This is a genomic window from Burkholderia sp. Cy-637 (genome assembly GCF_011753175.1).
GTDB classification, from domain to species: Bacteria; Pseudomonadota; Gammaproteobacteria; order Burkholderiales; family Burkholderiaceae; genus Burkholderia; species Burkholderia gladioli.
Window position 1 is genome coordinate 1 of sequence record NZ_VWWC01000048.1, and the last position, 41546, is coordinate 41546.

At 67.9% G+C, this 41546-nt stretch carries 38 protein-coding genes and 2 pseudogenes; 29 read left to right on the forward strand and 11 right to left on the reverse strand.

Translation table 11 applies throughout. The features are described from left to right. The 3 genes and pseudogenes from F3J10_RS15235 to F3J10_RS15245 all read left to right on the forward strand — a co-directional run. Positions 1–319, forward strand: a pseudogene (locus F3J10_RS15235) (alpha/beta hydrolase); the annotation flags it as partial. 108 nt (positions 320–427) lie between these two features. Beyond that, on the forward strand, positions 428–1057 hold the full coding sequence (locus F3J10_RS15240) for a glutathione S-transferase family protein (RefSeq protein WP_167233743.1): 630 nt from the start codon (positions 428–430) through the stop codon (positions 1055–1057). Between the two features lie 145 nt (positions 1058–1202). Further along, complete coding sequence (locus F3J10_RS15245) at positions 1203–1409, forward strand: hypothetical protein (RefSeq protein WP_013697349.1); 207 nt, start codon at positions 1203–1205, stop codon at positions 1407–1409. Between the two features lie 198 nt (positions 1410–1607). Here the strand turns inward: F3J10_RS15245 and proP are convergent, their stop codons facing one another. Continuing rightward, positions 1608–3098, reverse strand: a complete 1491-nt coding sequence (proP, locus tag F3J10_RS15250) for a glycine betaine/L-proline transporter ProP (protein ID WP_167242404.1) — start codon at positions 3096–3098, stop codon at positions 1608–1610. A gap of 584 nt (positions 3099–3682) precedes the next feature. Here proP and F3J10_RS15255 point away from each other — a divergent pair. Beyond that, positions 3683–4015 (forward strand): YnfA family protein, encoded by a 333-nt coding sequence (locus F3J10_RS15255; RefSeq protein WP_025098584.1) that lies wholly within the window; start codon positions 3683–3685, stop codon positions 4013–4015. Positions 4016–4109: 94 nt separating this feature from the next. Here the strand turns inward: F3J10_RS15255 and dnaQ are convergent, their stop codons facing one another. The 3 genes from dnaQ to F3J10_RS15270 all read right to left on the reverse strand — a co-directional run bounded on the left by dnaQ (position 4110) and on the right by F3J10_RS15270 (position 6164). After that, a complete protein-coding gene (dnaQ, locus tag F3J10_RS15260; RefSeq protein WP_167242405.1) occupies positions 4110–4832 on the reverse strand; it encodes a DNA polymerase III subunit epsilon in 723 nt (240 codons plus the stop codon). Between the two features lie 73 nt (positions 4833–4905). After that, positions 4906–5355, reverse strand: a complete 450-nt coding sequence (gene rnhA, locus F3J10_RS15265; RefSeq protein WP_025098582.1) for a ribonuclease HI — start codon at positions 5353–5355, stop codon at positions 4906–4908. Further along, positions 5352–6164: a class I SAM-dependent methyltransferase gene (locus F3J10_RS15270; protein WP_025098581.1), complete on the reverse strand. Its 813-nt coding sequence runs from the start codon at positions 6162–6164 to the stop codon at positions 5352–5354. Before F3J10_RS15270 ends, rnhA begins: the two co-directional genes overlap by 4 nt. 18 nt (positions 6165–6182) lie before the next feature. Between F3J10_RS15270 and gloB the strand changes: the two genes are divergently transcribed. The 8 genes from gloB (at position 6183) to F3J10_RS15310 (ending at position 16993) form a co-directional block, all read left to right on the forward strand. Further along, on the forward strand, positions 6183–6989 hold the full coding sequence (gene gloB / locus F3J10_RS15275) for a hydroxyacylglutathione hydrolase (RefSeq protein ID WP_167233747.1): 807 nt from the start codon (positions 6183–6185) through the stop codon (positions 6987–6989). A 376-nt stretch (positions 6990–7365) separates the two neighbouring features. Then, positions 7366–8949 (forward strand): transglycosylase SLT domain-containing protein, encoded by a 1584-nt coding sequence (locus F3J10_RS15280; protein WP_167242406.1) that lies wholly within the window; start codon positions 7366–7368, stop codon positions 8947–8949. A gap of 149 nt (positions 8950–9098) precedes the next feature. Then, complete coding sequence (locus F3J10_RS15285; protein ID WP_167242407.1) at positions 9099–10331, forward strand: MFS transporter; 1233 nt, start codon at positions 9099–9101, stop codon at positions 10329–10331. A 423-nt stretch (positions 10332–10754) separates the two neighbouring features. Further along, complete coding sequence (carA, locus tag F3J10_RS15290) at positions 10755–11900, forward strand: glutamine-hydrolyzing carbamoyl-phosphate synthase small subunit (protein WP_025098577.1); 1146 nt, start codon at positions 10755–10757, stop codon at positions 11898–11900. A gap of 20 nt (positions 11901–11920) precedes the next feature. Next, on the forward strand, positions 11921–12595 hold the full coding sequence (gene leuE / locus F3J10_RS15295) for a leucine efflux protein LeuE (RefSeq protein ID WP_025098576.1): 675 nt from the start codon (positions 11921–11923) through the stop codon (positions 12593–12595). A 51-nt stretch (positions 12596–12646) separates the two neighbouring features. Continuing rightward, entirely contained in the window at positions 12647–15901 is a 3255-nt protein-coding gene (carB, locus tag F3J10_RS15300) for a carbamoyl-phosphate synthase large subunit (protein WP_167242408.1), read from the forward strand. A gap of 119 nt (positions 15902–16020) precedes the next feature. Then, positions 16021–16497 (forward strand): transcription elongation factor GreA, encoded by a 477-nt coding sequence (gene greA, locus F3J10_RS15305; RefSeq protein WP_013697361.1) that lies wholly within the window; start codon positions 16021–16023, stop codon positions 16495–16497. 16 nt (positions 16498–16513) lie between these two features. Next, complete coding sequence (locus F3J10_RS15310; protein WP_167242409.1) at positions 16514–16993, forward strand: DUF4149 domain-containing protein; 480 nt, start codon at positions 16514–16516, stop codon at positions 16991–16993. Between the two features lie 86 nt (positions 16994–17079). On the opposite strand, the gene F3J10_RS15315 is transcribed toward F3J10_RS15310, so the two are convergent. After that, positions 17080–17622, reverse strand: a complete 543-nt coding sequence (locus F3J10_RS15315) for a YhbY family RNA-binding protein (RefSeq protein WP_013697363.1) — start codon at positions 17620–17622, stop codon at positions 17080–17082. A 225-nt stretch (positions 17623–17847) separates the two neighbouring features. Here F3J10_RS15315 and F3J10_RS15320 point away from each other — a divergent pair, with 225 nt between their 5' ends. The 11 genes from F3J10_RS15320 to phoR all read left to right on the forward strand — a co-directional run bounded on the left by F3J10_RS15320 (position 17848) and on the right by phoR (position 30167). Further along, a complete protein-coding gene (locus F3J10_RS15320; RefSeq protein ID WP_013697364.1) occupies positions 17848–18510 on the forward strand; it encodes an RlmE family RNA methyltransferase in 663 nt (220 codons plus the stop codon). Positions 18511–18677: 167 nt separating this feature from the next. Next, positions 18678–20567, forward strand: coding sequence for an ATP-dependent zinc metalloprotease FtsH (gene ftsH / locus F3J10_RS15325; RefSeq protein WP_013697365.1), 1890 nt, complete (start codon positions 18678–18680; stop codon positions 20565–20567). A gap of 156 nt (positions 20568–20723) precedes the next feature. Further along, positions 20724–21530, forward strand: a complete 807-nt coding sequence (folP, locus tag F3J10_RS15330) for a dihydropteroate synthase (protein ID WP_223997817.1) — start codon at positions 20724–20726, stop codon at positions 21528–21530. A gap of 28 nt (positions 21531–21558) precedes the next feature. Then, complete coding sequence (glmM, locus tag F3J10_RS15335; RefSeq protein WP_166911997.1) at positions 21559–22914, forward strand: phosphoglucosamine mutase; 1356 nt, start codon at positions 21559–21561, stop codon at positions 22912–22914. 532 nt (positions 22915–23446) lie between these two features. Continuing rightward, entirely contained in the window at positions 23447–24478 is a 1032-nt protein-coding gene (gene pstS / locus F3J10_RS15340; RefSeq protein WP_025099653.1) for a phosphate ABC transporter substrate-binding protein PstS, read from the forward strand. Between the two features lie 122 nt (positions 24479–24600). Beyond that, on the forward strand, positions 24601–25578 hold the full coding sequence (gene pstC / locus F3J10_RS15345) for a phosphate ABC transporter permease PstC (protein ID WP_013697369.1): 978 nt from the start codon (positions 24601–24603) through the stop codon (positions 25576–25578). Further along, positions 25575–26471, forward strand: coding sequence for a phosphate ABC transporter permease PstA (pstA, locus tag F3J10_RS15350; RefSeq protein WP_025099652.1), 897 nt, complete (start codon positions 25575–25577; stop codon positions 26469–26471). The genes pstC and pstA overlap by 4 nt, the downstream gene beginning before the upstream one ends. A gap of 15 nt (positions 26472–26486) precedes the next feature. Then, positions 26487–27335, forward strand: coding sequence for a phosphate ABC transporter ATP-binding protein PstB (gene pstB, locus F3J10_RS15355; RefSeq protein ID WP_025099651.1), 849 nt, complete (start codon positions 26487–26489; stop codon positions 27333–27335). Between the two features lie 16 nt (positions 27336–27351). Next, entirely contained in the window at positions 27352–28056 is a 705-nt protein-coding gene (gene phoU, locus F3J10_RS15360; RefSeq protein WP_013697372.1) for a phosphate signaling complex protein PhoU, read from the forward strand. 29 nt (positions 28057–28085) lie between these two features. After that, complete coding sequence (gene phoB, locus F3J10_RS15365) at positions 28086–28787, forward strand: phosphate regulon transcriptional regulator PhoB (RefSeq protein WP_025099650.1); 702 nt, start codon at positions 28086–28088, stop codon at positions 28785–28787. Between the two features lie 66 nt (positions 28788–28853). Then, complete coding sequence (gene phoR / locus F3J10_RS15370) at positions 28854–30167, forward strand: phosphate regulon sensor histidine kinase PhoR (RefSeq protein ID WP_025099649.1); 1314 nt, start codon at positions 28854–28856, stop codon at positions 30165–30167. Positions 30168–30300: 133 nt separating this feature from the next. Here the strand turns inward: phoR and ppk1 are convergent, their stop codons facing one another. Continuing rightward, complete coding sequence (gene ppk1, locus F3J10_RS15375; RefSeq protein ID WP_025099648.1) at positions 30301–32364, reverse strand: polyphosphate kinase 1; 2064 nt, start codon at positions 32362–32364, stop codon at positions 30301–30303. Between the two features lie 355 nt (positions 32365–32719). Between ppk1 and ppx the strand changes: the two genes are divergently transcribed. Continuing rightward, positions 32720–34234 (forward strand): exopolyphosphatase, encoded by a 1515-nt coding sequence (gene ppx, locus F3J10_RS15380; protein WP_017918444.1) that lies wholly within the window; start codon positions 32720–32722, stop codon positions 34232–34234. 88 nt (positions 34235–34322) lie between these two features. Here ppx and F3J10_RS15385 read toward each other — a convergent pair whose 3' ends face one another. The 3 genes from F3J10_RS15385 to F3J10_RS15395 form a co-directional block, all read right to left on the reverse strand. Beyond that, on the reverse strand, positions 34323–34775 hold the full coding sequence (locus F3J10_RS15385; RefSeq protein ID WP_013697377.1) for a hypothetical protein: 453 nt from the start codon (positions 34773–34775) through the stop codon (positions 34323–34325). 245 nt (positions 34776–35020) lie between these two features. After that, the gene (locus tag F3J10_RS15390) at positions 35021–35419 is read right to left on the reverse strand and encodes a hypothetical protein (protein ID WP_025099647.1); all 399 of its coding nucleotides are present in this window, start codon (positions 35417–35419) and stop codon (positions 35021–35023) included. 65 nt (positions 35420–35484) lie between these two features. Further along, positions 35485–37257: a peptidase S10 gene (locus tag F3J10_RS15395; RefSeq protein WP_167242411.1), complete on the reverse strand. Its 1773-nt coding sequence runs from the start codon at positions 37255–37257 to the stop codon at positions 35485–35487. A 136-nt stretch (positions 37258–37393) separates the two neighbouring features. Between F3J10_RS15395 and F3J10_RS15400 the strand changes: the two genes are divergently transcribed. Further along, positions 37394–37567, forward strand: a complete 174-nt coding sequence (locus F3J10_RS15400; RefSeq protein WP_167242412.1) for a hypothetical protein — start codon at positions 37394–37396, stop codon at positions 37565–37567. Between the two features lie 197 nt (positions 37568–37764). Here the strand turns inward: F3J10_RS15400 and F3J10_RS15405 are convergent, their stop codons facing one another. Continuing rightward, on the reverse strand, positions 37765–38454 hold the full coding sequence (locus tag F3J10_RS15405; RefSeq protein ID WP_025099645.1) for a DJ-1/PfpI family protein: 690 nt from the start codon (positions 38452–38454) through the stop codon (positions 37765–37767). Positions 38455–38601: 147 nt separating this feature from the next. Between F3J10_RS15405 and F3J10_RS15410 the strand changes: the two genes are divergently transcribed. Next, a complete protein-coding gene (locus tag F3J10_RS15410; RefSeq protein WP_205195325.1) occupies positions 38602–39600 on the forward strand; it encodes a helix-turn-helix domain-containing protein in 999 nt (332 codons plus the stop codon). A gap of 154 nt (positions 39601–39754) precedes the next feature. Here F3J10_RS15410 and F3J10_RS15415 read toward each other — a convergent pair whose 3' ends face one another. Continuing rightward, positions 39755–40078, reverse strand: a complete 324-nt coding sequence (locus F3J10_RS15415; protein ID WP_166912003.1) for a hypothetical protein — start codon at positions 40076–40078, stop codon at positions 39755–39757. Positions 40079–40272: 194 nt separating this feature from the next. Here F3J10_RS15415 and F3J10_RS15420 point away from each other — a divergent pair, with 194 nt between their 5' ends. The 3 genes and pseudogenes from F3J10_RS15420 to F3J10_RS15430 form a co-directional block, all read left to right on the forward strand. After that, entirely contained in the window at positions 40273–40566 is a 294-nt protein-coding gene (locus tag F3J10_RS15420; RefSeq protein ID WP_167242413.1) for a hypothetical protein, read from the forward strand. 91 nt (positions 40567–40657) lie between these two features. Beyond that, on the forward strand, positions 40658–41026 hold the full coding sequence (locus tag F3J10_RS15425) for a chemotaxis protein (RefSeq protein WP_167233959.1): 369 nt from the start codon (positions 40658–40660) through the stop codon (positions 41024–41026). Between the two features lie 88 nt (positions 41027–41114). Further along, positions 41115–41546 (forward strand): annotated as a pseudogene (locus tag F3J10_RS15430) (transport-associated protein); the annotation flags it as partial.

Sequence of the window (41546 nt, forward strand, 5' to 3'; positions counted from 1 at the left end):
CGACGTGCCGGCGGGCATCGCGCGCGACTGGGCGCGCGGCTGCCGGCAGGCGGGCGGCGACCTGGATGCGGCGGGGCCGGCATCGCGCGCCGGTTTCGAGGCCTATCGCGGCCCGCTTCTCGCCTACGCAGTCGAGGACGATCCCCTGGCGCCCTCGGCCGCCGTCAGCGCGCTGCACCGGCAATTCATCCATGCCGAGCTCGAGTTGCGCTGGATCGCCCCGCATCCGGGGCATGCCCCGATCGGCCAGGCGGGTTATTTCCGCGACGACAATCGCGGCCTGTGGCCCTCGCTGGCCGGTTGGCTGGCCGCCTGCTGAATCGACGGGGCGAGGCCTTCCCGCTCTTCCCGGCGGTTCCGGCACTGGCGCCGGGCCGCGCGACGCTGTTACAGTCGTCGGTCCCGCCGTCAACCGAGTGAGACTCAGATGAAGCTGATCGGAATGCTGGATTCGCCCTACGTTCGTCGCGCCGCCGTGTCGGCCAAGCTGCTCGGGCTGTCGTTCGAGCACCAGCCGCTGTCGGTGTTTCGTCATTTCGACGAATTCAGGGCGGTGAACCCGGTGGTCAAGGCGCCCACGCTGTTGACCGACGACGGCACCATGGTGCTCGACTCCTCGCTGATCTGCGACTACCTGGACCACCTGGTCGAGCCGCAGCGGCGCCTGCTGCCGGTGGATGCCGCCGCGCGGCTGCGCTCCCTGGAACTGATCGGCCTCGCCCTGGCGGCGGCCGAGAAGACCGTGCAGGTAGTCTACGAATGCGGCCAGCGGCCCGACGAGAAGCTGCACCAGCCCTGGCTCGACCGGATCGTGCAGCAGCTCGACGGCGCCTACGGCGCGCTCGAGGCGCGCATCCTCGGCACCACCGGCTGGCTGCTCGGCGAGCGCATCACGCAGGCCGACGTGGCGCTGGCGGTGGTCTGGCGCTTCACGCAGTACGTGCGGCCCGATCACCCGGCCCTGGCCGCCGTCGACGCCGAGCGCTACCCGAGCATCGCCGCGCTGTCGGCGCGCGCCGAGGCGCTGCCCGAGTTCGCCGGCACGCCGCTGGACTGATCGGGCAGGGCCGCGGCCACCCGCGGCAGGCACGGCGATTGTTCTGCCGGGCAAACAAGTGACTTCGGCGCCGGCAGGTTTATCCGCCGGCGGCCGCTCCGTAGAATTCACTCCGTCGCCCAACCATCGTCCGCCGGAGCCCGCCATGAGAACCCTGATCGAAAATCGCCTGTATCACCCGTCCGTCGTGCTGCCGATGGTCTCGCTGATGCAACTGATGGTGACGCTCGACTTCAATCTCGGGCAGGTCGGCTTCGTGGTGGCGGGCCGCGGCGTGCGCGCCGCGGTCGAGCGCTCGCGTTCGCTGATCGACTGCCTGGCCTGCCGCAACTGCCACTGCGCCGTGCATTGATGCGGCGGCGGCTCGCCGCCGCGCCGTTCAGGACGCAGGACGACAGACACCCCCGCCTCGGCGGGGGTGTTCGTTTTTGGGCGTAGAGGAAAAGGATGAAGCGGCGGGCGGCAGGCAATAAAAAAACCGCGCCGACCGGCGAGATCGACGCGGTGTCTCGGGATTGCCGGCGGCGGGAGCCGAGCCCCCGCCGCAGCCTCAGGCGCGGGCCGCCGAGACTTCCGGGTAGCCCTTGTCGGTTTCCTCGTGGGCGTGTTCGCGCAGCTCGCGCACCAGCGCATGGGCTTCGCGACGCGAGGCGACCGCCGGCGGGGAGCCCTTGAGCGGCTGGCGCGCCGTCTCGCGCAGCGAGAGCACCGAGATCGCGCCGATCACGGCCGCCCCCATCAAGTAATAGGCCGGCATCATCAGGTTGCCGGTGCGATCCACCAGCCAGGCGGTGACCAGCGGCGTGGTGCCGCCGAACAGCGAGACCGAGATATTGAAGCCGATCGCCAGCGCGCCGTAGCGGATCTCGGTCGGGAACAGCGCCGGCAGCGCCGAGGGCATCACCCCGCAGAAGCAGGACAGCAGCACGCCGAGGATCAGCAGGCCGCCGAACACGGGCAGCATCTCGCCGGTGCGGATCAGCATCAGCGCCGGGATCGACAGCGCCAGCAGGCCGACACAGCCGGCCAGCATCACCGGCTTGCGGCCCACCAGGTCGGACAGGCGGCCGGCGGCCAGCGTCATCGGCATCATCAGGACCATCACCAGCAGCACCAGCATCAGGCCGTGCGACTCGTCGAAGTGCAGCGTCGAGGACAGGTAGCTCGGCAGGTAGGACAGCGCCATGTAGTCGGTGACGTTGAAGATCAGCACCAGGCCCACGCAGAGCAGCATGGCGCGCCAGTGGCGGCCGAGCGTCTCGCGGAAATTGACCTTCGGCATGGCCTTGTCCTGCGCCTCGCGCAGCTCGGCCTGGCGCTTGAAGGCCGGCGTCTCTTCCAGCTTCATGCGGATGTACAGCCCGATCAGGCCGAGCGGGCCGGCCACCAGGAAGGGCACGCGCCAGCCCCAGGACAGCAGCGCTTCGTGCGAGAGCAGGGCGCTGAGCAGGGCCACCACGCCGGCGCCCATCACGTAGCCGATCAGGGTGCCGAACTCGAGGAAGCTGCCCATGAAGCCGCGGCGCTTGTCGGTCGAGAACTCGGCGATGAAGGTGGCCGCGCCGCCGTATTCGCCGCCGGTCGAGAAGCCCTGCACCAGGCGCGCGACCAGCAGCAGCACCGGCGCCATGATGCCGATCGAGTCGTAGCCGGGGATCAGGCCGATCGAGAAGGTGCCGAGCGCCATCAGGATCATGGTCATGGCGAGCACGCGCTGGCGGCCGATGCGGTCGCCCAGCGGGCCGAACACCATGCCGCCCAGCGGGCGCACCAGGAAGGCGGCCGCGAAGGTGCCGAAGGTGGCCAGCAACTGCGCGGAAGGATTGCTCGAGGGGAAGAACACCTGGCCGAGCGTCACGGCGATGTAGCTGTAGACGCCGAAATCGAACCATTCCATCGCATTGCCGATGGCCATCGCGCGCACCGCGCGCTTGAGCAGGGACTGGTCGACCACGGTGATGTCGTTGACCGTGACGGGGGCGTCGATGGACGACGCGCTAGCGGAAGAGGCAGCGGAAGGGCTGACGTGTGAGGCGGTCAAGATAAGGGCTCCTTTGACAGCGGACGACGGCGGCGCGGGAAGGCGCGGACATCGCCACGGTTTGCCGGGGAGCGCAGCGGCGTGGCGGCACGGAAACGTCGGGCGCACGGGACGCCGGAGCTCGGAAAGGGGCCGCGTGCGGCGCGCCTGTGGCCGCCGCGTCGATGCGCTCATGAGATTGCCGCCGGGCTGGCCTGACAAGGGGGACCGACGGCGACCGGTGCGCGGCGTGGCGCCTGCGACCGGTAACGAACCCTGTTAAGGGCGTTGAAACGAAGCGAGGATGCCCGGAACGGACACGCTGCCTGTGATCGATATTTCGTGCGACGGGGCGAGGGCGGAGGACCGCGGACGCTCGTTGCGAAAAGCTAAATGAACGAAATAGATAAATGAAAGAGGCGCCATGTTAGCACAATGGCAGGAGATCGTGCAAATTGGCGGCGCGATCCCCGTGCCACGGGGCTCGGCGGGAATGCGCGGCGCTGGCGCGCTCGCGCGTGGCATCACCCGTTCCCGGGTACGATGACCCCGTTTTTCTTTCCGTTCATTCATTGCGCGGTCGCGCCTCGGCCGCATCCAAGGTCATGCCCGAATTGTTCAGGATCGGAGGATTGTTCGTCCTCACCGCGCTGGCCGAGATCGTCGGCTGCTATCTGCCCTGGCTGGTGCTCAAGGGCGGCCGCAGCGCCTGGCTGTACCTGCCCGCGGCGCTCTCGCTGGCGCTGTTCGCCTGGCTGCTGACCCTGCATCCGTCGGCGGCGGGGCGCATCTATGCCGCTTACGGCGGGGTCTATATCGCGGTGGCGCTGGCCTGGCTGCGGGTGGTGGACGGCGTGCCGCTGACGCGCTGGGACGTGGCCGGCGCCGCGCTGGCGCTGGCCGGGATGGCGGTGATCGCGCTGCAGCCGCGCGGCTGAGCGACGGCAGCGGCCGGCTGCCCGATATCGCCGGGCCGGCGAATTCGACCGCGGGCCGCCCGGGCGGCGGCCACTTCGCGATGCGCAGCCGCCGTCAGGCAGCCGGTGCGTCTTCCTTGCGCCAGACGCAGGCGCCCTTGACCGACTTGTCGAGATCGTCGAGCTGCGCCAGGTGCGCGGCCAGCTCGTCCTCGCTGGCGGCCAGCACCGGCAGCGCCAGCGTGGCCAGCGAGACGCGCGCCGTGCCGCTCGCGCCACCCGCGTCGTCGCCATCGCCGAGCATGTCGATCACCAGGCTTTCCTGGCCGCGCGTCATCGCCAGGTAGACCTCGGCGAGCAGCTCCGAGTCGAGCAGCGCGCCGTGCAGCGTGCGGTGCGCGTTGCTGATGCCGAACCGGTCGCACAGCGCGTCGAGCGAGTTGCGCTTGCCGGGGAACATCTGCTTGGCCTGCACCAGCGTGTCGATCACGCCGCCGCAGTGCTGGTTCAGCGACGGCAGGCCGACGCGCTCGAACTCGGCGTCGATGAAGCCGATGTCGAAGGGCGCGTTGTGGATGATCAGCTCGGCGCCGCGCACGAAATCGCAGATCGCATGGGCGACCTCGGCGAACTTCGGCTTGTCGCTGAGGAATTCGGTGGTCAGGCCGTGCACGGCCAGCGCGCCCGGATCGCTGTCGCGTTCCGGATTCACGTAGAAATGCAGGTTGTTGCCGGTCAGCCGGCGGTTGAGCATTTCCACGCAGCCGATTTCGATGATGCGGTCGCCGGTGCGGGCGTTCAGGCCGGTGGTTTCGGTATCGAGAATGATCTGGCGCATGGGTGTTCTTCAGGATGGCCGGCGCGGGGGCCGGCGTGTGAGGGCAAGAGGCGGGGCAAGGGGCGCGGGCCGCTCAGGCCTGCTGCGACAGCGATTCGACGCCGCGGTTGGCGAGCGCGTCGGCGCGCTCGTTCTCGGCGTGGCCGGCATGGCCCTTGACCCAGCGCCATTCGATCTCGTGGCCGACCACCAGCTCGTCGAGCCGCTTCCAGAGATCGGCATTCTTGACCGGCGTCTTCGCCGCGGTCACCCAGCCTTTTTTCTTCCAGCCGTGGATCCACTCGCTGATGCCTTTCTGCACGTATTGCGAATCGGTGTGCACGACCACGCGGCAGCGGCGCTTGAGCGCCTCGAGTGCCTTGATCACGGCCAGCAGCTCCATGCGGTTGTTGGTGGTGCCGGGCTCGCCGCCGAACAGTTCCTTTTCCTGGTCGCCGAAGCGCAGCAGGGCGCCCCAGCCGCCGGGGCCGGGATTGCCCTTGCAGGCGCCGTCGGTATAGATATCGATCGATTGCAACGTCATGAATGCTCTTGATGGGTGGTGGGGGTGGCGGCGGGCGCGAGGCCGGGCGCGCGCACGGGCTTGCGGACCCGGATCGGGCCGACCAGCCGCATTTCGCGCACGCGCTTGACCGCGGTGACCATGTAGACCGCGCCGAAGATCGGCCACCAGCGGTCGCCGGCGGCCTCCATGAAGGCGTAGCGCGCCATCCACTTGTCGGTGGCCAGCGGCGGGCGGTAGCAGCCGAAGCGGCCGCGCTCGATGTCGAAGCCGAGCAGCTTCATCCAGTCCTTGAGGCGGATGAAGGCGATCGGGTCGCGCGCGGCCGGCACGAAGGGCCGGTTGGCGATGCGCCCGACCGACTGCCGGGCGCCCCACAGGCTCAGGGAGTTGAAGCCCGTGATCACCAGCCGGCCTTCCGGCATCAGCACCCGCTCGACCTCGCGCAGCAGGCCGTGCGGGTCGGCGGTGAATTCCAGCGTGTGCGGCATCACGATCAGGTCGACGCTCTGCGATTCGAACGGCAGCTCGAGCAGGTCGCACCAGACGGTGCTGCGCCCGGCCGGCGCGTGATGCGGGCCCGGCGGGTCGCCCGCCCACGGATAGCGGAACGGCGCGCTGGCGCCGCTGGCCGGGTCCAGCACGAGACCGCGGCCGGGCATGCGGTTCTCGCGCAGCGAATCGAGTTGCGGCAGGCCCAGTTGCAAGGCGTGGAAGCCGAACACGTCGGACACCACGCGGTCGAGCTGGGCCTGTTCCCACTCGAGCACGTAGCGGCCGGGCGGCGAGGCGCTCCAGGCGGGCCAGTCTATAATCGGACGGTCTGACATATCGATGAGTGCGCGCCCATGAACGAGCTGGAATACGTGCCGGTGCCGGCATTTGAGGACAACTATATCTGGCTCGTGTCGGATGGCAGCGACGCGGTCGCCGTCGATCCGGGCGACGCCGCCCCGGTGCGGCGATATCTCGAGGCACGGGGCTGGCGGCTAGCCGCTATTCTACTCACCCACCACCATGCCGACCACGTCGGCGGTGTGGCCGAGTTGCTCGCGCATGCCGCCGACGCCGGCCCGGTGCCCGTCTACGGGCCGGCGGGCGAGGGCATCGCCCAGGTCAGCGAGCCGCTCGCGGGCGGCGCGCGCGTGCGCATCGGCAAGCCCGCGCTCGAGTTCGAGGTGTTCGACGTGCCGGGCCACACGCGCGGCCATATCGCCTATTACCAGGCGGCCGGTGCAGGCCATCCGGCGCCGCACCTGTTCTGCGGCGACACGCTGTTCTCCTGCGGCTGCGGCCGCCTGTTCGAAGGCACCCCGGCCCAGATGCTGGCCTCGCTCGACGCGCTGGCCGCGTTGCCCGGCGAGACCCAGGTGCATTGCGCGCACGAGTACACGCTCTCCAATATCCGCTTCGCGCTCGCCTGCGAGCCCGACAATGCCGCGCTGGCGGCCTGGCGCGACGATGCCTCGGCTCGCCGCGCGCGCGGCGAGCCGACCCTGCCGACCACCATCGCGCACGAGCGCGCCGTCAATCCTTTCCTGCGCGCCGACAGCGCCGCGATCGCGGCCACTCTCGAGGCCGAGCTGCATGAGGCGCCGGCCGACCGGCTGGCCGCCTTCACGCTGATGCGGGAGTGGAAGAACCGCTTCCGCTGATCCCGTCGGCAGCCGTTGCTGCCGGGCCTGCTTCGTTCCACATGGCTCCGCCGCGCTCGCGCGGCGCCCCGACCGGCGCGGGGCGCGCGATCCCGCCGCCTGCCGCAACAATTCTTCACCTTCCCCGGCGCATAAGGCGCGCATCATCGGGACTCGCGCGGCCTCGGGCGGGAGCGCGCGACCGAGCGGGTTCCACGGCCCGCCGAGGCGAGGTACGGTAAATCCCTGAAGGCGGCAGGCAGATGCTCAAGCGGAATCTGGAGAATGCGCCCCAAATATAGGATTTATCTGCATTTTTAGGCGTTTTTATTGACGCGATGCGCGCGCCTACCTTACTATCGCCTGCAATTTCCAGCCGTTGGAAGCCGAGATTTACATGCGATTCCTGATCAGTGCGCTATTGGTCCTGTTGCTGGCAGCCTGTGCCAGCCCGGGGCCGACCGCCCCCACCGCCGCCGCTTCCGACCCGCAAGCCGCCTCCGATTTTCTCCGCAAGTCCGCCACCTCCAAGGAAACCGTCGACGTCGACAAGCAGTCGGTCGGCGAGCTGACCACCAAGGATCCCGATCTGTGGGCGCGCATCCGCCGCGGCTTCCAGATGCCCGACCTGCAGAGCGACCTGGTCGACATGCAGACGACCTGGTACACCGAGCGCCCCGACTACGTGCAGCGCATGACCGAGCGCTCGCAGAAGTACCTCTATCACATCGTCGAGGAGCTCGAGGCACGCAACATGCCGACCGAGCTGGCGCTGCTGCCCTTCATCGAGTCGGCCTACAACCCGCAGGCCCTGTCGGTGGCCAAGGCGGCCGGCATGTGGCAGTTCGTGCCCGGTACGGGCCGCACCTACAACCTCAAGCAGAACATGTGGCAGGACGAGCGCCGCGACGTGCTGGCCTCGACCAGCGCCGCGCTCGACTACCTGTCGCGCCTGCATGACATGTTCGGCGACTGGTACCTGGCGCTGGCGGCCTACAACTGGGGCGAGGGCAACGTGCAGCGCGCGATCGCGCGCAACCAGGCGGCCGGCCTGCCGACCGACTACCAGAGCCTGCGCATGCCGAACGAGACGCGCAACTACGTGCCCAAGCTGCAGGCGGTCAAGAACATCATCGCCAATCCGCAGCAGTACGGCCTGAGCCTGCCCGACATCCCGAACCACCCGTATTTCGTCACGGTCACCACCTCGCACGACATCGACGTGAAGATGGCCGCGCAGCTCGCGGGCCTGTCGCTCGAGGAGTTCAAGGCGCTCAACCCGTCGTTTGCGAAGCCGGTGATCCTCGGCGCGACCCAGCCGCAGATCCTGCTGCCCTTCGACAATGCCTCGCAGTTCGAGAAGGGCCTGAAGTCCTACGACGGCCAGTTGTCGAGCTGGACCACCTATACCGTCACCGAGCGCGCGCGCCCGGCGGCGATCGCCGAGAAGATCGGGGTCGACGCCGACACGCTGATGGCCGTCAACAAGATCCCCGCCGGGATGCGCCTGAAGCCGGGCTCGACCATCGTGGTGCCGCGCGGCGGCGACGACGACGAGGACGTCAGCGCCGACGTCGCCGAGAATGCCGTGCTGGCGATGGAGCCGGACGTGCCGGATACGCGCAAGATGCTGATCCGGGTGCGCCGCTCGCAGTCGATGGCCGCGGTGGCGAGCCGCTATGGCGTGTCGATCGGGCAGTTGAAGGCCTGGAACCGCACGCGCCGCGACCAGGTCAGCCCGGGCCAGACCCTGGTGCTGCACGTGCCGGTGGGCCGCGCGGTGCCGGCCGAGCCGGGTCCGCAGCGGATCGCCACCTCGACGGGCGGCGCGCGCGTCGAACGCGCCAGCCTGCACACCGGCGGCAAGGCCAGCAAGCGCGGTGGGCGCGCCGCGCCGGCCAAGGCCGCCGCCAAGCCGGCCGCCGCGAAGCCTGCCAAGCCGGCCGCCAAGACCGCCTCGAACAAGAGCAAGAAGAAGTAACGCGATTCGGTCGCCGCGCGCGCGGGGGCATTGCGCCCGATCCGCCGCGCGTCGCTTATGATCCGCCCGCACGCCGTCACCGAGGTGACGGCGTTTTCGTTTTGGGTCGGCCGCGCGCCATCGCGCGCGGCGCATTCGAGGTAAGCCGCATGTCTTCCGTCCAGCTGCGCGTGTTCACGCTGTTTTCGATCGGGTATTTCGTTTCCTACGTGTTCCGGGGCGTCAATCTCGGCTTCGCGCCGCTGATCACGCACGAGCTCGGCCTGTCGGCCGCCGATCTCGGGCTGCTGACCAGCCTCTATTTCCTCGGCTTCGCCGGCGCGCAGATCCCGGCCGGCGTGCTGCTCGACCATTACGGCCCGCGCCGCGTGACGGCCGCGATGCTGCTGTTCGCGGCGGCCGGCATCGGCCTGTTCGGGCTCGGCCACGGGATCGGCGCGCTGATGGCGGGGCGCCTGCTGATCGGGATCGGCGTGTCGGTCTGCCTGGGCGCGGCCTTCAAGGCGATCGCCGAGCATTTCCCGATCGCGCGGCTGCCGATGGTGAACGGCTTCGTGATGGCGGTGGGCGGCTTCGGCGGCGTGGCGGTCGGCTCGCCGCTGGCCTGGACGCTCGGCTTCGTGGGCTGGCGCGCGGTCTGCGCGGGGCTGGTGCTGTTTACCGTGGCGGTGGCCGCGCTGATCTGGCTCGGCGCGCCGGACGCCGCGCGCACCCATCGCCAGGCCAGCATCGGCAGCCAGTTCAAGGGCACCTGGCACATCCTGAAGAGCCCGGCGTTCTGGAAGATCGCCTCGTTCTCGGTGCTCACGCAGGGTGTGTTCTACGCCATGCAGTCGCTGTGGGTCGGCGCCTGGATGCGCGACGTGATGGGCCTGGCGCCGCGCGAGGCGGCCGCGCTGGTGTCGGTGATCGGCCTGGCGATGATGGCGGGCAGCGTCGGCACCGGCGCGGCGGCGCGCCTGCTGGAACGCCGCGGCCTGTCGGTCTATGCCTTCTGCGGGATCGGCATGGGCTGCTTCGTGCTCACCCAGTTGGCGATCATGCTGCGCGCGCCGCTGCCGGCCGTGGTGCTGTGGGCCGCCTACGGCGCGTTCGGCGGGATCGGCATCCTCAGCTACGCGATCCTCGCCGAGCATTTCCCCTCGCACCTGATCGGTCGCGCCAACACCACACTGACCCTGGTGATCTTCCTGCTGATCTTCGGCTTCCAGGTCGGGGTCGGCGCGGTGCTGTCGCAATGGCCGACGCTGGGCGGCCGCTATCCCGCCGCCGCGCACCTGACGGCCTGGGGCGTGCTGGTCGCGCTGCAACTGGCCAGCGCGATCTGGTACGTGCTGCCGGGACGTGCGCGGATCGGGGCCGGGCAGCATCCCTCGTCCTGAGATCGCTGGAGCAAGGCGGGGCGGCTGGTGCGGTGGTTCCGACCCTTTCGAATCGTTCGACGCCGGCTGCTGTCGAGGAATCGGCCGATGTCGCCGGGCCCGGCGGTCAAACCCGGCGGTCAAACCCTTGTCACACAAGGCTGGGTAGATCCGATTTGAGATAGGTCCCGTTTCACGCTATAATTTGAAGGTTTGTGCAATTCAACCCCGCACCCTAGCGCCTACCTCCAAATCCCCGTCTTCCGCCGCCTGCCTCCCGGCACGCGACGCCGCCGAATGCAGCCTGCCGATCCATCGAGCCGGCGCAGGTCCGGCGCGTCGTCCGGGTGAGCCGAGCGAGCGCCGGCGAACGCCTCCCGTGAGGCGAACCGGCCGCGGCAGGTCGACAGGTCGGCAGCAAGGGTGTCCCCCAAGGAGCCTCCCGTGTTGCCGTCTTTTTCTCCCGCCTTGCTCGCACTCGCCGACGGCACGGTGTTTCGCGGTTATTCGATTGGCGCGGCCGGCCATACGATCGGCGAAGTCGTGTTCAATACCGCGATCACCGGCTATCAGGAAATCCTGACCGACCCGAGCTACGCGCGGCAGATCGTAACGCTCACGTATCCCCACATCGGTAATGTCGGCGTCAACCACGAAGACGTCGAAGCCACCAAGGTGCACGCCGCCGGCCTGATCATCCGCGACCTGCCGGTGCTGGCGTCCAACTTCCGCATGGACCGCACGCTCGGCGACTACCTGCGCGACGAAGGCGTGGTCGCGATCGCCGGCATCGACACCCGCAAGCTGACCCGCGTGCTGCGCGACAAGGGTGCGCAGAACGGCTGCATCCTGGCCGGTTCCGACGACGAGGCCAAGGCGGTCGCGCTGGCGCGCTCGTTCCCGGGCCTGGCCGGCATGGATCTCGCGAAGGTGGTCTCGACCGACAAGCCGTTCGCCTGGAAGCAGAGCGAGTGGCGCCTCGGCAGCGGCTACGGCGAGCAGAGCGCGCCGCGCTTCAAGGTCGTCGCCTACGATTTCGGCGTCAAGTACAACATCCTGCGCATGCTGGCCGAGCGCGGCTGCGACGTCACGGTGCTGCCCGCCCAGGCGAGCGCGGCCGAGGCGCTGGCGCTGAATCCGGACGGCGTGTTCCTGTCGAACGGCCCCGGCGATCCGGAGCCCTGCGACTACGCGATCGCCGCCGCCAAGGAGTTCATCGAGCGCGGCGTGCCGACCTTCGGCATCTGCCTGGGCCACCAGATCATGGGCCTGGCGGTCGGCGCCAAGACGCTGAAGATGAAGACCGGCCACCACGGCGCGAACCACCCGGTGAAGGACCTGACCGACGGCCGCGTGGTGATCACCTCGCAGAACCACGGTTTCGCGGTCGACGCCGACTCGCTGCCGGCCAATGCGCGCGCCACCCACGTCTCGCTGTTCGACGGCACGCTGCAGGGCTTCGAGCTGACCGACAAGCCGGCCTTCTGCTTCCAGGGCCACCCGGAAGCTTCGCCGGGCCCGCACGACATCGGCTACCTGTTCGATCGCTTCACCTCGCTGATGGAAACCGCGAAGGCGCGCAGCGCCTGAGCGAGCGGAGACGGCACATCATGTTCGGACATGCACTCGGGATCACGGATTTCTGGACCTACGTCGTCGGCGTGGTGTTCATCATCCTGCTGCCCGGCCCGAATTCGATGTACGTGCTGTCGCTGGCGGCGCAGCGCGGGGTCAAGGCCGGTTATCGCGCGGCCTGCGGCGTGTTCGTCGGCGACGCGGTGCTGATGCTGCTGTCGGCGGCCGGCGTCGCTTCGCTGCTCAAGGCCAACCCGCTGCTGTTCTCGGTCGTCAAGTATGGCGGCGCCGCCTACCTGTTCTACATCGGCTTCGGCATGCTGCGCGGCGGCTGGCGGGCGCTGCGCGCCTCGCGCGCCGGCACCGCGGCCCCCGCGCCGACGGCCCCCGCGCGCACCGTGGACGGCGAGCGGCCGTTCCGCAAGGCGCTGGTCGTCAGCCTGCTGAATCCGAAGGCGATCCTGTTCTTCATCTCGTTCTTCATCCAGTTCGTCGATCCGAGCTACCGCTACCCGGTGGTGTCCTTCGTCGTGCTGGGCGCGATCTCGCAGTTCACGAGCTTCCTGTACCTGAGCACGCTGATCTTCGCGGGCGCACGTCTTGCCGAACAGTTTCGCCGCCGCCGCAAGCTCGCGGCGGGCGCGGCCAGCGGCGTGGGCAGTCTGTTCATCGGCTTCGGCCTCAAGCTCGCCTTCGCGACGATCCGATGAACGCAGCCGCCGCTCAAGCGCATTAACGATTACTTTTTGAATACTCGAGCCATGCCAAAACGCACAGACATCAAGAGCATCCTCATCATCGGCGCCGGCCCGATCATCATCGGCCAGGCGTGCGAGTTCGACTACTCGGGCGCGCAGGCATGCAAGGCCTTGCGTGAGGAAGGCTACAAGGTCATCCTCGTCAACAGCAATCCGGCGACGATCATGACCGACCCGAACACGGCCGACGTCACCTACATCGAGCCGATCACCTGGGAAGTGGTGGAGCGCATCATCGCCAAGGAGCGCCCGGACGCGATCCTGCCGACCATGGGCGGCCAGACCGCGCTGAACTGCGCGCTCGACCTGCACCACCACGGCGTGCTGGAGAAGTACAAGGTCGAGCTGATCGGCGCCTCGCCCGAGGCGATCGACAAGGCGGAAGACCGTCAGAAGTTCAAGGACGCGATGACCAAGATCGGCCTGGGTTCGGCCAAGTCGGGCATCGCGCATTCGATGGAAGAGGCGCTCAAGGTGCACGGCGAGATCGCTGCGATCACCGGCGGCAGCGGCTACCCGACGGTGATCCGCCCGTCCTTCACGCTGGGCGGCTCGGGCGGCGGCATCGCCTACAACCGCGAGGAATTCGAGGAGATCTGCAAGCGCGGCCTCGACCTCTCCCCGACGCGCGAGCTGCTGATCGAGGAATCGCTGCTGGGCTGGAAGGAATACGAGATGGAAGTGGTTCGCGACCGCGCGGACAACTGCATCATCGTCTGCTCGATCGAGAACCTCGACCCGATGGGCGTGCACACCGGTGACTCGATCACCGTCGCGCCGGCCCAGACGCTCACCGACAAGGAATACCAGATCCTGCGCAATGCCTCGCTGGCGGTGCTGCGCGAGATCGGCGTCGACACCGGCGGTTCGAACGTGCAGTTCGCGATCAACCCGAACGACGGCCGCATGGTGGTGATCGAGATGAACCCGCGCGTGTCGCGTTCCTCGGCGCTGGCCTCGAAGGCCACGGGCTTCCCGATCGCCAAGGTGGCGGCCAAGCTCGCCATCGGCTATACGCTCGACGAGCTCAAGAACGAGATCACGGGCGGCCAGACGCCGGCCTCGTTCGAGCCGACCATCGATTACGTCGTGACCAAGATCCCGCGTTTCGCCTTCGAGAAGTTCCGCGAGGCCGATTCGCGCCTGACCACCCAGATGAAGTCGGTGGGCGAGGTGATGGCGATCGGCCGGACTTTCCAGGAATCGTTCCAGAAGGCGCTGCGCGGCCTGGAAGTCGGCGTCGACGGCCTCGACGAGAAGTCGGTCGATCGCGACGAGATCGTGCGCGAGATCGGCGAGCCGGGTCCGGACCGGATCTGGTATGTCGGCGATGCGTTCCGCGTCGGCATGTCGGCCCAGCAGATCTTCGAGGAAACCGCGATCGACCCGTGGTTCCTGGCCCAGATCGAGCAGATCATCCTGAAGGAGAAGGCGCTCGGCGGTCGCACGCTGGCGAGCCTCACGAAGGACGAACTCTACTTCCTGAAGCAGAGCGGCTTCTCGGATCGCCGCCTGGCGAAGTTGCTGGCCGCGAGCCCCGCCGAGGTGCGCGCGCGTCGCCTGGAGCTGAACGTGCGTCCGGTCTACAAGCGCGTCGATACCTGCGCGGCCGAGTTCGCCACCAAGACCGCCTACATGTACTCGACCTACGAGGAAGAGTGCGAGGCGCAGCCGACCGACAACAAGAAGATCATGGTGCTGGGCGGCGGCCCGAACCGGATCGGCCAGGGCATCGAGTTCGACTACTGCTGCGTGCACGCGGCGCTGGCGATGCGCGAGGACGGCTACGAGACCATCATGGTCAACTGCAACCCTGAAACGGTCTCGACCGACTACGACACCTCCGACCGTCTCTACTTCGAGCCGCTCACGCTCGAGGACGTGCTGGAAGTGGTCGACAAGGAAAAGCCGGTCGGCGTGATCGTCCAGTACGGCGGCCAGACGCCGCTGAAGCTGGCGCTCGACCTGGAAGCCGCGGGCGTGCCGATCATCGGCACCTCGCCGGACATGATCGATGCCGCCGAGGACCGCGAGCGCTTCCAGAAGCTGCTGCAGGAGCTGGGCCTGCGCCAGCCGCCGAACCGCACCGCGCGCGCCGAGGACGAGGCGCTGGCGCTGGCCGCCGAGATCGGCTACCCGCTGGTGGTGCGCCCGTCCTACGTGCTGGGCGGCCGCGCCATGGAGATCGTCCATGAGCCGCGCGACCTCGAGCGCTACATGCGCGAGGCCGTGAAGGTCTCCAACGATTCGCCGGTGCTGCTCGACCGCTTCCTCAACGACGCGATCGAATGCGACGTGGACTGCATCTGCGACGGCGAGGCCGTGTTCATCGGCGGCGTGATGGAGCACATCGAACAGGCGGGCGTGCACTCGGGCGACTCGGCCTGCTCGCTGCCGCCGTACTCGCTGGCCAAGGAGACCGTGCTCGAGCTGAAGCGCCAGACCGCCGCGATGGCCAAGGCACTGAACGTGGTCGGCCTGATGAACGTGCAGTTCGCGATCCAGCAGGTGCCGCAGGCGGACGGCTCGAAGCAGGACGTCATCTACGTGCTGGAAGTGAACCCGCGCGCCTCGCGCACGGTTCCCTACGTGTCGAAGGCCACCAGCCTGCCGCTGGCGAAGATCGCCGCGCGCGCGATGGTCGGCCAGACGCTGGCCGGGCAGGGCGTGACCAAGGAAGTCGAGCCGCCTTACTTCAGCGTCAAGGAAGCGGTGTTCCCGTTCGTCAAGTTCCCGACCGTCGATCCGGTGCTCGGACCGGAAATGCGTTCGACCGGCGAAGTGATGGGCGTGGGCCGCACCTTCGGCGAAGCGCTGTTCAAGTCGCAGCTCGCGGCCGGCTCGCGCCTGCCCGAGTCGGGCACGGTGCTGCTGACGGTGATGGATGCCGACAAGCCCAAGGCGGTCGAAGTCGCGCGCATGCTGCACGACCTCGGCTACCCGATCGTCGCCACGCGCGGCACGGCCGCCGCGATCGAGGCGGCCGGCGTGCCGGTGAAGGTGGTCAACAAGGTGAAGGACGGCCGTCCGCACATCGTCGACATGATCAAGAACGGCGAGATCGCGCTGGTGTTCACCACCGTCGACGAGACGCGCGCGGCGATCGCCGACTCGCGTTCGATCCGCATGAGCGCGCAGGCGCAGAAGGTCACCTACTACACCACCATGTCGGGCGCGCGCGCGGCGGTGGAAGGCCTGCGCTACCTGAAGGACCTCGAAGTCTATGATTTACAAGGTCTTCATGCTCGCCTAAACTAAGCCGTCGGGTTTTCCCAGGCACCACATGCCGCGATTAAGCGGTGTTTCCGGCGTTCCCGGAAATGCGCTTAATCGCGGTGATTTTTTTTATGCCCGTTTTTGTTTATTGAGCCGTTTTTATGAGCACCATTCCGTTGACCAAACGTGGCGCCGAACAACTCCGCAGTGAGTTGCAGCGCCTGAAATCGGTCGAGCGTCCGGCCGTGATCAATGCGATCGCCGAAGCGCGTGCGCAGGGCGATCTGTCCGAAAACGCCGAATATGACGCCGCCAAGGAAAAGCAGGGTTTCATCGAGGGCCGGATTGCCGAGATCGAGTCGAAGCTGTCGGCCGCCCAGGTGATCGACCCGTCCGTGATCGACGCGGAAGGCCGCGTGGTGTTCGGCGCTACCGTCGAACTCGAGGATCTCGGATCGAGCGCCACGGTGAAGTACCAGATCGTCGGCGACGACGAAGCCGATATCGACCACGGCCTGATCTCGGTCAGCTCGCCGATCGCGCGTGCGCTGATCGGCAAGTCCGAGGGCGACGTGGCCGCCGTGCAGGCCCCCAGCGGCGTGCGCGAGTACGAGATCATCTCGGTCAGCTACGTCTGAGCCCGGGAGCGATCCGATGCGCCATGCGCCCCGGTTGTTCCGTCTTCTCACCACGATCTGGGTCGGCAGCCTGCTGACCATCGGTTATGCGGTCGCGCCGATACTGTTTGTCGCGCTCGATCGCGCCAGCGCGGGCGGCGTGGCCGCGCGCCTGTTCCGGATCGAGGGACTGATCGGCGTGGTCTGCGCCGTGCTGATGCTGCTGATCGCCAACGCGCGCGTGCGCGCGGGCGATGTCGCCTACCGGCGTTCGCGCCTGCTGGTCGTCGCGATGCTGCTGTGCGTGCTGGTCGGCTATTTCGCGATCGAACCCTTCATGGACGCGATGCGCCTGGCGGCCCAGGCGGCCGGCACCGATGTCGGCCATTCGGAATACGCGAGCCGCTTCGGGATGCTGCACGGCATATCGAGCCTGTTCTACCTGGTCGAAAGCGTGCTGGGACTGTGGCTGGTGTGGAGCCTGCCGGTGGCGGGCGAGGGCAGCGGCGGCGCTTGAGCCGCTCCTGACGCCGCCCTCGAGCGCAGCGGCATGCGGCCGGGCCGGCGGGAAAGATGCCCGCGCCGGCCGGCATCGTCAGCCGATCACTTGTCGTTCTGGAACGGGCGCTTCGCACTCTGCTGACGCTTCTTGGCACGCTTCACGGTACCGCCCGCGGTCACGCGCTCGTTACCGCGCACCACCACCTTGGTGGCCCGCGGCTTGCGCACCGGGCTGGCGTCGGGCGAGTGCTTGACCACCTTCACGGTACGCGGGGCGCGGCCTTTGGTCGCGGGCTCGGCGGCGCCGAGCTTGGCGGCCTCGCGCGCGCTGGGCAGGCCACGACGGCCGCGAACCGGCGCCACCTCGGCTTGCTCCGGGCGCCAGATCACCAGCAGCTTGCCGATGTGCTGGATCGGCGCGGCATTCAGGCGGTCGCAGATGTCTTCGTAGATCGCGATGCGGGCATCGCGCTCGTCGCCGAATACGCGGATCTTGATCAGCTGGTGCGCGGCCAGGTGGACCTTGATCTCGGCCAGCACGGCGTCGGTCAGGCCTTCGGCGCCGATCAGCACGACCGGCTTCAGCGCATGGGCTTGTGAACGCAGCGCGGAGCGCTCGACGGGGGAAAGCGAAAGGGCAGGCATCGGAACTCTGGAATCGAATAGAACGGCGCGCCCGCGGGCGCGCGCGAAAACCACGTAAAATCGCGGCGGTTACGCCTTCGAGGCGTCCGCCGCGCGAAATAGACGCGTATTATCCGCCAAAAGCCGGTGCCGACGAAACCATTGCGCGTTCGAGGGGCCCGGCGGGCCGCCGCAAGCCTGGTTTCGCGGCGGCACTGTGGCATTTGGCAGACATTTTTCCCCTGCATGGCAAAGAACCGTTTCAATCAGTCGTGGCTGCACGACCATATCAACGACCCCTACGTGAAGCTGGCGCAACGGGAGGGTTACCGCGCGCGCGCGGCCTACAAGCTCAAGGAAATCGACGACCAAGACAAGCTGATCCGTCCCGGGCAGGTGATCGTCGACCTGGGCGCGGCCCCGGGCAGCTGGAGCCAGTACGCGCGCAACAAGCTGGCCCAGGGCAAGCAGCGCGACAGCCAGCGCGAGGGCGGGATCGACGGCATCATCATCGCGCTCGACATGCTGCCGATGGAGCCGATCGCCGACGTGCACTTCATCCAGGGCGACTTCCGCGAGGACGAGGTGCTGCGCCAGCTTGAGGACGTGCTGGAAGGCCGCGCGGTGGACCTTGTAATTTCCGACATGGCCCCCAACCTGTCCGGCGTGGCCCTGGCGGATGCGGCGCGGATCGAACATGTCTGCGATCTCGCGCTCGAATTCTCCCAGAACCATCTCAAACCGGATGGCGCCCTTTTAGTGAAGTGCTTTCACGGCAGCGGCTACAGCCAGATTGTCGAAAAGTTCAAGCATCAGTTCCGCACGGTCGCGCCGCGCAAGCCGAAGGCTTCGCGCGATAAATCGTCGGAGACATTTATTTTGGGTCGGCATCTGAAGCATCCGCGCTGACGGATGCGCAGCCGCCGCAGCCCGGCCGGGAGCCTTGCCGGTCATGGGGTTTGCCTATCGAAGCGTTTGGCGAACCTTATGGCGACGGGCTTCGGACTGGATTAGAATGCCACGGGAGTGCCGCAGGAAAACTGCGGGCGCTCTTCTATGAGTGAAGGAGTGGTGCTTTGAACAACAATATGTTCTCGAAAGCGGCAGTGTGGCTCGTGATCGCACTGGTGCTGTTTACAGTGTTCAAGCAGTTCGACAAGCCCCGCGTCCAGGAAGGTGTGTCGTATTCGCAGTTCATGGACGACGCCAAGGCCGGCAAGATCAAGAACGTGATCGTGCAGGGGCGCAACCTCACCGTCACTCCTGCCGAAGGCCAGAAATACCAGATCGTGTCGCCTGGCGACATCTGGATGGTCGGCGACCTGATGAAGTTCGGCGTCCAGGTGAGCGGCAAGGCCGACGACGAGCCCAACGCGCTCGTCTCCGCGCTGTACTACCTGGGGCCGACGCTGCTGATCATCGTGTTCTGGTTCTACATGATGAGACAGATGCAGGGCGGCGGCAAAGGCGGCGCCTTCTCGTTCGGCAAGTCGCGCGCGCGGCTGATCGACGAGAACAACAACGCCGTGAACTTCTCCGACGTCGCGGGCTGCGACGAAGCCAAGGAAGAAGTCTCCGAGCTGGTCGATTTCCTGCGTGATCCCCAGAAATTCCAGAAACTGGGCGGGCGCATCCCGCGCGGCGTGCTGCTGGTCGGCCCCCCGGGTACCGGCAAGACGCTGCTGGCGCGCGCCATCGCCGGCGAGGCCAAGGTGCCGTTCTTCAGCATCTCGGGTTCGGACTTCGTCGAAATGTTCGTCGGCGTGGGCGCGGCCCGCGTGCGCGACATGTTCGAGCAGGCCAAGAAGCACGCGCCCTGCATCGTGTTCATCGATGAAATCGACGCGGTCGGTCGCCATCGCGGCGCCGGCATGGGCGGCGGCAACGACGAGCGCGAACAGACGCTGAACCAGATGCTGGTCGAGATGGACGGCTTCGAGGCCAACTCGGGCGTGATCGTGATCGCCGCCACCAACCGTTCCGACGTGCTCGACAAGGCGCTGCTGCGCCCGGGCCGTTTCGACCGCCAGGTCTATGTCGGCCTGCCCGACATCCGCGGCCGCGAGCAGATCATGCGCGTGCACCTGCGCAAGGTACCGATCTCCAACGACGTCGACGCGGCCGTGCTGGCGCGCGGCACGCCGGGCTTCTCGGGTGCCGACCTGGCCAACCTGGTCAACGAGGCGGCGCTGTTCGCCGCGCGTCGCGGCAAGCGCATCGTCGAGATGCAGGACTTCGAGGACGCCAAGGACAAGATCTTTATGGGTCCGGAGCGCAAGTCGGCCGTGATCCGGGAGGAGGCCAAGCGTGCCACGGCGTATCACGAAGCCGGCCACGCGGTGGTCGCCAAGCTGCTGCCGAAGGCCGATCCGGTCCACAAGGTCACCATCATCCCGCGCGGTCGCGCGCTGGGCGTGACCTGGCAGTTGCCGGAGCACGACAACGAGACCTACTCGAAGGACTACCTGCTCGACCGTCTCGCGATCCTGTTCGGCGGCCGTGTGGCCGAAGAGCTGTTCATGAACCTGATCAGCACCGGCGCCTCGGACGACTTCAACAAGGCGACCCAGACGGCCCGCGCGATGGTGACGCGCTTCGGCATGACCGATGCGCTCGGGCCGATGGTCTACGCCGACGACGACAACGACGGTGGCCCGTTCGGCAAGGGCTTCACGCGTGCCATCTCGGAAGCGACGCAGCAGAAGGTCGATGCGGAAATCCGCCGCGTGATCGACGACCAGTACAGCCTGGCGCGACGCCTGCTCGACGAGAACCGCGACAAGGTCGAGGCCATGACGGCCGCGCTGATGGAGTGGGAAACCATCGACGCCGACCAGATCAACGACATCATGGCGGGCCGCCCGCCGCGCTCGCCGAAGAGCAGCGGCAACGTGCCGCCGGCGAGCGATCCTTCGGGCGGCGCCGGCGCCGAAGTCAAGCCGGGCAACGCGACCGCGCCGGCATAATCCCGCCACGGGATTCCAATCGACGGGCTGGTGTGAATCACACCGGCCCGTTTTGTTTCTGCTTCCGGATCATTCGATTTGAGCGTTTCCCAACCAATCCTTCCACCGTCGCTGCAATGCGGCCGCTTCACGCTGAGTTTCGAGCGCCCGCTGGTGATGGGCATCCTGAACGTGACCCCCGATTCGTTTTCCGACGGCGGGCGCTACATCGCGCGCGACGCCGCGCTGCGCCAGGCCGAGCAGATGCTGGCCGAGGGCGCCGACCTGATCGATATCGGCGGGGAGTCGACCCGCCCCGGCGCACCGCCGGTGCCGCTCGACGAGGAACTGGCGCGCGTGGTGCCGGTGGTCGAGGCGCTGCAGGCGATGCGCGTGCCGCTCTCGATCGACACCTACAAGCCCGAGGTGATGCGCGCCACGCTCGCGGCCGGCGCGGACCTGATCAACGACATCTGGGGCTTTCGCCAGCCCGGCGCGCTCGAAGCGGTGAAGGACAGCGGCTGCGGGCTGTGCGTGATGCACATGCTGGGCGAGCCGCGAACCATGCAGCTCGGCGAGCCCGACTATCTCGACGTGGTGGCCGAGGTGCGGGCGTTCCTGGCCGGGCGCGCCGCGGACTTCCTCGCGGCCGGCATCGCCGCCGAGCGGATCAGCGTCGATCCGGGCTTCGGTTTCGGCAAGGCCACCATCGAACATAATTACGCCTTGCTGGCGCGCCTGCCCGACACGGCGCCGCCGCGCCCCGACGGACGCCCGTATCCGATCCTGGCCGGCATGTCGCGCAAGTCCATGCTCGGCGCGCTGATCGGCAAGCCGCCGGCCGAGCGCGTGGCGGCCAGCGTGGCCGCCGCGGTCTGCGCGGCCGAGCGCGGCGCGGCCATCATCCGCGTGCACGATGTGGCGGCCACCGTCGACGCATTGAAGATCTGGGGCGCCGTGCGCGACGCGGCACGCCTCGCCTGAGAGAGAACATACGAGGAGGAATGCATTCATGGGACGTCGTTATTTCGGTACGGACGGGATCCGCGGCCTGGTCGGCGAGTCGCCGATCACGCCCGACTTCGTGCTGCGGCTCGGTTACGCGGCCGGCAAGGTGCTCGCGCATTCGAAGGCGCGCGCGGCGAGCGGCCGCCCGACCGTGCTGATCGGCAAGGACACGCGCGTCTCGGGCTACATGCTCGAGGCCGCGCTCGAGGCGGGCTTCTCGGCCGCCGGCGTGGACGTGATGCTGGCCGGGCCGATGCCCACGCCGGGCGTCGCCTACCTGACGCGCGCGCTGCGCCTGGCCGCGGGCGTGGTGATCAGCGCCTCGCACAATCCCTATCACGACAACGGCATCAAGTTCTTCTCGGCCGACGGCAACAAGCTGCCGGACGAGACCGAGGCCGAGATCGAGGCCTGGCTCGACAAGCCGCTCGCCTGCGAAGCCTCCGACGGGCTCGGCAAGGCGCGCCGGCTCGACGACGCCAACGGCCGCTACATCGAGTTCTGCAAGAGCACCTTCCCGGCCTCGTTCGACCTGCGCGGCATGAAGCTGGTGGTCGATTGCGCCAACGGCGCCGCCTACCAGATCGCGCCGCACGTGTTCCACGAGCTGGGCGCCGACATCGTGCCGATCGGCGTCAAGCCGAACGGTTTCAACATCAACGACAAGGTCGGCGCGACCGCGCCGGAGGCGCTGATCGCGGCCGTCAAGGAAAACGGCGCCGATCTCGGCATCGCGCTGGACGGCGACGCCGACCGCCTGCTGGTGGTCGACGCGGCCGGCCGTCTCTACAACGGCGACGAGCTGCTCTACGTGCTGGCGAAGGATCGCATCGAGACCGACGGCAAGGTGCCGGGCGCGGTCGGCACGCTGATGACGAATCTCGCGGTCGAGGTCGCGCTGGGCAAGCTCGGCGTGCCCTTCGTGCGCGCCGCGGTGGGCGACCGTTACGTGCTCGAGCAGTTGCGCGAGCGCGGCTGGCAGCTCGGCGCCGAGGGCTCGGGCCATATCCTCTCGCTCGACCGCCACTCGACCGGCGACGGCATCGTCTCGGCGCTGCTGGTGCTGGCGGCGCTCAAGCGCAGCGGCAAGACCCTGGCCGAGCTGCTCGAGGGCGTGGCGCTGTTCCCGCAGACGCTGATCAATGTGCGCATGAAGGCCGGCGCCGACTGGAAGGGCGAGGCCTCGATCCAGGCGGCGATCGCCGCGGCCGAGCGCGAGCTCGGCGAGAGCGGGCGCGTGCTGATCCGCGCCTCGGGCACCGAACCGGTGCTGCGCGTGATGGTCGAGGCGCGCGAGGCGGCCGATGCCCAGCGCCATGCCGAGGCGATCGCCGGCGCGGTGCGGCTCGCGACGGCCTGAATCCGCGCCAGCGGAAACCACGACGGCGGCCAGGTTGGCCGCCGTTTTTTATTGGCGAGCCCGCGCAGGAGGGCGCCATGTTGTCGCAGGCGCACATGCGCCGAGATCATCGACCCGGGCGCGGGCCGGCGCCATTCCCGACTGATCCACTCAAGTACCTACCCCGGATTCCGCAGACGAAATCGTTTGCGCGTCCGTAATCCTTCCGTTTTATGACATTTCATCTAAGCTGCTTGAGCGCCGTCGCCGGTCCGCGGACCGGGTGAACAATCGGCGCTGACGTGCACGTTTACGATGCGCGAGCAGAGGGGGGAGAACCGCGCGGCGATGTCCTCGCGCCGCCCGGCAACCTGGCGCAAGCCTTGCCGGCCGGGCCCGCGGCGCCGGCGGCAGGCGATCGGCGAAGCCCGGGCGCCAGCTTTCGGTCTGTCATGTTGCTGTCACACCAGGTTCATTAATTGTCACATTACTGTCATGGACACCCCCTAATCTTCGCGGTGCCGTAGTCATCCGCTCACACACTGGAGGTCTCATGAAATTGATGCAAACCGCGTTTGCTGGTCTGGCCGGCGCGCTTTTCGCTGTCGCCGCTCACGCAGCCGACGTCACCGGCGCGGGCAGCACCTTCGCAGCCCCGATCTACTCGAAGTGGGCTGCCGAATACCAGCAAACCGGCGGCGCCAAGATCAACTACCAGGGCATCGGCTCGTCCGGCGGCCTGAAGCAGATCGACGCCAAGACGGTTGACTTCGCGGGCTCGGACGCGCCGCTGAAGGACGACGAACTCGCCCAGAAGGGCCTGTTCCAGTTCCCGACGGTGGTCGGCGGCATCGTTCCGGTGGTGAACGTCCCGGGCATCAAGGCCGGCGAAATCACGCTGTCGGGCGAAGTGCTCGGCGACATCTACCTGGGCAAGGTCAAGAAGTGGAACGACCCGGCGATCGCCTCGCTGAACCCGAAGGCCAAGCTGCCGGACCTGGACATCGCCGTGGTTCGCCGCGCTGACGGTTCGGGCACCTCGTTCATCTGGACGAACTACCTCTCGAAGGTCAACGACGAGTGGAAGACCAAGGTCGGCGAAGGCACCACGGTCAACTGGCCGACGGGCACGGGCGGCAAGGGCAACGACGGCGTCGCCGCCTTCGTGCAGCGCCTGCCGGGCGCGATCGGCTATGTCGAATCGGCCTACGCGAAGAAGAACTCGATGATCTACGTCGACCTGAAGAACGCCTCGGGCGCCGTGGTCACGCCGGACGCGAAGACCTTCGCGGCAGCCGCTGCCGGCGCGAACTGGTCGAAGTCGTTCTACCAGATCCTGACGAACGAGCAGGGCAAGGACGCATGGCCGATCGTCGGCGCGACCTTCGTGCTGCTGCACACCAAGCAGGACAAGCCGGAGCAGGGCGCCGAAACGCTCAAGTTCTTCGACTGGGCCTTCAAGAACGGTGGCAAGGCCGCGACGGACCTGGACTACATCTCGCTGCCGGCATCGGTCACGGCTGAGATCCGCAAGCAGTGGAAGACCAAGGTGACGGACGCGTCGGGCAAGCCGGTCGCGGAATAAGCCTCGGGCTGTAGCAAGTAGCACGCAAGCAAGTCGTGGTCGCGTCGTCCGGCATGTGCCGGGCGACGCGTGCGGTACCGGCGGGCGGCCCGTGGCCCCCGCCATCGAACCTTCAGGCGCCCATGTCCGACATTCCTCTCACGTCACGCCCCGCCGGCCAGATGCGCGCGCCCGGCCGGCTCGGCGACGTCATCTTCGGCGGCCTCACGCGCATCGCCGCGGTGGTGACCCTGCTGGTGCTCGGCGGCATCATCGTCTCGCTGATCATCGCCTCGCTGCCGACCATCGAGAAGTTTGGCCTCGGTTTCCTCTGGCGGTCCGAATGGGACCCCAACGCCGATGTCTACGGCGCGCTGGTGCCCATCTACGGCACCATCGCCACCTCGCTGATCGCGCTGATCATCGCCGTGCCGGTCAGCTTCGGCATCGCCCTGTTCCTGACCGAGCTGTCGCCCGTGTGGCTGCGACGCCCGCTCGGCATCGCCATCGAGCTGCTCGCCGCGATCCCCTCGATCGTCTACGGCATGTGGGGCCTGCTGGTGTTCGCGCCGATCTTCGCGGCCTGGTTCCAGAAGCCGCTCGGCCAGATCCTCGGCCCCGTGCCCTTCATCGGCGCGCTGTTCCAGGGCCCGCCGATCGGCATCGGCCTGCTCTGCGCGGGCGTGATCCTGGCGATCATGATCATCCCGTACATCGCCTCGGTGATGCGCGACGTGTTCGAGGTCACCCCGGTGCTGCTGAAGGAATCGGCCTACGGCATCGGCTGCACGACCTGGGAAGTGATGTGGAAGATCGTGCTGCCCTACACCAAGAGCGGCGTGATCGGCGGCGTGATGCTCGGCCTGGGCCGCGCGCTCGGCGAGACCATGGCCGTCACCTTCGTGATCGGCAACACCAACCTGCTCGACAATATCTCGCTGTTCTCGCCGGGCAACAGCATCACCTCGGCGCTCGCCAATGAATTCGCGGAAGCCGCGCCGGGCCTGCATACCTCGGCGCTGATGGAACTCGGCCTGATCCTGTTCGTGATCACCTTCATCGTGCTGACGATCTCGAAACTGATGCTGCTGCGCCTCCAGAAGGGAGAAGGCAAGAAATGAGCGAACGCGTCCTGAACATGCCGGGCGGCCAGTCCGGCGCCGCGCTCGAAGCGATGCGCTCGCGCCTGCAGGCGCGCCGCAAGCGCACCAACGCGCTCGCGCTGACCCTCTCGCTGGCGGCGATGGCCTTCGGCCTGATCTGGCTCGTCTGGATCCTCTACACCACGCTGCACCTGGGCATCGGCGGCCTGTCGGTCGAGCTGTTCACGCAGTCGACGCCGGCGCCGGACAGCGAAGGCGGTGGCCTGGCCAACGCGATCGTCGGCAGCCTGATGCTGGTCGCGCTCGGCACCCTGGTCGGCACCCCGATCGGCGTGCTGGCCGGCGTCTACCTGGCCGAATACGGCCAGAAGAACTGGCTCGCGAGCCTGATGCGCTTCATCAACGACATCCTGCTGTCGGCCCCCTCGATCGTGGTCGGCCTGTTCGTCTACGCGGTGGTGGTGGCGCCCTCGGGCCGCTTCTCCGGCTGGGCCGGGGTGATCTCGCTGGCGCTGCTGCAGGTGCCGATCGTGATCCGCACCACCGAGAACATGCTGAACCTGGTGCCCAACGCGCTGCGCGAGGCCTCGTTCGCGCTCGGCACGCCGAAGTGGCGCATGATCATGAAGATCACGCTGCGCGCCTCGATCGGCGGCATCGTCACGGGCGTGCTGCTGGCGGTGGCGCGGATCGCCGGCGAAACGGCGCCGCTGCTGTTTACGGCACTGTCGAACCAGTTCTTCTCGCTCGACATGTCCAAGCCGATCGCCAACCTGCCCGTCACGATCTACAAGTTCGCGATGAGCCCGTTCGCGCAGTGGCAATCGCTCGCCTGGGCGGGCGTCTTCCTGATCACGCTGGGAGTGCTGGGACTGAACATCCTGGCGCGCTCGATCTTCTCGAAAAAGTAACGGCGGAGCAATCCGATGAACATGGCAGAAAGCCACCTGAATCCGATCGAACACGGCAGCGCGCCCGCCGGCGGCAATGCGGCAAACGGCCAGCGCCCGCTCGCCCCGCTCGACGCGAAGATCGAAGTCAACAACCTGAACTTCTTCTACAACAAGTTCCACGCGCTGAAGAACGTCAACATGCGCATTCCCGAAGGCAAGGTGACTGCCTTCATCGGCCCGTCGGGCTGCGGGAAGTCGACGCTGCTGCGCACCTTCAACAAGATGTACGCGCTCTATCCCGAGCAGCGCGCCGAAGGCGCGATCATGATGGACGGCGAGAACCTGCTGGAATCGAAGCAGGACATCTCGCTGCTGCGCGCGCGCATCGGCATGGTGTTCCAGAAGCCGACCCCGTTCCCGATGTCGATCTATGACAACATCGCGTTCGGCGTGAAGATGTTCGAGAAGCTCACGCGCTCGGAAATGGACGACCGCGTCGAGTGGGCCCTGACCAAGGCCGCGCTCTGGAACGAGGTGAAGGACAAGCTCAGCCAGAGCGGCTACGGCCTGTCGGGCGGCCAGCAGCAGCGTCTGTGCATCGCGCGCGGCATCGCGATCCGCCCGGAAGTGCTGCTGCTCGACGAGCCGTGCTCGGCGCTCGACCCGATCTCCACCGGCCGCATCGAGGAGCTGATCGCCGAGCTCAAGAGCGACTACACGGTGGTGATCGTCACGCACAACATGCAGCAGGCGGCGCGTTGCTCGGACTACACGGCCTACATGTACCTGGGCGAGCTGATCGAGTTCGGCGACACCGAGAAGATCTTCATCAAGCCGGCCCGCAAGGAAACGGAAGACTACATCACCGGCCGTTTCGGTTGACGAGGGAGCGACAATAATGACCGACAAGCATCTGTCCAGCCAGTTCGACGCCGATCTGAACGCGGTGTCGTCCAAGGTCCTGGAAATGGGCGGCCTCGTCGAGGCCCAGATCACCGAGGCGATCCACGCGCTCAACGAGTTCGACCGCGAAGCGGCCGAGCGCGTGATCGCCAACGAGGATCGCCTGAACCTGATGGAAGTCGAGATCGACGAGGAGTGCGGCAACATCATCGCGCGCCGCCAGCCGGCCGCGCGCGACCTGCGCCTCCTGATGTCGATCTCCAAGACCATCACCAACCTCGAGCGCGCCGGCGACGAGGCCGAGAAGATCGCCAAGCGCGTGCGGCGCCTGGCCGACGAGCCGATCGCCCGCGGCGTGAACATCGCCGAGATCAAGGTCTCGGGCGAGATGGCCGTGACCATCCTGCGCCGCGCGCTCGACGCGTTCGCGCGCCTGGACACGGTGGCCGCCGCGCAGATCGTCAAGGACGACAAGGAAATCGACCTGGAATTCCGCGCCTTCGTGCGCAAGCTGGTCTCCTACATGCAGGAAGACCCGCGCACCATCTCGGTCGGCCTCGACTTCCTGTTCATCGCCAAGGCGATCGAGCGGGTCGGCGACCATGCCAAGAACATCGCGGAATTCATCATCTACATCGTGAAGGGCACCGACGTGCGGCACCAGCCGCGCGACCTGCTCGATCGCGAAGCCAATAGTTAACCCACGTCAGAGGACGCACCGAGGTGCCGATGCCCAGCAACATTCTCGTCATCGAAGATGAGCCCGCGATCTCCGAATTGATTTCGGTGAACCTTCAGCACGCGGGACATTGTGCGATTCGCGCGTACAACGCGGAGCAGGCCCAGAACCTGATCAGCGACGTGCTGCCTGATCTGGTCCTGCTCGACTGGATGCTGCCGGGCAAGTCGGGGATCGCCTTCGCGCGCGAACTGCGCAACAACGAGCGTACCAAGCACATCCCGATCATCATGCTGACCGCGCGCGGCGACGAGCAGGACAAGGTGCTCGGCCTGGAGATCGGTGCCGACGACTACGTCACCAAGCCGTTCTCGCCCAAGGAGCTGATGGCGCGCATCAAGGCGGTGCTGCGCCGCCGCGCGCCGCAGCTGACCGAGGACGTGGTCTCGATCAACGGCCTGCGCCTGGACCCGGCCACGCACCGGGTGGCGGCTGCCGCCGAGGGCAACGAAATCAAGCTCGACCTCGGCCCGACCGAGTTCCGCCTGCTGCACTTCTTCATGACGCATCCGGAACGCGTGCACAGCCGCACCCAGCTGCTCGACCAGGTGTGGGGCGACCACGTGTTCGTCGAGGAACGTACCGTCGACGTCCATATCAAGCGCCTGCGCGCGGCCCTCAAGCCGGCCGGCTGCGATGCTATGATCGAAACCGTGCGCGGCAGCGGCTACCGCCTCGCCAAGCACGCATGACGCGACGCGGCGCATGAAGCTGGCGCCGCGTTTCGCCTCCATCCCGTTTCCTGTCGAGCGCCAACCATGAACATCATCTGGGCGCGCTTTCTGGTGTCGCTCGTCCTGCTCGCGCTGGTCGCGACGCTTGCCGGCGTGACGATCGGCGTGCGCGCCGGCCTGGCCGTGGCCGTCGCGCTGCTGGTCGCGCAGGCATTCTTCAGCACCTTCCACACCCAGCAGCTCTGGCGCCTGCTCGATGCGCCCGTGTACGGCGAAGTGCCGAGCGCGCCGGGCATCTGGGGCGAGATCTACTACCGCCTGCACAAGCTCGCCAAGCAATGGCACGCCCAGGTGCGCCAGGTCGAGCAGCAGCATTCGCGCTTCATCCAGGCGATCCAGGCCTCGCCCAACGGCGTGGCGATGCTCGACGACCACGACCAGATCGAATGGTGCAATGCGATCGCCGAGCTGCATTTCGGGCTCGACGCCAAGCGCGACCTGCGCCAGCACATCACCCACCTGGTCCGCCATCCCGACTTCGTGCGCTATCTGAATGCCCAGCACTACGACGAGATGCTGGTGATGCGCGGCATGGGCGAGGGGCGCCAGCACGTGATCGCGGTGCAGGTGTTCCCCTACGGCGACAACCGCAAGCTGCTGCTCACCCAGGACATCACCGAGGTCGAGCGCACCGACGCGATGCGCCGGGACTTCGTCGCCAACGTCTCGCACGAGCTGAAGACGCCGCTCACGGTGCTCTCGGGCTTCCTCGAGACGCTGCGCGAGCTGCCGCTGTCGGACGAGGAGCGCGCGCGCTACCTCGACATGATGGAGCAGCAGGCCGGGCGCATGCGCAAGATCGTCACCGACCTGCTGGTGCTGGCCAAGCTCGAGGGTGAGGGCAAGCCGCCGACCGACAAGCCGGTCGACATGGACGACGTGCTCGGCCACCTGGAGGATGTCGCGCAGACGCTGTCGGCCGGCCATCACGAGATCTCCTTCGAGATCGACGACACGCTCAGCGTGACGGGCGCCGAGACCGAGATCTTCAGCGCGCTCGGCAACCTGGTGACCAATGCGGTGCGCTACACGCCCGAGGGCGGCAAGATCCGCGTCTGCTGGCGCCGCGACGGCTCGCAGGCGGTGTTCTCGGTGAAGGACAGCGGCTTCGGGATCCCGGCCGAGGACCTGCCGCGGCTCACCGAGCGTTTCTATCGCGTCGACCGCAGTCGCTCGCGCGATACCGGCGGCACCGGCCTGGGCCTGGCGATCGTCAAGCACGTGCTGCAGCGCCACGACGGCCAGTTGCTGATCCAGAGCGAGGAAGGGCGCGGCAGTACCTTCACGGCGCGCTTCCCGGCGCAGCGCACGGTGGTGCGCCGGCCGCGCGCGGCCTGAGGCGGGCGGGGCGGCAGCGGCCGTCCATCCGGTTCACGTGCCCCGTTCGCGGCGCGGCAAGCAAAACGCCACTCGCTAGCGAGTGGCGTTTTGCATTGCGCGGCGGTTGACGCGGCCCGGGACCGGCGCGGCCTCAGCCGCCGAACTTCTCCAGCAGGCCGAGCTGCGCGCTGCGCCGGGTCTTGCCCGAGCGGCGGCGCTTGTAGTGGCCGTCGCTCTGCATCACCCAGGCCGATTGATTGTCGCCGAGGAACACCGAGAGGCCCTCGGCGATCACACGGCGCTTGAGCTTGCGGTCGTGGATCGGGAAGGCCACCTCGACGCGGCGGAACAGGTTGCGATCCATCCAGTCCGCGCTCGACAGGTAGACCAGCTCGGCGCCGCCGGCATGGAAGTAGTAGATCCGGTGATGCTCCAGGAAGCGCCCGATGATCGAGCGCACCGTGATGTTCTCCGAGAGGCCCGGCACGCCCGGCTGCAGCGCGCACACGCCGCGCACGATCAGGTCGACCTTCACGCCGGCCTGCGAGGCCTCGTAGAGTTCGGCGATCACCGAGGGTTCGAGCAGCGCGTTCATCTTGGCGACGATGCGCGCGCGCTTGCCGGCGCGCGCATTGGCGATCTCGTTGCGGATCCCCTCGATCAGCTTCGGATGCAGCGTGAACGGCGACTGCCACAGCTCGTGCAGCTTGAGCTCGCCGCCGATGCCGGTGAGCTGCTGGAACACGTGATGGACGTCCTCGCAGATCCTCGGCTCGGCCGTCATCAGCCCGAAGTCGGTATAGAGGCGCGCCGTGCGCGGATGGTAGTTGCCGGTGCCCAGGTGCACGTAGCGGCGCAGCACGGTCTTGCCGCCGCGCTTCTCGCGGCGCACGATCAGCACCATCTTGGCGTGGCACTTGTGGCCCACCACGCCGTACACCACGTGCGCGCCCACCGCCTCCAGGCGCGAGGCCCAGTTGATGTTGGTTTCCTCGTCGAAGCGCGCCAGCAGCTCGACCACCACCGTCACTTCCTTGCCGTTGCGCGCGGCTTCCATCAGCGCGTCCATCAGCGGCGAATCGGTGCCGGTGCGGTAGATGGTCTGCTTGATCGCGACCACGTTGGGATCCTTGGCCGCCTCGCGCAGCAGCTCCAGCACCGGCTGGAAGCTCTCGTAGGGATGATGCAGCAGGATGTCGCCGCGATCGATCGCGTCGAACATCGAGGTGTCGTTGGCGATGGCCGCCGGCGTGGACGGCGCGTGCGGCACGAACTTCAGCTCGGGCAGGTCGACCAGGTCGGGCAACTGCATCAGCCGCACCAGGTTGACCGGGCCGTTGGCGCGATAGCAATCGCGCTCGTTGAGCTCGCTCTCGTCGAGCAGGCGGCGCACGATATGGGCCGGCGTGTCGGCCGAGACTTCGAGCCGCACCGCGTTGCCGAGGTGGCGCGCCGGCAGTTCGCCCTGCAGCGCCACGCGCAGGTTGGTGATCTCGTCCTCGTCGACGAACAGCTCGCTGTTGCGCGTGATGCGGAACTGGTTGCAGCTCCTGACCACCAGCTTCGGGAACAGTTCGCCCACGAAGCGCTGCATCAGCGAGCTGAGCAGCACGAAGCCGTGACGGAAGCCCGACAGCTCCTGCGGCATGCGTACCAGGCGCGGCAGCGCGCGCGGCGCCTGCACGATGCCGAGCAGGGCCTGGCGGCCGAAGGCGTCGCGGCCTTCCAGCTCGACCACGAAGTTCAGGCTCTTGTTGAGCACGCGCGGGAACGGATGGGCCGGATCGAGCCCGATCGGCGTGAGCACCGGCAGCAGTTCGTCGAGGAAGTAGGCGCGCGCCCATTCGAGCTGCGCCTCGCTCCAGGTATCGGTGCCGTGGAAATAGATGCCTTCGGTCTCGAGCGCCGGGAAGATGGTCTCGTGCAGCATCGCGTACTGCTTGTGCACCAGGCGTTGCGCGCGGTCCACCACCAGGTCGTAGACATGCTGCAGCGACATGCCGTCGGGCGACAGCGCGCCCGGGTTGTCGCGCATCTGCTCCTGCAGCCCGGCCATCCGGACTTCGAAGAATTCGTCGAGGTTGCTGCTGGTGATGCAGATGAAGCGCAGCCGCTCGAGCAGCGGCACCTGCGGATCGGCGGCCTGCGCCAGCACGCGCTCGTTGAAACCGAGGATGCCTAGTTCACGGTTGAGCAGCGGGTAGCGGATGGACATCGGCAGCGAGGATGGCAGATCGGGTGCGGCGGGCAGAAACGGAAGTTCGGAAATTCTCACGGTGCGATGACATCTTGATGACGTATTTGATCTTGTTCTGGAATGATACGGCCTGACATTCCATGATTTGATGACGACTTGATGACAATCACGGTTTTGTCTACAAATAATACGTCCGCCCGAGCGGAAACTCACCACCTGTTTCAATCGATACAAATCGCGGATACTGCGGTGGAGCGCGGCATGGCGCGATGATCCGACACCGCAAGCGCGCCAGCCTTTAGAATGTCGCGTTTGTCATGCACTGGGCCGGCACGGCGGCGACTTGCCGGCCTGAGAACGGAGCTTCTACCCGATGGTTACATCCCCGCAATTGCTCGCCGCCGTCGATCTCGGCTCGAACAGCTTCCGGCTGATCGTCGGCCGCGTCGAGGAAACTCCCGCGGGCAGCCAGATCTACCCGGTCGACGCGCTGCGCGAGCCGGTCCGTCTCGCGGCCGGCCTGTCGCGCGACAAGATGCTCGATCGCGCCTCGCAGGAGCGCGGTTGGGAGGCGCTCAAGCGCTTCGGCGAACGGCTGCGCGACTTCCACCCCGATCACGTGCGCGCGGTCGCCACCAACACGCTGCGCGTGGCGAAGAACGCCGGCGAGTTCCTGGTCGAGGCGGAAGCCGCGCTGGGTTTCCCGATCGAGGTGATCGCGGGCCGCGAGGAAGCGCGCCTGATCTACGCGGGCGCCGCGCATTCGGTGCCGGCCAGCGCCGGCAAGCGGCTGGTGGTCGACATCGGCGGCGGCTCGACCGAGTTCATCATCGGCCAGCACTACACGCCGATCGTGATGGAAAGCCTCTATATCGGCTGCGTGAGCCATAGCCGCCAGTTCTTCCCGGCCGGCAACGTCGACGAATACACCATGCGCCAGGCCGAGCTGGCCGCCAAGCGCGAAATCCAGATCATCTCGGGCGAGTACAAGAAGGCCGGCTGGGACCAGGCGATCGGTTCCTCGGGCACGGCCCGCGCGCTGGCCGAACTGGTCGAGGGCAATGGCTTCAACGACGCCGGCATCTCGCACGGCATCTCGCGCGGCGGGCTGGAGCGCCTGAAGCGCGCCCTGATCAAGGCCGAGAACGTCAATCGCCTGAAGCTGGTCGCGCTCAAGCCGGACCGCATCCCGGTGCTGGCGGGCGGCCTGTCGATCATGCTGGCGGTGTTCGAGGAACTCGGCATCGACTACGTCGACACCACCGACGGCGCGCTGCGCCTGGGCGTGCTCTACGACCTGCTCGGCCGGGCCCAGCACGAGGACATGCGCGCCGTGACGGTGGAAGGCTTCATGCGCCGCTACGGCGTCGATCGTCCGCAGGCCGATCGCATCGCCTCGCTGGCCACCAGCTTCTACGACCAGCTCGAACACACCGAGGACGTGTCCCGTGAGGAAGATCGCACCTTCGTCGGCTGGGCGGCCGCGCTGCACGAGATCGGCCTGTCGATCTCGCACAGCGCCTATCACAAGCATTCGGCCTATATCGCCAGCAATGCCGACATGCCCGGCTTCTCGCGTACCGACCAGGCTCGCCTGGCGGCGCTGGTGCTCGGTCACGCGGGCAAGCTCGGCAAGCTCTCGCAGTCGCGCGACGTCGAGTGGCCGCTGCTGTTCTGCCTGCGCCTGGCCGCGCTGCTGTGCCGTCGGCGAACCGATGCGGGCCTGCCCGAGATCTCGGTATCGGATGTCAAGAAGGGCGGCTACGAGGTCCGGCTGCCGAGCAGCTGGGTCGAGCAGAATCCGCTCACCGACTACAGCCTGAGCCAGGAAGCGGCGGAATGGGAGAAGGTCGGGATTCCGTATCGCGTGGTCTATACCGAGGCCTGACGCGCCTCGCTTCGGCCGGCCCGTTCCGGGGCCGCCCGTGCCTCGACGGCCGCACCCAGGTGCGGCCGTTGTCGTTTCCGGCCGATCCTTACGGGGTGCAGACGATCGCGGTCAGGAACGGGAAGGCGGCCTTCACGGTGGCCTGGCTGCCGGCGGCGCGCACCTTGGCCTCGACGGCGCTCTTCGAGCCGCGCACCACCACGCCGTAGCCCCATTCGTCGATCGGCTTGCCGTCGCCGTGCTGGAACAGCGGATCGTCCTGCTGGTAGCCGAGCACCACGTAGACCGAGAAGCCGTAGGCGCTGAGCGGGTGCTCGGTATGGAAGGCATTCATCGAGTTCGACTCGACATGCATCGGCTTGGTCTGGATGTCGCCGGCCTCGGCCAGCGGCGCGATGAAGCGATGGCCGTTCGACGAGCAGTCGAGCGCGGCGTCGAGCGCCTTGGGCTCGGCGGCGAGGGCGGCAGCCGAAGCGGCCAGGCTGATGGCGCCCAGCAGGGCGCAGGCGAGGCCGGCGGCCCCGAGACGGCGTGTTTTCATAGGCGGAAGATCGGTGATGTTGTTGTACTGGTCAACGAGGAAGCCGGCTGCCGAGGCGGCCGGCCCGCGATGCCCGGTGGCTTGAACAGGCCCTGGCCTGATCGTCCGGTATGTGACCGATCATAACGAAAACGCGGCGGCGGCGCAGCCTGGCCGCCGCCTGGCTGCATCCGCCCCGCCCATGGCGCGGGCGGGGCGGGTGGGCGAGGGCGTGCCGTGCCGCCGCGTGCTGCCGCTGCGGCCGCTTACTGCTGTTGCTGCAGGTACTGCCTGACCTGCTGCATGCTCACGCGGCCGCTGTGCGCGGTATCGATCTGCTCGAAGTTGCGCGCGATGAAGGGCAGGCCGTCGGCCTGGGCCTGGGCCTTGGTGATCGACTGGCCGTTGGCCAGCGCGCTGTTGGCGGCCAGGCTCGAGGCCAGCCGCGACTGGGCCTGCTGGGCCAGGTCGCTGCCGGTGGTGGCCGCCGAGGGCGCGGCGATCGGGCGGCGCGGCAGGAACGGGCCGTCCACGCCGCCCTTGAGCGGCACCGGGGTGGAGACGGCCTGTTGCGCGGCCGCCATGGCCTGGGTGGCCGGCAGCACCGGCAGCGCGAGCAGCAGGGCGAGCGCGAGCAGGCGCGCGATCGGATGGGATTGGATCATGGCTTGTCTCATCGATGAGGTTGGCGAACGCGGGCCGCCCGACGGGCGGCGCCGCGCCTGTCGGTTCAGCGGGCCGCGACCGCGGTCTTCAGCGTCGGCGTGCCGGCCGGGCTTTCGTCGGGCCAGGGCGCCGGCAACTGCGCCAGCGACAGCGCGTTCGAGATCGGCTGGTTGGCGAAGAACGAGACCAGGTCCGACCTGAGCTGCGGCCGCGCGACATTGTCGAGATAGATCATGTGGCCGCCCTGGTAGAAGGTCATCTGCAGGTTCGGATTCAGGCCCGGCACCGTCTGCAGCCGCGCGAGCTGGTTCTCGGTCAGGAAGAACGGCGTGGCCAGGTCGTGATAGCCGTTGGCCGACAGCACCTTCAACTGCGGGTTCAGCTGCAGCGCCGCGAGCAGGTCCGGGATCGTGTCCGGCACCGCCTGGCCCGCGTGGCTGAAGTCCCAGGCGCCGATGATGTCGTTGTTGAGGGTGGCGTAGGTCGCGTTCGGCGCCTCGAAGCCGAGCTCGTTGGGCAACTGCGTGGCCAGCGCATTGGTGAAGGGCTGGGTGATCAGGATGTCGGAGGGATCCGAATCCTGCTGCAGGCGCGGGTCGCTGCTCGGCAGGATCACGCGGCCATCGTAACGGCCGATGGTCGAGCCCGGTACCAGGTTGGTGCCGTAGTAGTCGTTGCCGAAGTAGGCGTTCAGCGAGGCGACCGACATGTTGGTCTGCGTCGACCATTGCGACAAGGTGTTGTTGTCGGGGAAGGTCGGGTTCGGCACCAGCGGGCTGCCGGCGAAGAAGAAGGTCGGCGCGTAGGTGGCCAGCTGCGAATACTGCGCGGTCACGAAGTTCTGGATCTGCAGCGCGAACTGGCCGTTGCTGGTCGGCGCCGGCGAGACCTGGTTGAAGTAGGCCGCCACCTGGGCATAACCGAGGAAGTAGCCGATCATGCCGTCGGTCGTGTACTTCAGCTCCAGCGCGTTGTTGGCTGCGTTGCCGTTGGTGATCGCGTAGGTTTCGCCCGGATCCGCGAAGTAGTTGAGGATCGAGGATTGCAGCACGATGCCGGTCAGGTTCACGCCGGCCGATTCGACCGACAGCGCGAGCATGTCGGTGCGCGGCGTGCCGTAGGACTCGCCGTACAGGTAGAGCGGCGAGCTCGCGCGATTGTTCACCGCGATGTAGCGGCGGATGAAGTCGCGCATCACGCGCACGTCCGGGTCCGCGCCCCAGAAGGTCTGGTTGGTGTTCGGCGCGATCGCTTCCGAGAAACCGGTGCCGGGCGGGTCGATGAACACCATGTCGGTGGTGCCGATCAGGCTCTCGTCGTTGCTCACCAGCGGGAAGTTCGGCCAGTTCGTCATCAGCGGATCGGGCGTGGCCACGCGGGTCGGCGCGAACGAGCCGAGCCGCAGCCAGACCGAGGAGGAGCCGGGGCCGCCGTTGTAGAAGAAGGTGACCGGGCGCGGCTTGCCGTCCTGGCTCGGCGCCGTGTAGGCGACGTAGGACATGCTCGCCTCGGGCTTGCCGCTCGGATCGATCGCGGTGAGGTGGCCGGTGGTGGAGGTGTAGCTGACGGTCTTGCCGCCGCCGGTCCACTGGCGATGCATGACGGCCGCCGATTCGTTGACCTGCGAGGCCTGCAGGTTCGCGCCGGCGCTGGTGGAGTACGCGGTGTTGTCGGTGAAGGGATGGTTCGCCGAGGCGTCGACCGAGGCGATGCTGCTGCTGGTGCCGTCGCCGCCGCACGCGCTCAGCGCGAGCGCCGACATCGACAGGACGATCCCTCCGATTTGCCGAATCGCACGCTGCGATCCGCGACCCAGACCCTGGTTTCTCTCTTTCATTCTTGTTTCCTTTTCCTTTCGATTTATTTAAATCAATCAGGATGGTGATGCAATCGCGGCTTTATGGGCTTGAATTGCGCCAGATTCATTGTTTTTATGGTTTATCGACTCGCGTGGGTCGGCAAGCAGCGTAAGAATGAAAAATATTTGCGTCAATCGAAATTCGAAAAATTTCGTGTGGAGTTTTGTAACGGTGATTTTGTTGCGATGCGGCGCGATGGGCGGCGCCATCGTCAGGCAGGGCGGCCCTGAGCGGGAGATGGGGGAAGGTACCGGTTCCCGGCATCGGAAAAGGCAGGCGCGCGATTGACGGATTCGTTGCGCGGCGGGTGGTTCGAATGAACTATTCGGGTAATCGCGGAAAGTGGATTGGCTTATTAAAAATTTCTCGAATCTTTACCAATTGCTTTCATATGAAATCCAGCCGGCGGCTTAATAGTTTATTCCGCCTCGATGCAGTCGCGCGATAAGGCGCGCGCCCCTCGGGGGCGGGCGCGCGCCGGAATCTCAACGCCCGGTGCCGAGCCGCTCGGCGGCACGCTTCACCAGGGCCTCGCGGGTCGCGTAGATCGGCGCGTAGCGCTCGCGCACGGCCGCGACCACCTCGGCCGGCGCCGTCTCGGGGCTGCCGGCGTCGAACGGCGGCGCGGGCGCGTATTCGATCGACAACTGGGTGGCCTGCGCGACGGCGTCGCCATGCAGCTCGCGTGCGATGGTCAGCGCGAAATCGATGCCGGCAGTGATGCCGCCGCCGGTCACGAGGCTGCCGTCGCGAACCACGCGCTCGCGCACCGGCGTGGCGCCGAAGGCTTCCAGCAACGGCAGGAAGGCCCAGTGCGTGGTGGCGCGCCGGCCTTGCAGCAGGCCGGCCGCGCCGAGCACCAGCGAGCCGGTGCAGACCGAGCTCAGGTAGCGCGCGGTGCCGGCGGCCCGACGCAGGAAGGACAGGGTCGCATCGTCGAGCAGCAGCTCGCCGATGCCGCGGCCGCCCGGCACGCACAGCACGTCCACCGGCGGGCAATCCTCGAAGCGCGTATCGGGGCTCAGCGTCAGGCCATGCGCGGCCTGCACCGGCGCGCCGTCGCTGGAGACCAGGTGGACCGTCGTGTCGGGCAGGGCGGCGAACACGTCGTAGGGGCCGACCAGGTCGAGCGCCTGGACGCCGGGAAACATCAGCAATGCGATTCGATGGGACATGGCGAACTCCGCGGTGGAAATCCAAGAGGAAGATTTCGTGCCATGGTAGCCAGCGCATCGGGACGGGACAATTCGCTTGCCTGACAGGATCGGCAAATTTCCTGCCATCATGCGAGGCATCCCGCCGATCCCGTTCCTGGAGCCCCCATGTGCGCCGCCCTCGCCACCGTTTCCCATTCCGCCCGGCCGCCCCGGCGTGCCTGGTTCGTGCTGCCGCCGCGCGTGCACATGCTCGACCTCGGCGGCCCGCTGCAATTGATCGCCTCGCTGGCGCCGCTGCGCATCGCGGCGGTCGAGACCTGCTGCATCGCCGCGGGCGCGACCCTGGACAGCCATCAGGGCTTGCGGCTCGCTAATCTCGCGCCCCTGCCCGAGCGCGTGCCGGCCGGCGACTGGGTGATCGTGATCGGCTCGAAGCACGACTTCCGCGCGCCGCCGTCGGCCGAGTACGCGCAACTGGTGAGCTGGCTGCGGCGCGTGGTGGCGCCGCAGCGCGAGCGCATCGTGCTGGCCGGCGTCTGCACCGGCGCCTTCCTGCTAGGCGCGGCCGGGCTGCTGGACGGCCAGGCCTGCACCACCCATCACGCGCACCTGACGCGCCTGCAGCAGCGCCATCCCGAGGCGCGCGTGCTGGCGAACCGGCTGCTGGTCGACGAGGGGGCGCTGCTGACCTCGGCGGGCGTGGCGGCCGGCATCGATCTCGCGCTGCACCTGATCGCGAGGCAGTTCGGCGCGGCCGCCGCGATCGAGGTGGCGCGCGAGAACGTGGTGCCGTTCCGGCGCATGAGCGGCGACGCCGCGCTCGACGCGCAACTGCGCTATCGCGACCACGATCACGAGCTGATCCACGCGGTGCAGGATTTCCTGGTGGCCGAGCCGGCCTGCACGCTGTCCTATACCGAGCTGGCCGGGCGTTTCGCGCTCAGCTACCGACATCTCGCGCGGCGCTTTCGCGATGCCTGCGGCATCACGCTGAAGGCCTATCATCAGCAGTTGCGGATCGCGCGGGCCAGGCAACTGCTGCGCGACAGCGACGCGCCGGTCGAGCGGATCGCCGAGCAATGCGGCTTCGCGAGCGTGCAGGCGTTCCGCTCGGCCTGGCGGCAGATCGAGACGCTGTCGCCGAGCGCCTGGCGCGCGGCTTGAGTCGGGCCTGAGGCGGCGCGGCTGAAATGCTCCGCACGCGTGCCCGCCTCGCGCCGGCCGACGCGCTGGCCAAGCGCCAAGCGAGCCGCGGCGCGCCCATCCCGAGCCGGCGGTTATGGGGCAGGCAGGAGCGGGGCAGGCACGAGCGCGCGGATCAGTGGCTGCGCAGCAGCCGCTGCAGATAGTGCTCGCAGCGCGCGCGCAGCGCCTCCATCTGCGGCGAGTGCTCGTCGGCCAGCAGGCCGTCGACGAGGCCCGGGTGCTGGCCCGAGGTCGCGACCTCGTAGATCTCGCCGGCCAGGCCGCGCGCGGCCATCGCGATTCGAATCCGATCGAGCCAGTCGCATTCGACGCGATGGCCGGTCAGCCAGCCATGCGTCGCGGTAACGACGCGATCGGGCGGCATCCAGCGCCCGGTCTGAATGCGCGCGACCAACTGGCTCGTCACCAGGTAACGAAGCAGGTCGACTTGGGTCACAGAGCGTTCCTCCATGCTTGAACGGCGGCGTGGCGCCCGATGCGCCGCGTCGGGGCCGCGTCGGCGCGAATGGCCGGGGATGCGGCGGCGTTTCCCGTGTTTCCCGCCGATTCAGCAAGCCCCGTGCCACTCGGGCGGTGGCGGGCGGCACGCGGCTTGCTGCGCTTCAGGGTCCATCCAACACCGGAGGTCCTATGCAACACGATCCGACACGACCAGTGTGGCGCGCGCTCGCGATGGGCGCGCTGTGCGCGGCGCTGCTTGCCGCCGCCGGCTGTTCGAAGCAGAGCGACAGCGGCGGCGCGGGCACCGCGCCCTCGGCATCGAGTTCGGCGAGCGACAGCGGCGCGCAACCGGGCGCCGCGACCGGCGTGACGCCGGCGCCGATGTCGCCGGGTGCCGCCTCCGACGCGACGGGCGCCTCGGGTGCCGGCGATTCGTCCGGTGCGTCCGGGGCCATGGCCGCTTCCGGCGCCTCGGGCGGCTGAACGCGAACCCCTGAGCGCGAATCGCGCGAACCCTGAACGCCAACCCTCCCGCCGGCCGCTCGCCGTGCCGGCGGTTCAACCAGGAGGCCGAATGAACAGCACCCTGAACCCCGATAACGAGCCGCTCGACCCGGATGACGGCCGGCCCGTCGCCGATACGCTCGGCCCGAGCGATTCCTCCGACAGCGGCAGCGACACGCGCGGCGCGAAGCGTCGCCCGTTCGACATCGACAGCGAACTCGACGCGCATGCGCTCGAACGCGGCGAGGCGGCCGGCGCGGCCGGTACCGATCGCGCCGGCACCGGCGAGCGGGCCTCGGCCGATGGCGATGCGGGCCTGGTCGACAACGAGGACATCGAGCCCGATCGCACCGATCGCCTGGTGGGCGACGACGACGAGGACGCCCGGGCGCCCGACCCGACCTTGCCGGCCGGCGGAGCGGGATCCCGTCGCCGTTGATCCGGGAAATCTTTCAATAGGATTGAAGTAAACGACGAATCCGGCCGCGCCGGGATCCGGCCGGCCCCTACCGATCGAGGAGGAAGCGATGCAAGGACGCCATCCGAATCGCTCGCGACAAGCCCGCGAGCCTGCGAACTGGCAGGAGCGCAACGAACGCGCGTACTGGGGCAGCGACGAACGCGACCTGCCGCATTACGACGACCTGCTGCTGCCCGACGATGAACGCGATATCGATTTTCACGACGCCCGCGACCAGTTGCCCGGCGATCGGTTCGACGAGCGACGCTGGCGCGCCGGGCCGCGCGAAGCGGCCGGCCGCGATCGCGACGTTCCCCGGCCGCGCGAGCGCGACGGCTCCGACGAGGCGTATCGAGAGGCCTACCGCGAGGCATACCGCCAACCTCTCCGCCCGGACGCAAGAGCGGGGGCGGGGGGCGAGCCGGGGCGTCGCGGCGAGCCCTCGCGGGTACACGGCGAATCGCGGCGCCCGGGTGCCGACGCTCGCGGGCCGGGCAAC

What these genes read in the sequence shown, in the direction of transcription:
- F3J10_RS15280 (WP_167242406.1), top strand. Translation starts at nt 7,366, where the DNA reads ATGCGATTCCTGATCAGTGCGCTATTGGTCCTGTTGCTGGCAGCCTGT.
- glmM (WP_166911997.1), top strand. Translation starts at nt 21,559, where the DNA reads ATGGGACGTCGTTATTTCGGTACGGACGGGATCCGCGGCCTGGTCGGC.
- F3J10_RS15310 (WP_167242409.1), top strand. Translation starts at nt 16,514, where the DNA reads ATGCGCCATGCGCCCCGGTTGTTCCGTCTTCTCACCACGATCTGGGTC.
- dnaQ (WP_167242405.1), bottom strand. Translation starts at nt 4,832, where the DNA reads ATGCGCCAGATCATTCTCGATACCGAAACCACCGGCCTGAACGCCCGC.
- ppx (WP_017918444.1), top strand. Translation starts at nt 32,720, where the DNA reads ATGGTTACATCCCCGCAATTGCTCGCCGCCGTCGATCTCGGCTCGAAC.
- ppk1 (WP_025099648.1), bottom strand. Translation starts at nt 32,364, where the DNA reads ATGTCCATCCGCTACCCGCTGCTCAACCGTGAACTAGGCATCCTCGGT.
- F3J10_RS15425 (WP_167233959.1), top strand. Translation starts at nt 40,658, where the DNA reads ATGAACAGCACCCTGAACCCCGATAACGAGCCGCTCGACCCGGATGAC.
- F3J10_RS15255 (WP_025098584.1), top strand. Translation starts at nt 3,683, where the DNA reads ATGCCCGAATTGTTCAGGATCGGAGGATTGTTCGTCCTCACCGCGCTG.
- F3J10_RS15245 (WP_013697349.1), top strand. Translation starts at nt 1,203, where the DNA reads ATGAGAACCCTGATCGAAAATCGCCTGTATCACCCGTCCGTCGTGCTG.
- pstS (WP_025099653.1), top strand. Translation starts at nt 23,447, where the DNA reads ATGAAATTGATGCAAACCGCGTTTGCTGGTCTGGCCGGCGCGCTTTTC.
- folP (WP_223997817.1), top strand. Translation starts at nt 20,724, where the DNA reads ATGGGCATCCTGAACGTGACCCCCGATTCGTTTTCCGACGGCGGGCGC.
- F3J10_RS15410 (WP_205195325.1), top strand. Translation starts at nt 38,602, where the DNA reads ATGTGCGCCGCCCTCGCCACCGTTTCCCATTCCGCCCGGCCGCCCCGG.
- greA (WP_013697361.1), top strand. Translation starts at nt 16,021, where the DNA reads ATGAGCACCATTCCGTTGACCAAACGTGGCGCCGAACAACTCCGCAGT.
- F3J10_RS15385 (WP_013697377.1), bottom strand. Translation starts at nt 34,775, where the DNA reads ATGAAAACACGCCGTCTCGGGGCCGCCGGCCTCGCCTGCGCCCTGCTG.
- F3J10_RS15400 (WP_167242412.1), top strand. Translation starts at nt 37,394, where the DNA reads ATGAAAAATATTTGCGTCAATCGAAATTCGAAAAATTTCGTGTGGAGT.
- rnhA (WP_025098582.1), bottom strand. Translation starts at nt 5,355, where the DNA reads ATGACGTTGCAATCGATCGATATCTATACCGACGGCGCCTGCAAGGGC.
- F3J10_RS15270 (WP_025098581.1), bottom strand. Translation starts at nt 6,164, where the DNA reads ATGTCAGACCGTCCGATTATAGACTGGCCCGCCTGGAGCGCCTCGCCG.
- phoB (WP_025099650.1), top strand. Translation starts at nt 28,086, where the DNA reads ATGCCCAGCAACATTCTCGTCATCGAAGATGAGCCCGCGATCTCCGAA.
- gloB (WP_167233747.1), top strand. Translation starts at nt 6,183, where the DNA reads ATGAACGAGCTGGAATACGTGCCGGTGCCGGCATTTGAGGACAACTAT.
- F3J10_RS15315 (WP_013697363.1), bottom strand. Translation starts at nt 17,622, where the DNA reads ATGCCTGCCCTTTCGCTTTCCCCCGTCGAGCGCTCCGCGCTGCGTTCA.
- F3J10_RS15240 (WP_167233743.1), top strand. Translation starts at nt 428, where the DNA reads ATGAAGCTGATCGGAATGCTGGATTCGCCCTACGTTCGTCGCGCCGCC.
- leuE (WP_025098576.1), top strand. Translation starts at nt 11,921, where the DNA reads ATGTTCGGACATGCACTCGGGATCACGGATTTCTGGACCTACGTCGTC.
- pstB (WP_025099651.1), top strand. Translation starts at nt 26,487, where the DNA reads ATGAACATGGCAGAAAGCCACCTGAATCCGATCGAACACGGCAGCGCG.
- phoR (WP_025099649.1), top strand. Translation starts at nt 28,854, where the DNA reads ATGAACATCATCTGGGCGCGCTTTCTGGTGTCGCTCGTCCTGCTCGCG.
- F3J10_RS15285 (WP_167242407.1), top strand. Translation starts at nt 9,099, where the DNA reads ATGTCTTCCGTCCAGCTGCGCGTGTTCACGCTGTTTTCGATCGGGTAT.
- phoU (WP_013697372.1), top strand. Translation starts at nt 27,352, where the DNA reads ATGACCGACAAGCATCTGTCCAGCCAGTTCGACGCCGATCTGAACGCG.
- F3J10_RS15390 (WP_025099647.1), bottom strand. Translation starts at nt 35,419, where the DNA reads ATGATCCAATCCCATCCGATCGCGCGCCTGCTCGCGCTCGCCCTGCTG.
- F3J10_RS15320 (WP_013697364.1), top strand. Translation starts at nt 17,848, where the DNA reads ATGGCAAAGAACCGTTTCAATCAGTCGTGGCTGCACGACCATATCAAC.
- pstC (WP_013697369.1), top strand. Translation starts at nt 24,601, where the DNA reads ATGTCCGACATTCCTCTCACGTCACGCCCCGCCGGCCAGATGCGCGCG.
- F3J10_RS15395 (WP_167242411.1), bottom strand. Translation starts at nt 37,257, where the DNA reads ATGAAAGAGAGAAACCAGGGTCTGGGTCGCGGATCGCAGCGTGCGATT.
- F3J10_RS15405 (WP_025099645.1), bottom strand. Translation starts at nt 38,454, where the DNA reads ATGTCCCATCGAATCGCATTGCTGATGTTTCCCGGCGTCCAGGCGCTC.
- F3J10_RS15420 (WP_167242413.1), top strand. Translation starts at nt 40,273, where the DNA reads ATGCAACACGATCCGACACGACCAGTGTGGCGCGCGCTCGCGATGGGC.
- pstA (WP_025099652.1), top strand. Translation starts at nt 25,575, where the DNA reads ATGAGCGAACGCGTCCTGAACATGCCGGGCGGCCAGTCCGGCGCCGCG.
- carB (WP_167242408.1), top strand. Translation starts at nt 12,647, where the DNA reads ATGCCAAAACGCACAGACATCAAGAGCATCCTCATCATCGGCGCCGGC.